Source organism: Cupriavidus neocaledonicus (assembly GCF_000372525.1).
GTDB classification, from domain to species: Bacteria; Pseudomonadota; Gammaproteobacteria; order Burkholderiales; family Burkholderiaceae; genus Cupriavidus; species Cupriavidus neocaledonicus.
On the sequence record NZ_AQUR01000080.1, the window covers coordinates 1 to 55,065 of the forward strand.

The window sequence follows — 55,065 nt, forward strand, 5'->3', positions numbered from 1 at the left end:
CGGCAAGCTGACCGCGCCGATGCCGGGCAAGGTCATCGCCGTGATGGTCGAGGCCGGCAGCACGGTCGCGCGCGGCACGCCGCTGCTGGTGATGGAGGCGATGAAGATGGAGCACACCATCAGCGCGCCCGCCGACGGCGTGGTCAGCGAAATCCTCTACGGCGTGGGCGAACAGGTGGCGGAAGGGGCCCAGTTGCTGGCGTTCGAGCGGAAATAGGCAGGCAGCCAGGGCATCCGGCGGCGCGCGCCGCGGCACGGCGCAGCACCAGTCATGACTTTGCCCGGTGCGCATGCAAGGCATCTCGGGACGCGGCTCCGCTCGCGCCACGCCGTGCTCCGCCATGCGCCCCCGCGGCGCATTCCTCTGCCAAAATAGCCCTTTGACCCACCAGAGTCGCTGGAGACATCATGAAGTTGCAGTTGTACGTTCCGGATGGCCGTTACGAACCCTGGATCGAAGGCTTTGCCGAGGCCCTGCCCGAAGCCACGTGCGTGACCTGGGACGACAGCCGCGGCGAAGCTGCCGATTACGCCGTGGTGTGGCGCCCGCCGGTCGAGATGCTGCGCGGTCGCACCGACCTGAAGGCGGTGTTCAACCTCGGCGCCGGCGTCGACGGCATCCTCAGCCTGCGCGACGAGGACCCGCAGGCGCTGCCGGCCGGCGTGCCGATCGTGCGCCTGGATGACGCCGGCATGGCCGCCCAGATGGCCGAATACGTCACCTCTGCCGTGCTGCGCTATTTCCGCCGGCTGGACGATTACGCCGCCCAGGCGCAGGCCGGCAAGTGGAAATTCCTCAAGCCGCATCGCCGCGCGGACTTCACCGTCGGCGTGATGGGCATCGGCACGCTCGGTACGCATATCGCCCGCACGCTGGCGGGCTTCGGCTTCCCGGTGCGGGGCTGGAGCCGCACCGCGCGGGCCGTCGAGGGCGTGGTGGGATTCCACGGCGATGCCGGCCGCGCGCCGTTCCTGGACGGCCTGCGCGTGCTGGTCAATGTGCTGCCGCTGACGCCGCAGACCGAGAACATCCTCAACGGCGAACTGTTCGGCAAGCTGGCGCAGGGCGCCTACGTGATCAACGTCGCGCGCGGCCAGCACCTGGTCGAAGCCGATCTGCTCGCGGCGGTGCAGGCCGGCCAGGTCGCGGGTGCGACGCTGGACGTGTTCCGCACCGAGCCGCTGCCCGCCGGGCACCCGTTCTGGCAGGAGCCGCGCATCACCATTACCCCGCATATCTCGGCGTTGACGCTGCGCGAGGACAGCATCGCGCAGATCGCCGGCAAGATCCGCGCGCTGCGGGCCGGCCAGCCGATCGAGGGCGTGGTCGACCTGCAGCGCGGCTACTGAGCCGCGATAGCCGCCATACCCGCCATACCCGCCCCATACCCCACCGGATAAACGACAGGAGACAGCCATGACCATGCCTAACTACGTGAAGATCGTTGAAGTGGGCCCGCGCGACGGCCTGCAGAACGAGAAGGCGATGGTGCCGACGGACGTGAAGGTCGCGCTGATCAACCAGCTTACCGACGCCGGCTTCGTCAATATCGAGGCCGCCTCGTTCGTGTCGCCCAAATGGGTGCCGCAGATGGCCGACGGTGCCGACGTGATGGCGCGCATCCAGCGCCGCGCGGGCACGCTGTATTCGGCGCTGACGCCCAACATGAAGGGCTTCGAGGGCGCGATCGCGGCCGGCGCCGACGAGGTGGTGATCTTCGGCGCGGCCAGCGAGGCGTTCTCGCAGAAGAACATCAATTGCTCGATCGCCGAGTCGATCGCGCGCTTCGCGCCGGTGGCGGCGGCGGCCAAGGAGCAGGGCGTGCGCCTGCGCGGCAGCATCTCGTGCGCGCTCGGCTGCCCCTACCAGGGCGAGGTGCCGGTCAGCTCGGTGGTCGACGTGGTGCGGCGCATGCGCGAGCTGGGCTGCGACGAGATCGACATCGCCGACACCATCGGCGTGGGCACCCCGGGGCGCGTGCAGGAAGTGATGCGCGCCGCGGCGGCCGAGTTCGCGCTGGACCGGATCTCCGGCCATTTCCACGACACCTACGGCCAGGCCCTGTCCAACATCCTGGCCAGCCTGGAAGTGGGCGTCGCGATCTTCCATGCCTCGGTCGCGGGCCTGGGCGGCTGCCCGTATGCCAAGGGCGCCACCGGCAACGTCGCCACCGAAGACGTGCTCTACATGCTGCACGGCATGGGCATCCACACCGGCATCGACCTCGAAGCGGTGGTGCGCGCCGGCGACTACATCTCGCAGGCGATCGGCCGCGCCAACAGTTCGCGCGTGGGCCGCGCCCTGCTGACCAAATGGGCCGCCGCCAGCGACGCGGCGCCGGCCTGCGTGTAAGGCGCGCGGCCGCAAACAGGAGAACGCATGACGATGCCTGACGAAGCGCTGCCCGAGTCCGCGCAGCGCGTGGCCGACCTGCTGGCTGGCCTTGGCCACGACCGGCCCGTGGTGATGCTGCCCGCGACCGGCAAGACCTCGGCCGAGGCTGCGGCGGGGCTGGGCTGCAGCGTGGCCGAAATCGCCAAGTCCATCATCTTCCGCCGCGTCGCCGACGACGCGCCGGTGCTGGTGATCGCCAGCGGCAGCAACCGCGTCGACGAGGCCAAGGTGGCCGCGCGCGTGGGCGCGCTGGGCAAGGCCGATGCGCGCTTCGTGCGCGAGAAGACCGGCTATGCCATCGGCGGCGTCTGCCCGATCGGCCATGCGGTGGCGCCGGTGATGCTGCTGGACCAGGACCTGTTCCGCTATGACAGCCTGTGGGCCGCGGCCGGCCATCCGCACGCGGTGTTCAACCTGACGCCGCACCAACTGCAGCAGATGACCGGCGCCGAAGTGGCCGACGTCGCGATCGCAGCCGTTCCCGGAGCCGCGGCATGAGCCCGGACCTGCGTCCCGGGCTGGCGTTCACATGGCAGTACACGGTGCCGCCCAAGGCCACGGTGCCGCGCCTGTATGACGATATCCCGGGCTGCGCCGAGATGCCCGACGTGCTGGCCACCGGCTACCTGGTCGGCATCATGGAGTGCGCCTGCCTGCAGATGCTGCGCGAACACCTGGACTGGCCGCGCGAGCAGTCGCTCGGCACGCTGGTCAGCTTCTCGCACGTGGCGCCGACCCCGCCGGGCATGACCGTGACCGTCAGGGGCGAGCTGGTCGAGGTCGACGGGCGCCGCCTGCGCTTCCAGCTGAGCGCATGGGACGGCGAGGACAAGATCTCCGAGGGGGTGCACGAGCGCCACCTGATCGACGCCGGCCGCTTCAGCCAGAAGGTCGCGGCCAAGGCCGCGCGCGCGGCGGGCTGAGTGGCGAGCGCGCGCAACGCCATGGCTACGATGCCCCCTTCGCCCGCCTCCCCCGCATCGCTCGCCGCGGAACTGGCCAGGCAGGCCGACGCCGCGATACGGGCCACGCCGGTGCCGTCGCCGTGCCGCAACGTCTGCCGCATGGACCCGTCGAGCGGCTATTGCGAGGGCTGCCTGCGCACCATCGAAGAGATTGCCGGCTGGTCGTCGGCCGGCGACGAAGACAAGCGCCGCATCTGGGCGCAACTGCCGCGGCGCGCCGCAGGGCTGGCCGGCGAGGAGACATCGTGAGCGAAAGCACCGTGCCGCGCTTGCCGGCCTCCATGCGCGTGTTCGAGCGCGGCTGGCTGTCGGCCAACAACATCCTGTTTGCCGACGGCGACGATACCGCGCTGGTCGACACCGGCTACGTCACCCACGCGCCGCAGACGGTGGCGCTGGTGGCCTCCGCGCTGCGGGGCCGGCCGCTGGCGCGCGTGATCAACACCCACCTGCACTCCGACCACTGCGGCGGCAACGCCGCGCTGCAGGCGCGCTGGCAGCCGCGCACCGCGATCCCCGCGGCCGAGGCCGGCGCCGTGGCGGCGTGGGATACCGATGCGCTCAGCTACAAGGCCACCGGCCAGCAGTGCGACCGCTTTACCTTCGACAGCGTACTGAACGACGGCGACATGCTGCGCCTGGGCGGCATCGACTGGCAGGTGGTGGCGGCCCCCGGCCATGATCCGCACGCGGTGATGCTGTTCGCGCCGGCCGAGCGCATCCTGATTTCCGGCGACGCGCTGTGGCAGAACGGCTTCGGCGTGATCTTTCCCGAGCTGGAGGGCGAGAGCGGCTTTACCGAACAGGCGGCCGTGCTGGCGCGCATCGCGCAGCTCGACGTGCGTGTGGTGATCCCTGGCCACGGCAGCGTGTTCACCGACGTCGCCGCGGCGGTCGAACGTGCGCAGGGGCGCCTCGCGTACCTGAGCGCCGACCCGGCGCGCAATGCCGCCCATGCGGTCAAGGTGCTGGTGAAATTCAAGCTGCTGGAAGCGCAGCGGATGACGCTGGCGGCCTTGGCCGCGTGGATGGAGGCGGCGCCGCTGATGGCCCGCATGCGCGAGCGCTTTATGCCGGGGCAGCAAATGGCGGAAATCTGCGCGCAGACGGTGGGGGCGCTGGCGCGGGCGGGGGCGGCGCAGGTCGAGGGCGAGTGGGTGGTGAACCGGGATTAGCTTTGTTTAATGTGTATTGGGGATGGAGGCGCCTGCACTCTCTTCCCCGCCCCTCGCCCCTCGCCCCTCACCCCCGCCCCTCTCCCGCAAGCGGGAGAAGGGAGAACACCGCTGGCCCTTGGACCATGGCCACGGGCATCAAACTTTCGCTGGTTTGCTCCCCGCTCCCGCGCGCGGGAACGGGGCTGGGGGAAAGGGCCGGTGCCTCCACGAAGCACCGCCCCAACCCGCATCGCAGCCTTGTTCTTCAGAACGACGTCCTGAACCCCACCTTCACGCTCCTGCCCGCCATCGGCGCGATATCCCGCAGGATCGATGCCGCGTTGCGCGCGTCCTGGTTGGTCAGGTTGTCGCCGCGCAGGTACACCAGGGTCTGCGTGCCCGCCACCTTGAACTTGTAGGTCAGCGCCAGGCTCAGCAACGTGTAGGCATCGGTCGGCGTGTCGTTGGACGGCACGCGCGTCTGCTTGGCCGCGTAGGTGACATCGACGCGCGCGCCCCAGGGCCCGGCGCCATACACCAGCGCGCCGCCCAGGCGCAGCGGCGCGAGGCGCGGCAGCGGCTCGCCGGTGTCGCGGTTTTCACCGCGCACGTAGTCGGCGCGCGCCTCGAAGTCGAGCGTGTCGCTGCTGGTCAGCATCTTCTGCAGCAGACGCGTCTTGCCTTCGGCCTCGAAGCCGTACAGCGTCGCCGGCACGCCCAGGTACTGGAATTCGGGCAGCGCATCCGGGCTGCCGACCGCGACCACGTCGCCGGCCTCGTCGCGCGCGCGGCCGGTGGCGCTGAGCGCCAGGTAGTTGGCGAAGCGGCTGTAGTAGCCCGACACGCCGGCGCTGTGCGCGCCTGACTTGAAGCGCACGCCCAGGTCGATCGAGGTGGCGCGCTCCTTGTTGGCGTTCGGATCGCCGACTTCCCAGGCACCGGTGGCGACGTGGGGGCCGTTGGCGTACAGCTCGTAGAAGGTCGGCGCGCGTTCGGTGTAGGACAGGTTGCTGGTCAGCGACCACGCCGGGTTCATCTTGTACAGCAGGCCGGCCGAGGCGCTGGTGGCGTTGAAGCTGCGGCTGGCGTCGGCGAAGCGGTCGTTGCCGTTGGCGCTGGCCTTGACGCTGCTGTGGTCGAGCCGGCCGCCGAAGTTCAGCTTCAGGTCGCCACCGGCGGTCAGCGGCAGTTCCTCGAACAGGAACAGCGCCGCGTTGTCGGTGTTGGTGCTGGGCACGAAGGCCTCTTCGCCCAGCGCCGAGAAGTTGGTGTGGCCGAACTGCGTGCCGATCACGCCGGTCAGGTTGCCGATCCTGGCGTGGCGGGCCTCGAAGCGCGCGTCCCAGCCGCGGTTCTTGAAGATGGTGCCGGTCTCGCCGTCCTCGATTTCGCGGTGCTCGTAGTCGGTGAAGCTGACCTTGCCCTTGACCGACTCGAGCCAGCCGCCGGTGTTGCCGGCGAGGTTGCGCGCCTCGCCTTCCAGCGCGAAGCGGTCCTGCTTCATCTTCAGCCGCACCGCGTCCTCGGCGGGTGTGCCGTAGTCGTTGCGGTAGGCGCTGTAGTTGGCACCGACGAAGCCATCGGCCCAGGTATAGGAGCCGCCCAGCGAGCCGCCCTGCTGGTCGGCGCTGGTATTGGGCAGGCGCCCGTAGGGCTCGGTCTCGCCGTCGGGCAGCGGCTCGGCGTTGCGCAGGCGATCGCTGCGCGCGTAGCCGGGGATGCGCAGGTCGCTGGTCTTGCGCGCGAAGGCATCGGCGTGGACGGCAAACTTGCCGTTGCCGGCCTCGATCAGCGCGCTGGCGTTACGCGCCTGGTCGCCGCCGTCGGTGGCGCTGGCATCGACCGCGCCACCGACGCCTTCGATCGGCTCCTTGGGAATGCGGTTGTCGATCACGTTGACCACGCCGCCGATGGCATTGCCGCCGTACATCAGCGCCGCCGGCCCACGCACGACTTCGATGCGCTCGGCCACCAGCGGATCGACCGGCACGGCGTGGTCATAGGACAGCGTGGAGGCGTCGACCGTGGTGCCGCCGTTCTGCAGCACCTTGATGCGGTCGCCGTCCAGGCCGCGGATCACCGGCCGGCTGGCGTTGGGGCCGAAGTAGGTCGACGACACCCCGGGCAGCTTGTCCAGGGTCTCGCCCAGCGTGCTGGCCTGGCGCACCGCCAGCGCGTCGCCGCCCAGCGTCGAGACCGGCGCCACCATGTCGTTCAGGTCGCTGCCGAGCGGGTTGGCGGTGACCACGACTTCGCGCAGCGTGGCGCCGGCCGGCGTGGCGGGAGCGGCGGCGGGAGCGGCATCGGCAGCCGGCGCCACGGCGGTTTGCGCCAGCGCGGCCGGCGCTGTGAAAGCGGCGGCCAGCGTGGCGGTGAGGGAGGCGGCCAGCGCCGCCAGCGGCGTCAGGCGCGGGGCGGCAGGCTGGGTGTAACGGCGGGCGGTGTAACGGTTCTTCGACATGGCGCGCGGAGCAATGCAGTGGCAATCGGCCCGGCTGGCACGGCGGCCTCGGCCAGGCGCGGCACACCCGCGATGGGGCATGGCGGCGCGGCCGACAGGGCGCGTGTTCAGCTCGGAATGCGTAAGACGGCGGGTGCGCGGCGCTGGCCGCGTCCCGGATCAGGCGAGGGCGATGGCCGGCACCGGCGGGGCGCGTGACTGGAAGGGATGGGCAGCGGGCAGGTCGGGCCAGCGCCAGGCCAGGCTGGCGGGCTTGACCGGCTTGCCGAAGGCAAGCTGCAGTGGCGGCAGCTTGCCGCAATGCGTGTCGGCGATGGTGGCGCCATCGAACAGCACGCACGAGTGCCCGCTGAAGGCCTGCGACAGCGGGTGCGGGTCATTGTCGGACGCGGCGGCGTTGGCCGCGGCCGGGGCGCCGGCCGGTGCGAGCAGGCCGCCGTGGACGATGCGGTGGGTCAGCCCGGCATGCTGCGCCAGCAGCAGGCACAGCGCCAGGCACAGCGCGGACCACAGGCCCGGGCCGTGCGCGCGCAGGCGGGCGAACCAGTCAGTGCGCATGGGGAGGACCGCCGTGGCCGCCATGACCGTGATCGTGGCCGGGATCGCCGCAGCCGCAGTCATCGCCATGGCTGTGATCGTGGCCATGGTCATGGTCATCGTCGAAATCCTCGACCCAGGTCGGGAACGGGTCCGGATAGGCGGCCCAGGCATCCACCCCGGCGGCCATCTCGGCATCGTTCAGCAGGCAGGCGTCGAGACGGGCCTGCAGCGCGGCGTGGTCCAGGTCCAGGCCGATCAGCACCAGTTCCTGGCGGCGGTCGCCGAATGGCGCCGGAGCGCCGGCGTCATGCATGTCGGCTTCGACTTCCGCGCGCTCGGCGGCGTCGGCCGGCCATTCGGCCGGGTCCAGCGCAGCCCACCAGGCACCGGCGCCGCCATGGCGGCAGACGCCGCCTGACTGGTTCCAGTCGCCCGCGGTCTCCATGCGGCTCGCCAGCCAGAACAGTCCTTTGGAGCGCAGCACGCTGCCATGCTCGCGCAGCCATTCGGTATGGATCAGGTCGGCGAAGCGTTGCGGGTGGAACGGGCGGCGGCGGCGGTAGACCAGCGTGGACACGCCGCTGGCAGCGTCCGCCGCGGGCGCCTCGCCACGCAGCGCGGCGAGCCAGCCGGGGCCATCGGCGGCGGCTTCGAAATCAAAGCGGCCGGTGCCCTGCACGCGCCGGGGCGGCACCTTGCCGAAGCTGGCCTCGACGATGTCGGCGCGCGGGTTCAGCGCCTGCAGCGCCGCGCGCAGCCGCGCCAGCTCCGCGGCGCCGACGAGCTCGGCCTTGTTCAGCACGATCACGTCGCCGCCTTCGACCTGCGCCACCAGCACTTCGGCCACGGTGCGGTCGTCGTCCTGGCCCTGCGCCAGGCCGCGGTCGGCGAGGAATTCGGCTTCGTTGAGGTCGCGCAGCACGATGGCGGCATCGACCACGGTCACCAGCGTATCGGGCTGCACGGCCGCGTCGGGCCCCGCGCCGTGCTCGGCCTCGAACAGGAAGCCTTCGGCGATTGCCAGCGGGTCTTCCAGGCCGTCGGCCTCGACCAGCAGCGCGTCGAAACGGCCCGTGGCGGCCAGCCTTGCGGCTTCGGCGAGCAGCGGCTCGCCGGAGGGCAGCAGCGTGGCCTCGCAACCGGCCGGCAAGGGCGCCAGCGCTTGCCCATGCTGCGCGCCGCAGACCAGCACGCCGACACGGCCGCCCGCGCCATGCGCGAGCAGGTGGTTCAGCAGCGTGGTCTTGCCGGCGCCGGGAAAACCGGACAGCACGGTGACGGGCAGGCGATCAGCCATGGCAGCAGCAGGAAATGTGGAGAGGGCAACGCAGCGCGCCGATCACGGGCGCGCTGTTGCAACAAGGTTGCGAATTTACCAGAAAGGCCGCGGCGGCAACAGCCGGATGATTCTCAATGGCAGGCCGTGGCCCTGGCGCGACAAGGGCAGTCGCGCTGGTCGCGGCCAGCGCGGGCCGCCACAAAAGCAAACGGCCCGGTTAGCCGGGCCGTCTCGTCACGCAGGCCGCGCCGACTGGCGGCGCGCCCGGCATCAGTCGCCGAACAGCTTCTGGCGCAGTTCGCGGCGTTGCTGCGCTTCCAGCGACAGCGTCGCGGTGGGGCGCGCCAGCAGCCGCGGCACGCCGATCGGCTCGCCGGTTTCCTCGCACCAGCCGTAGTCGCCGGACTCGATGCGCTGCAGCGACTGTTCGACCTTCTTCAGCAGCTTGCGCTCGCGGTCGCGCGTGCGCAGCTCCAGCGCGTGTTCTTCCTCGATGGTGGCGCGGTCGGCCGGGTCCGGCACGATCACGGTTTCGCGCAGGTGTTCCGTGGTCTGGTCAGCGTTCTTCAGGATTTCGTCGCGCAGCTGTTCAAGGCGGTGCTTGAAGAAGGCGAGCTGCGCTTCGTTCATGTAATCCTTGTCGCTCATCTTCAGGATTTCAGCTTCAGTCAGAAGTTTGTTGCTGCTCATGGTTGCTGCTGATTCTCTTGTTGATGCGGCCGGCGGCGTCTCAGTCCGCTCGGGTGCGCTGTCCGCGCGCTTGCGCGCCACGGTTGTTTCACTCTGGCTGGCTGCAGTCTTGCTGCTTCGCGGGCCTCCCTTCCTTGCGCCCGCTTCGGCGTTCGCCGTACTGCCGCGGGGAGCGGGCGCGGCCTTCACAGGCTGCGCCTTGAGCGTCTCTGCCGCTGCACTACCAGTCTTGCTGCGGCTTTCTTTGGTCTTCGTTGCGGCTGTCATGGGGACACCTCTCTCTCGCGTCAGTCAGTGACGGCGCGCGTCGGGGCACCCCAAGCGGAACAGGCGGTCTCCGCACGAAGCACTGCGACCGCACCTGCCGGCGGCCTGCCTCATGCTGACGACAACCGCCGCCCTGCAAGTCCACCGGCAAGCGGTGGACCGGACACCGGCGGCGGGAAAAAGGTGCGCCACCGGTATCAAATCCGGCCTATTGTACTTGAACAAATTTTTCGGAGATACGGGGAAAACCGGCTGGCGCTTCGGTATTTCCCCGGTACCCCGAACGGGGGGCAGCCGCGCGGCGGTGTCGGAAGGGATGCCGCCCATGGGACGGCAGGCGCACTCAGGCCAGGCAGTTCTCCAGACCCTTGAGGATGGCGTCGCGGGGCAGGTCCACGCCGATGAACACCATGCGCGTGCCCGGGGTCTCGTCTTCCCACTTGGCACCGATGTCGCTGCCCATCAGCTGGTGAACGCCCTGGAACACCACTTTGCGGTCCACCCCCTCCATATATAGTACGCCCTTGTAGCGCAACAGTTTTTCCCCGTAGACCGCCAGGATTCCGGACAGGAATTCTTCCAGCTTGCCGTAGTGGAATGGCTTGTCGCTGCGGAAGACGAACGACGCGATGCGGTCGGTGTGGTGGTGGTGGTGATGGTGGTCGTGCGCATGGCCATGGCCATGGCCATGATCGTGGTCGTGGTCGTGGCCGCAGTCGGCGCCGCAATGGTCGCCATGCTCATGGTCGTGGTCGTGCGCGTGGTCGTGGTCGTGTTCCTCGGCGCGCAGGAATTCCGGGTCGATCTCGAGCTTGGCGTTCAGGTTGAAGCCGCGCAGGTCGAAGATGGTGTCGATCGGGGCCTCGCCGAAATTGACCAGGCGGATCGGCGCGCGCGGGTTCATATGCAGCAGGCGGTGGCGCAGCTCGGCCACGTCGGCTTCGCTGACCAGGTCGGACTTGGTGATGAAGATGGCGTCGGCAAAGCCGACCTGGCGCTGCGCCTCTTCCTGCTTGTCCAGCTGCAGGTGGGCGTGCTTGGCATCGACCAGCGTGATCACCGCGTCGAGCAGGTAGCGCGAGGCGATTTCCTCGTCCATGAAGAAGGTCTGCGCCACCGGGCCCGGATTGGCCACGCCGGTGGTCTCGATCACCACGCGGTCGAAGTCGATCTCGCCGGCGTCGCGGCGCGTCAGCAGCGTCGACAGCGCCTGCACCAGGTCGCCGCGGATGGTGCAGCAGATGCAGCCGTTGCTCATCTGCACGATCTGCTCGCGGCCATCCTGCACCAGGATCTCGTTGTCGATGTTCTCTTCGCCGAACTCGTTCTCGATCACGGCGATCTTCATGCCGTGCTGCTCGTTCAGGATGCGCTTGAGCAGGGTGGTCTTGCCGCTGCCGAGGAAGCCGGTCAGGATCGTGACCGGAATCAGTTTGGACATTGTTGGTTCTCCGGGAAATGGGTGCCGGTCAGTGGGCGGCGCGCGTACGCTTGCCGCACTCGGCGCAGACGCCGTTCACGGTCAGTTCGATATGTTCGATGGCAAAGCCGCTGGGCACGCGCGGCGCGGCCGGCTGCGCCGGGGCGGCGGCGTCGTCCAGGCAGAAGGTGCGGTCGCAGCGGGTGCAGTGGAAATGGCTGTGCTGGCGATGCTCCTGCGCGCGCGCGGCCTCGTGCTCGACCAGGCTGAAGCGGAACACGCGGTCGTTGCCGGCGCGCTTCTGCGCCACGCCCTGGTCCACCAGCCAGTCCAGCACGCGGTAGACGGTGACGCGGTCGATGGTCTCGCCGGCCTCGGGCAGGCGGTCGATCACGGCCTGGTGCGTCAGCGCCTCATCGCTGCCGATCAGGCAGGCCAGGATGCACAGCCGTGGCTGGGTCACGCGCGCGCCCAGCCGGCGCAGGCGTTCATGGGCGGCCTCCAGGGGCGACGGGGTCGGGCTTGCCGGTTCCGGCGCCAGGGCCGGCCGGTCCGGACTGGGACGGGTCATGGGCGGATTTAACCATAGCCCTACGGTTGTTGCAATTCAGTTGCGTCAGCCGCGGCCGCGGATTGCGCCTATGATCGGCACAGGACCACCTGAGCGGAGACCCACATGCTGAATGACGCGAGCGCGCTGCTGTTCCCGAATTTCGAACCGTTCCGGCAACAGGTCGGCGAGGTCGAGATCGCCGGGGTGCGGGGCGGCTCGGGGCCACCGCTGCTGCTGTTGCACGGCCACCCGCAAAGCCACCTGATCTGGCACCGGGTTGCGCCCGCGCTGGCCGACCACTTCACCGTGATCGCCACCGACCTGCGCGGCTATGGCAGCAGCGCGGCGCCGCCCGGCAATGCCGGCCACGAGCACTACAGCAAGCGCACCATGGCGCAGGACCAGGTGGCGCTGATGGCGGCCCTCGGCTACCCGCGCTTCGCACTGTGCGGCCACGACCGCGGCGCGCGCGTCTCGCACCGGCTCTGCCTGGACCATCCCGACGCGGTCAGCCGCGCCATGCTGCTCGACATCGCGCCCACGCTGGCCATGTACGAGCGCACCAGCATGGCGTTCGCCGCGGCCTACTGGCACTGGTTCTTCCTGATCCAGCCGGCGCCGTTCCCCGAGACCCTGATCAACGCCGAGCCGGACTTCTATATCCAGAAGCTGATGGGCCTGCGCCACGCCGGCCTGGCCGCGTTCGCGCCCGATGCGATGGCCGCCTACACCGCGGCGATGCGCGACCCGGCGCGCGTGCACGCCATGTGCGAGGACTACCGCGCCGCCGCCACCATCGACCTCGAGCACGACCGCGCCGACCGCGAGGCCGGGCGCCGCCTGGCGCTGCCGCTGCGCGTGCTGTGGGGCGAGCACGGCGTGGTGGCGCGCTGCTTCGAGCCACTCGCGCTGTGGCAGGAAGTGGCCACCGACGTAAGCGGGCGCGCGCTGCCCTGCGGCCATTACATCCCCGAGGAAGCCCCCGAGCCGCTGCTGGAGGAAATGCTCGGTTTCTTCCGCTAGCCGGCGCTGTTGCGAAACGCGGTGTTTACGGGCGATTGCTGCCATATCTCCCTGGTTTCGCGCCATATGCCGCGGATTGCAGGCGGGTTAGCCCCTATACCTGGGCATTGTCTGGTGTTGTTAACATCATCCCCCGCCCTTGCGGTTTACGGCAGGGGCAGCGGCGCCAGCCGGCCATGGTCCAAACGCGGCTAGTGAGACCGCGCCAGAGCGCCCCGCGCGAGCAGGGGCCGGCCGGCGGCAAGGCTTGCTTGACGGGTATCGAAGGAATCAGGAGAAGAGAGCATGAAACGAGTGGCAATGACGATCGCGGCCGCGCTGGCAGTCGGCGCGATGGGCGTGGCGACGGGCGCGTACGCCCAGGAATTCCCGGGCGGCAAGCCGATTTCGGCGGTGGTGCCGTTCTCGGCCGGCGGCCCGACCGACAAGGTCGCGCGCGAGCTGACCGCGATCATGTCCAAGCACCTGGGCGCGACCGTGGTGATCGAAAACCTCGGCGGCGCCGGCGGCACCATCGGCGCCAAGAAAGTCGCGCAGTCGAAGAACGACGGCCACACCGTGCTGATCCACCATATCGGCATGGCCACGGCGCCGGCGTTGTACCGCAACCTGGGCTTCGATCCGCTCAAGGACTTCGAGATGGTCGGTGAAATCGCCGACGTGCCCATGATCCTGGTCGGCAACAAGCAGCTGCCGCCGAACAGCTTCAAGGAATTGCTGCCCTACATCAAGGCCAACGCCGCCAAGCTGTCGCTGGCCAATGCCGGCATCGGCTCGGCGTCGCACCTGTGCGGCCTGCTGTTCCAGAGCGCGATCCAGACCGAACTGACCACCGTGCCGTACAAGGGCGCGGCGCCGGCACTGACCGATATCCTGGGCGGCCAGGTCAACCTGCTGTGCGACCAGACCACCAATCTTGCCGGCCATCTGAAAGCCCATTCGGTCAAGCCGTACGCGGCCATGCAGGCCCGCCGCGTGGAAGCGTTCAAGGATGTCCCGACTGCAGCCGAACAGGGCATGCCCAACGTGGAAGTGAAGGTCTGGCACGCGATGTACGCGCCCAAGGGCACGCCCAAGCCGGTGATCGACAAGCTCTCGGCCGCGCTGCAGAAGTCCGTCGCCGACCCGGCTTTCCGCGCCAAGATGGCCGAGCTGGGCGCCGAGGCGGTGCCGGCCCAGCGCGCCACGCCGGAATCCCTGCGTACCTACCTGGGTGCCGAGATCAACAAATGGACTCCGGTGATCAAGAAGGCCGGCGTCTACGCGGACTGACCTGCTGGAGTGATGCATTGGACGCGCTGGCCGCCGGCCGGCGCGTTCCGATCGAAGGCCATGCGCTTGCGCATGGCCTTTCTTCTTTTCGGGCCGTGGCGGCAGCGCGGCGGCCGGCATCCTATATTGGTCAGACTGCCGCCGCGGCTGGCTGCGCGACAGGCCTTGAAACCGCGCGGGGGCGTCGCCAACTACGGTCCTGACATATTCACGGAAGCCACCATGGAACAGTATCACGGCACTACCATCGTCAGCGTCCGCCGCGGCAATCAGGTCGCGCTGGGCGGTGATGGTCAGGTCACGCTCGGCAATATCGTGATGAAGGGCACCGCGCGCAAGGTGCGCCGCATCTACAACGGCAAGGTGCTGGTCGGCTTTGCCGGCAGCACCGCCGACGCCTTCTCGCTGCTGGACCGCTTCGAGGCCAAGCTCGAGAAATACCAGGGCAACCTGACGCGCGCCGCGGTCGACCTCGCCAAGGACTGGCGCTCGGACCGCGCGCTGCGCCGGCTCGAGGCCATGCTGATCACCGCCGACCGCGACACCACGCTGGTCATCACCGGCAACGGCGACGTGCTGGATCCCGAAGGCGGCATCGCCGCGATCGGCTCGGGCGGCGCGTATGCGCAGTCGGCGGCCAAGGCGCTGATGGAGAACACCGAGATGGCGCCCAAGGACGTGGTCGAAAAGGCGCTGACCATCGCCGGCGAGCTCTGCATCTATACCAACACCAATTTCGTCATCGAGACGCTGGAATAAGCCGCTGGCACCAGCGGGGCCCGGCGTACGCCCCCCGCGCACCGCGCCCCAACTGAACGGATACCATGTCGCACACCATGACCCCGTCGGAAATCGTTTCCGAACTCGACAAGCACATCATCGGCCAGAACAAGGCCAAGAAGGCCGTGGCGGTGGCGCTGCGCAACCGCTGGCGCCGCCAGCAGGTGGCCGAGCCGCTGCGCCAGGAAATCACCCCCAAGAACATCCTGATGATCGGGCCGACCGGCGTCGGCAAGACCGAGATCGCGCGGCGCCTGGCCAAGCTGGCCGACGCGCCCTTCATCAAGATCGAGGCCACCAAGTTCACCGAGGTGGGCTATGTCGGCCGCGACGTCGACACCATCGTGCGCGACCTCGCCGAGATGGCGATCAAGCAGACCCGCGAATCCGAGATGAAGAAGGTGCGCACCAAGGCCGAGGACGCCGCCGAGGACCGGCTGCTCGACGTGCTGCTGCCGCCGCCGCGCGACATCGGCTTCTCGCAGCCGGAAGAGAAGGATTCCAACACGCGCCAGGTGTTCCGCAAGAAGCTGCGCGAGGGCCAGCTCGACGACAAGGACATCGAGCTCGAGGTCTCCGCCGGCATGCCGAGCATGGACATCATGGGCCCGCCGGGCATGGAAGACATGACCGAGCAGATCCGCTCGATGTTTGCCGGCCTGGGCCAGGGCAAGAAGGCGCGCCGCAAGATGAAGGTCAAGGAAGCGTTCAAGCTGCTGATCGACGAAGAGGCCGCCAAGCTGGTCAATGACGAGGAACTGAAGCACAAGGCCATCGCCAACGTCGAGCAGAACGGCATCGTGTTCCTGGACGAGATCGACAAGATCGCCAGCCGCAGCGATATCGGCGGCGGCGAGGTGTCGCGCCAGGGCGTGCAGCGCGACCTGCTGCCGCTGGTCGAGGGCACCACGGTGAACACCAAGTACGGCATGATCAAGACCGACCATATCCTGTTCATCGCCTCGGGCGCGTTCCACCTGTCCAAGCCGAGCGACCTGATCCCCGAGCTGCAGGGCCGCTTCCCGATCCGCGTCGAGCTCGAGTCCCTGTCGGTGCAGGACTTCGAGGCCATCCTGACGCAGACCGATGCCAGCCTGACCAAGCAGTACCAGGCGCTGCTGAACACCGAAGAGGTCAACCTGGTGTTCGCGCCGGACGGCATCCGCCGGCTGGCCGAGATCGCGTTCTCGGTCAACGAGAAGGTCGAGAACATCGGCGCGCGCCGGCTCTACACGGTGATGGAGCGGCTGCTGGAGGACCTGTCGTTCCACGCCAGCAAGTCTTCCGGCGAGACCGTGACCATCGACGCGGCGTACGTGGACGAGCGCCTGGGCGACCTGGCCGGCAACGAGGACCTGTCGCGCTACGTGCTGTAAAGCCCGCCGCCGCATGGCAAATGAAAGGCGCACCGCGGTGCGCCTTTTTTCATGTCCGTGCGTTTCTACCTGCCACATCCCGGTAAGGCTCGTAAGCATTGGTAAGCCCGCTGGCGGGCGTTGCCGGGCGATGCGACCCTTGCGCACCTTGACGGTCGATTGACCGGTGCGGGAGCCACCGCATCCCCCTCAACCCACTGGCAGGAGAAATCACATGATCCATTACAAGACCCGCCGGGTGGTGCTCGCCACCGGCGGCCTGCTGGCCGCGCTGGCCGCTGCCACGGCCTTCCTTTGCATTCGTCCGGCGATGCCGGCCGCCGCCGCCGCGCAAGCGGGCACCCTGGGCGCGGCCGCCGCCGCGGCGGCGACGCTGGCACTGGATTCGGGCGCGCTGTTCACGCTGGCGGACCGCCACGCCGGCGATGCCATGCGCATTGCCGACAGCGGCGCGCCGCCCGATGGTGCCGACGGCCTCGACTGGGACTACGTCCAGCTGCGCCTGTAAGGCGGCGCGATGCCATGCCCCGCAGCACCACGTGGAAAGGCCGCGCACTGCGCGGCCTTTTGCATGATCGGGGGTAGCGCCGTCAGCGTGATACCGGCCGCTTGCCCAGCTTGCGCTGCAAGGTGCGCCGGTGCATGTTCAGCGCGCGCGCGGTGGCGGAGATATTGCCGCCGTGCTCGGCCAGCACGCGCTGGATATGCTCCCACTCCAGCCGCGCCACCGACAGCGGCACCGGCTCTTCCAGCGCGGCCTGCGCCGCGTCTTCCGACACGCCCGCCATCAGCGCGGTCAGGATCGAATCGACATTGGCCGGCTTGGCCAGGTATTCGTCGGCGCCCTGCTTGACCGCCGCCACCGCGGTGGCGATGCTGGCGTAGCCGGTCAGGATCAGGATGCGCGCGTCGGGCAGGGCCTGGCGCAGCGGCGCCACCAGCTGCAGCCCGGACTCGGCGGGGGCGGTGCTGCCGGCTTCGGGTGGCGGCTCCAGGTGCAGGTCCAGCGTGACATAGGCAAAGTCGGTGCGCGCCGCCAGCGCCAGCGCGGTGCGGCCGTCATGCGCCACCGCCACGGCGTAGCCGCGGCGCGTCAGCGCGCGCGCCAGCGTGCCGGCAAAGACTTCATCGTCGTCGATCACCAGGAAGGGCGTGCCGGCCGGTGCGGTGGCTTCGGGTACCGGGGTGAGGGGTTCGTTCATAAGGCAGAGGGCACGGTCGCGGCCGGGGCCGCCGATGCGGAAAGCGTGGAGAGCGCGGGCAGGCGCAGTTCGGCGACGGTGCCGCCGCCCGGGCGGTCATGCCAGGCGAGTTCGCCGCCCATCTGCCGGGCGGCGCTTTGCGCCAGGTACAGGCCGATGCCCTGGCCGCCGTGCTGGCTGGCCACCGGGGTCTCGCCGAGCTGGCCGCGCAGCGCTTCAGGGATGCCGTCGCCGTGGTCGGCGACGCGGAACGACAGCCATGGCGCGGTGTTGCCCGGAGCCATGGCGATCTGCAGCTGCAGCGGCTGCGCGCCGCGGCCGGCGGCCTGCTGGCTGCGCGCGGCGTTGTCCAGCAGGATGGTCAGGATCTGGCCGACGCGCGCGGTTTCCACCGCCTGCGCGCCGGCGCCCGGCGTGGCCACGGCCTGCAGGCTGGCATTGGGATGGCGCAGCTGCCAGCGCTCGGCAAACGCCGGCAGCCAGCCGTCGATGCGCTGCGGCGCCAGCGTGGCCGGGTCTTCGCGCAGCCGCGCCAGGGTCGAGCGGCACAGCGCCAGCTGCTGTTCCATGGTCTGCAGGTCGGGCAGGTAGCCGCTGATGGCGGCGGCGCCGCGGCCCGCGTCGGAGGCATCGGCGCGTAGCTCGCCGGCAATGACTGCCAGTGTGGCCAGCGGCGTGCCGATTTCATGCGCGACCGCCGCGGCCTGGCCGTTCAGGTCTTCGACGCGCGCTTCGCGCAGCAGCTGCTCGCGCGCCAGGTTCAGCTGCGCCTCGCGCTGGCGCAGCACACCCGAGAGGCGCGCCACGAACAGCGCGATCATCACCGCGCTGGCGACAAAGTTCAGCCACATGCCGGCCAGGTGGTAGGTCACCGCGTTGTCCGGGTTGTGCAGGTCCAGCGGCACGTATTCGATCAGCAGCACCGTGTAGCAGGCCAGCGCGTACAGCGCCAGCGCGATCACCTGGCGCCACGGCAGGATGGCCGCGGCAATGGCAAGCCCCGGCAGGTAGAACGAGACGAACGGGTTGGTGGCGCCACCGGTATAGAACAGGATCGCCGACAGCGCGGTCAGGTCGACCAGCAGCTGGCCCATCAGCTCGGCCTCGCCGGGTGCGCTGTTGCGCCGCGTGTGCTGGCGCAGCCGCAGCCCGGTGAGCAGGTTGAACAGCGCCTGCAGCCCCAGCACCACCAGCAGCGGCGTGTAGGGCAGGCGGATGCCGGCAATCGGCTCGCACACCAGCACGGTCAGCGCCTGTCCGCCCAGCAGCGCCCAGCGCAGCCAGAACAGCCGGCGCAGCGTGACCTGGCCATGGCGCGCCGAACTGCCGGCCGGCAGGGGCGACAGGAAGGGAAAGTCGGGCAGGCGGGTCATGGCTGGGGCGGGGCGCATGGCGCGAGTGTATCAATGCCGCCGCGGGGCGCCGGCGCGTGCGACACCTTGCCGCATTGGCGGGCCGCCGCGGCGGCTGCCAGACTGGCTGGTTGCGTTGTCGATCGCGCGTGCCGGGCGGCCCCGGCGGGCCCGGGCGTGGGCGGTCCCCGCATGGTCTAATGTCTGCTTTCAGGAGAGCCTTTGATGCAAGCCAAATTCCGTCCGGCCACGCTGGCCGCTTCCTTTGCCCTCGCCGCCTCGCTGGCATCGGGCGCCGCGCTGGCCCAGGTCGATGTCAGCAACGCCTGGGTGCGTGGCACGGTGCCGACCCAGACCGCTTCCGGCGCCTTCATGGTGCTGCATGCGCACCAGGACGCGAAGCTGGTCGGCGTCTCGTCGCCGCTGGCGGCGGCCGAGCTGCACGAGATGAAGATGGAAGGCAACGTGATGCGCATGCGCCAGCTCAAGTCGCTGGACCTGCCCAGGATGCAGAACGTCGAACTGAAGCCGGGCGGCTACCACGTGATGCTGATGGACCTGAAGGCCCAGCTCAAGCCCGGCGATACCGTGCCCATCACGCTGAAGATCGAGCAGGGCGGCAAGGTGGTCGAGCAGAAGGTCACGGCCGAGGTGCGCAGCATGGTGCCAGCCGCGGCCAGCGGCGGCCACGGCGACCACAAGCACTGAGTGGCTACCAGCGAGCAACCAGCCGGGCCGGCCTGTCGGCGCCGAGCCGTCAGCCGCGCAGGCTGATCGGCTCGTCCGCTTCCGGGCTCGACGCCGCCGCCAGCACGCGCTCGCGCAGCCAGGCATGGGCGGGATCGGCCTCGGTGCGCTGGTGCCAGATCATGCTGAAGGTGAAGTCGTCCAGCGCGAACGGCGGCGCGAATACGGCGTAGCGCGGGTCGTCCTCGAGCGCGGCCAGGCTGCGCCGCGCGGTGGTCAGCACCAGGTTGGTCCCGGCGATCAGCGCCGGCGCCACGCTCCAGTGCGGCACCACGCAGGCGATCTTGCGCCGGCCCCCCAGTTTGGCCACGGCCGTGTCGATCGCATCCATGCGTTCGCTGTGCGTGGCGACCAGCACGTGCGAGCGCGCCAGGTAGGCCACCTGGTCGAGCCGGCCGGTATCGCGCACGGTGGCGGCATCCACCGCGCAGGCATAGCGCTCGCGGAACAGCTCGGCCGACTGCACGCCTTCGGGCTGGTGGCTGAACACCCCCAGCGCCATGTCGATCTCGCCGTCGGCCACCTGCGCGGTCATGCCCTCGCGGCTGGCCTGCGACACCACCAGGTCGATATTGGGCGCGGCCTTGCGCACCGCGCGCAGCAGCCGCGGCAGCACCACCAGCGCGCCGTAGTCGGACATCGCCAGGCGGAAGGTACGCCGCGCGGTGGCCGGCTGGAAGCCACTCGGCCCCAGCAGGATGCGCACCTGCGCCAGCGCCTCGGCGAGCGGCCCCGACAGCTCGTGCGCGCGCGCGCTCAGCACCAGCCCGCCCTTGCCGCGCACCAGGATCGGGTCATCGAGCAGCTGCCGCAGCCGCCCGAGCGCATGGCTGACCGCCGGCTGGCTCAGGTGCAGCCGCAGCGCGGCGCGGGAGATATGGCGCTCCGCCAGCAGCGCTTCCAGCACCACCAGCAGGTTGAGGTCGATTCCGCGTAGGCTATTCATTCGGCGAATATTAAACGTACGAAAGCAGAATTGGAAATTCGCAAAGCGATATTTCAAACTGCTGGCATCGCATCTTGCCCTATGGAGCGCGCCATGTCAGGCACCCAGCTGTCGTTTTCGATCCCGGCATCGCTGTGGCTGCCGCTGGGCACCGCCGTGCTGGCCGGTGCCGCGATCCCGTTCCAGGCCGGCGCCAACGCCACGCTCGGGCGCATGCTCGGTCACCCGCTGTCGGCTACGCTGGTGTCGCTGCTGGTCAGCCTGGTGGCGCTGCTGCCGGTGCTGTGGCTGATGCGGGTGCCGTTGCCGTCGCCGGCGGCACTGGCGCAGGCGCCGGCCTGGCTGTGGAGCGGCGGGGTGCTGGGGGTGTTCTATATCTCGGCCGCGCTGATCATGGCGCCCAGGCTGGGCGCGGCCGGCTTCATTGCCGCGGTGGTGGCCGGGCAGGTGCTGGCCGCGCTGCTGGTGGACCAGTTCGGCCTGGCCGGGTTTGCGGTGCGTGCGCTGACACCGGCGCGACTGGCGGGCGCCGCGCTGATCGTCGCGGGGATGCTGGCGATGCAGTGGGACAGCGGTGCGACGGCCGCGCCGGCGCGTCAGCCGGCCGCTGGATCGGGTACGGGATCGGGGCAGGAGTCCGGCGCCTGACCCGCCGGCTGACGCGCCGCCAGGCACGCCGGACACAGGCAGTGCTGGCCGGGCACGATCCGCCGCGCCGGCAGCAGCGGCTGGCTGGCGCACCAGCAGCTGGGCAGCCCGGCGACGTAGCCGCAGACAAAGCCGGCGCCGCAGCGGCTGCAATGTTCGACCGGGCGCAACTGCCCGGCCAGCACCGCGGTGGCGTCGCTCATGGCCGCCTCCGTGGGGCTGGCGGCAGGGACAGGGTCCGGTCGGGCAAGCGGCAGATGGCTGCGGACATGATGGCAAGTGCAAGGATTCGGGAACACTGCGCCGCGACGCAGGCCAAACGGCTGAGACGGCGGGCCGGGAAGCCGCGCGCTTGTTGCATCGACGGAACGCGCCGGTGCCCCGCAGGCCGCTTGCGGCCGCTTCGCCGTGCCCGGTTGGGCCGGCACGCTTTCGCCCCGCGCGGTTTCTTGTAAAATCGGCGCCTGCCGTGGCCGGATGGCGCACTTTCGGGCGATCCCCGGGGGCGGTGCGTCCGGCTTCCCCCCGGGGACGCGGCGGCTTAGCCATCATACCTGTTGATTCTCACGGATGTCCCCCATGAACGCCGACAACCCTGGGCCTGCCGCGACCGCGGTGGCCGCCATCGCTCCCGCACTGAAGGCCGAGATCCTCGCCGAGGCGCTGCCGTATATCCGCAAGTTCCACGGCAAGACCATCGTGGTCAAGTACGGCGGCAATGCCATGACCGAAGAGAAGCTCAAGCACGGCTTCGCGCGCGACGTGATCCTGCTCAAGCTGGTTGGCATGAATCCGGTGGTGGTGCACGGCGGCGGCCCGCAGATCGACGAGGCGCTGAAGAAGGTCGGCAAGGTCGGCACCTTCGTGCAGGGCATGCGCGTCACCGACGAAGAGACCATGGAAGTGGTCGAATGGGTGCTGGGCGGTGAAGTCCAGCAGGACATCGTGATGCTGATCAACCAGTACGGCGGCCAGGCCGTCGGCCTGACCGGCAAGGACGGCGGCCTGATCCGCGCCAAGCGCCTGCAGATGCCCGACCGCGAGAACCCGGGCGCGTTCATCGACATCGGCTATGTCGGCGACATCGAGGCGATCAACCCGGCGGTAGTCAAGGCGCTGCAGGACGACGCCTTCATCCCGGTGATCTCGCCGATCGGCTTCTCCGACGACGGCCAGGCCTACAACATCAACGCCGACGTGGTCGCCGGCAAGATGGCCGAGATTCTCAAGGCCGAGAAGCTGGTGATGATGACCAATATCCCGGGCGTGATGGACAAGAAGGGCAACCTGCTGACCGACCTGTCCGCGCGCGAGATCGAGGAGCTGTTCGCCGACGGCACCATCTCGGGCGGCATGCTGCCGAAGATTTCGTCGGCGCTGGACGCGGCCAAGAGCGGCGTGCATTCGGTACACATCATCGACGGCCGCATCGAGCATTCGCTGCTGCTGGAAATCCTGACCGAGCAGGCCTTCGGCACCATGATCCGCTCGCACTGAGCGGAGCCCCGGAGCGGCGCCGGCCCCGGCCGGCCGCTCCGGCATATCCCACCACCCTCCGAGTTGCCCGGCGTGCCTTCCAGTCTTCCCCCACCGCGCCGTGTCCGCGCTCGCCTCCGCCGCCGCCCCGCGGGCGATACCTCGGGCGGCACGGTCTGGCTGTTCGACCTCGACAACACGCTGCACGACGCCTCGCACGCGATCTTTCCGGCGATCAACCGGCAGATGACCGCGTACGTGGCGCGCGTGCTCGGCTGCGACGAGGCCACCGCCAGCCGCGTGCGCGTGGACTACTGGCAGCGCTACGGCGCCACGCTGCTCGGCATGATCCGCCACCACGGCGTCGACCCGGCGGATTTCCTGCGCGCCGCGCATGAGTTCCCGGCGCTGGCCGAGATGGTGCGGGTCCGGCGCGGCCTGGCCGCGCAGCTGCGGCGCCTGCCCGGGCGCAAGATCCTGGTCACCAACGCGCCGCAGGACTATGCGCGCGCGGTGCTGGAGATCGCCGGCATCCGCCATTGCTTCGAGCGCGTGGTGGCGATCGAGCAGATGTGGGTGCACGGCCACCTGCGGCCCAAGCCGGACCGCCGCATGCTGCGCCGGCTGCTGGCGCAGGCGGGCATCGCGCCGCATCGCGCGGTGCTGGTGGAGGACACCGTGTCGCATCTGAAGCGCTACGCCGGCACCGGCATTCGCACCGCGTGGGTGACGGGCTACCTGCGCACGGTCGCGCCCTCGCGCCCGCACCTGGTGCCCACCGCGCCCGCTGCCGGACATGACGACGGCAGCCGGCGCGACGCCGCGGTACGCTCGACGCTTGAGGCCGAGGACCGCCGCCGTGCCGGCCATGCCGTGCAGGAGCGCTCGGTGACGCTGGTGGCCGCCGAGACCCAGGCGCCGCAGGCGCAGCCCGACAACGTGCCGCGCGTGCGCGCCCGCGTGCCGAACCGGCCGGCCTATGTGGACATAAAAGTACAATCGATGCATCAACTCCAACGACGAATGCGGAGAACCGGGTCATGACGCAAAGCAACGGGCGCGAACCAGAGGCGGTCATCGCGGGCAGCGAGCCGGACGCCGACCAGCAGCCGGCGGCGCCGGCGCGCAAGCGTCCGCGCCCCGGCGAGCGCCGCGTGCAGATCCTGCAGACGCTGGCGACCATGCTGGAGCACCCGCGCGGGGAGAAGATCACCACCGCGGCGCTGGCCGCGCGCCTGAGCGTGTCCGAGGCCGCGCTGTACCGGCATTTCGCCAGCAAGGCGCAGATGTACGAGGGGCTGATCGGCTTTATCGAGCAGACCGTGTTCGGCCTGATCAACCAGATCACCGACAAGGAAGAGCACGGCCTGCGCCAGGCGCACGCGATCGTGCGCATGCTGCTGTCGTTCGCGGAAAAGAATCCGGGCATGACGCGCGTGCTGACCGGCGAGGCGCTGGTGGGCGAGCACGAACGCCTGCAGGAGCGCATCAACCAGGTGGTGGACCGCATCGAGGCTTCGCTGCGCCAGTGCCTGAAGGTGGCGGTGACCCAGGCCGCGTTCCCGGCGGAGGCCGATGTTCCCGCGCGCGCCGCGCTGATCATGGCGGCGGTGCAAGGACAGTGGCATCGGTATGCCAAGAGCGGTTTCCGCAAGTCGCCGTCGGACCATGCCGAGGCGCATCTGCGCGTGCTGCTGGCCTGAATGCAACCTGCCGGGCCGATTGCTCTATAATTGCCCGGTCGCGCCGATTTGATGACTGGCTTGCGGGCGCGCGGCGGCCACGGACCTAGCTCCGGGGCCCGCCACTATAAATGCGGCTAAAGAGGTTGGGTCGGCGCCCCATGCCACCACGGCAGTGGATGGCGCCGGCACGCGGAATCCCGCAGGGAATCCAGCGAATCCCGACTTGGCTGCGACGCTTGATACGCAAATGCCGGTCGGGTTTTTTTATGCCCGTTCACCACGGGCCGGATTCCATGACTGATGTCGCCCTGCCGACCGCCGCGCCTGCCGCGTTCGACCTGCCGCCCGATTCGGTCGGCGTGGTCGCGCCGCAGCGCATGCACTTTGCCGAGCCGCTGAAGCTGCGCAACGGCTCGTCCATCGCCGGCTACGACCTGATGGTCGAGACCTACGGCACGCTCAACGCGGACCGCTCCAATGCGGTGCTGGTCTGCCACGCGCTGAACGCCTCGCATCATGTCGCCGGCGTCTATGCCGACGCCCCGCGCGACGTGGGCTGGTGGGACAACATGGTCGGTCCGGGCAAGCCGCTCGACACCAACCGCTTCTTCGTCATCGGCATCAACAACCTGGGCTCGTGCTTCGGCTCGACCGGGCCGATGAGCCTGAACCCGGCCACCGGCGCCCCCTATGGCGCGGCCTTTCCGGTGGTCACGGTGGAAGACTGGGTCAATGCGCAGGCGCGCGTGGCCGACGCCTTCGGCATCACGCAATTTGCCGCGGTGATGGGTGGCAGCCTGGGCGGCATGCAGGCGGTGGCCTGGAGCCTGATGTACCCGGAGCGCCTGCGCCACTGCATCGTGATCGCGTCCACGCCCAAGCTGTCGGCGCAGAACATCGCCTTCAACGAAGTGGCGCGTAGCGCGATCCTGTCGGACCCCGACTTCCACGGCGGCAACTACTACGCGCACGGCGTCAAGCCCAAGCGCGGGCTGCGCGTGGCGCGCATGATCGGCCATATCACCTACCTGTCGGACGAGGACATGGCCGAGAAATTCGGCCGCGAGCTCAAGAGCGAGGACATCCGCTTCTCGTTCGACGTCGAGTTCCAGGTGGAAAGCTACCTGCGCTACCAGGGCGACAAGTTCGCCGAGTACTTCGACGCCAACACCTACCTGCTGATCACGCGCGCGCTCGACTACTTCGACCCCGCGCTCGCCCACGGCGGCGACCTGACGCGTGCCATGGCGCAGACCAAGGCCAGCTTCCTGGTGGCCAGCTTTGGCACCGACTGGCGTTTCGCGCCGAGCCGCAGCCGTGAACTGGTCAAGGCGCTGCTGGACAACAAGCGCCCGGTCTCGTACGCCGAGATCGACGCGCCGCACGGCCACGATGCCTTCCTGCTCGACGACCCGCGCTATCACAACCTGATGCGCGCCTACTACGACCGCATCGCGGAGGAGATCGGCGCATGAACGCCCTGGCCAATCCCAATATCCTGGCGCTGCGCCCCGACTTCCGCGCGATCGCGCGCTGGATCGAACCCAACTCCACCGTGCTCGACCTGGGCTGCGGCGATGGCAGCCTGCTGCGCGTGCTGCAGGACGAGCTCGCGGTGCAGGCCTACGGCATCGAGATTCGCGACGAAGGCGTGCTGGCCTGCGCGCAGAAGGGCGTTCATGTCATCCAGCAAAACCTGGAGGGCGGGCTGGCGCTGTTCGAGGACAAGAGCTTCGACACGGTAATCCTGTCGCAGACGCTGCAGACCATCCACAACACCGCGCAGGTGCTGCGCGACACGCTGCGGGTAGGGCGCGAGTGCATCGTCTCGTTCCCCAACTTCGGCTACTGGCCGCACCGGCTGTCGGTGTTCCGCGGCCGCATGCCGGTATCGGAATCGCTGCCTTACCAGTGGTACAACACCCCCAACGTGCGCGTGCTGACCATCAGCGACTTCGAGGCGCTGGCGCCCAAGGTCGGCCTGCGCGTGATCGACCGCGTGGTGATGCACGAGGGCGTGACCGTCAGCTGGGGCGTCAACTGGCGCGGCAGCCTGGCGGTGTACCGGGTCTGCGCCGCCTGAGCCGGTGCGCCGCCTAGGCCGGCAGCGCGCCGGCCTGGTACTGCGCCGCGAACTCCGCCGATGGCGGAATCGGCTTGATGATGTCGATCAGCACGCCGTTGGGGTCGGCGGTGATGAAGTGCCTCTGGCCGAAGGCTTCGTCGCGCAGCGGCTGCAGGATCGGCAGCCCGGCCGCGCGCAGCCGCTCATGGACCGCATCCGGGTCTTCCACCTCGAAATTCAGCAGCAAGCCCTGAGCGCGCTGGCCGCGGGCCGGGGCGGGGATGGTCTCGTGGCTGCCGTCGAGCACGGCGAGGTTGACCGTTGGCTGGTCTGTCAGTTGCAGGTGCACGTACCAGTCGCTGGCGAACAGGGCCGTGAAGCCGAAATGCTGCTGGTAGAACGCAGCCGTCCCGGCCACGTCGGCGGTCATCACGACCGGGTAATAGCTGGTGACTCTCATGCCGGGCTCCTTAAGATACATACAGCCTGTATGTAAATCGATATTAAGATACAGGCTGCATGTTTGCAAGGAACCCGAACGTGGCCCGCACCCATCGTGAACGTACCGAAGCCACCCGCCAGGCCCTGGCGGAGGCGGCGCGCACCCTGTTCGTCAGCCGCGGCTACGCCGAGACCTCGACCCCCGACGTCTGCGCAGCCGCCGGCATCACGCGCGGCGCGCTGTACCACCACTTCGCCGACAAGCGCGACCTGTTCCGCCATGTGCTGGCGCGAGAAGCCGCGGCCGTCGCCGCCGACATCGAAGCCGCCACGCCGCCAGGGCAGGACCCTGCCGAGGCGCTGCTGAGCGGGGCGCAAGCCTATCTGCAGGCGATGACGGTGCCCGGCCGCACCCGCCTGCTGCTGGTGGATGGGCCGGCGGTGCTGGGATTGCGCGAGATGCTGGCCCTCGACGAGGCCCACGCCGCCCGCACCCTGCGCGAGGGGCTGGAGGCAGCGGGCGTGGCCGCAAACGGCGTGGCGCCGATGCTGTCGGCGGCGTTCGACCGCGCCGCGCTGGAGATCGAGGCCGGTGCCGACGCCGGCAGCGTGCGCGAGGCGATGCTGTGGCTGCTGCGGCGGGTGCTGGGGCAGGCCGGGGGCTAAGCCCTGCCACCCGGCGAATTCTCAACGCGGCGCATCGCCGGCGCTCGCAGCCAGGTGGTCGACAAAGGCCCGCACCTTGGGCGGGACATGGCGCGTCGGCGTGTACACCGCGTACGCCGTGCCGATGTAGGGCTCGAGGATGTCCCAGTCCCCCAGCACGGTAACGACGCGCCCCCGTTCCAGCGCATCACCCAGCGAGAAATCCGGCACCAGCCCGATGCCGGCATCGCGCTCGACCATGCTCATGATCGCCAGGCTGTTGTTCAGCGTCAGCCGCGGCGGGATGCGGACCTCCACCTTGTCGCCGCCCGCCTGGCGGCGCAGGGTCCAGCGCTCGCCGAAATTGCCATAGCCGAGATACAGGCAGCGCGCGGCCGGCAGGTCGGCCGGCGTAGCCGGCGCGCCATGGCGGTCCAGGTAACCGGGCGAGGCCACCAGCCGGTAGCGGACCTCGCGCAGCGGCCGCGCCGCCAGGCCGGGGGCCAGTTCGCGGGCGATGCGCACGGCCACGTCCAGCCCTTCTTCGACCAGGTCGACCATGCGGTCGGCCAGCGTCAGCTGCAGGTCCAGTCCCGGATGCTTCGCCAGCAACGACGGCAGCCGCGGCGCCAGCCAGGCTTGCCCGAACGACACCGGCGCGCTCACGCGCAGCACGCCGTGCGGCGCGCCGCCGTGTTCGCCGGCAAGCGCGGTGACCTCGCGCGCGGCGGCGGTCATGCGCGCGCAGGCGGCGTAGACCGACTGGCCCAGCTCGGTCAGCGCGAACGCGCGCGTGGTCCGCTGCAGCAGGCTCGCGCCGAGCCGGGCCTCGAGCCGGGAGACATGGCGGCTGACCGCCGACGGCGTCATGCCCAGGTCTTGCGCGGCGGCCGAGAAGCTGCCGCACTCGACCACGCGCGCGAACACCGCCATCGCATTGAGTGGCGCATCCAGCATGCCGATTCTCCTCGTTTTGACTTGTAGTCAAATACTAATTGAGTCCTGGCTGCATTGTTGACTTGCGCGACGAATGAAACAATGCGGCCATTCGCTTGACCGGAGTTCCTCATGCCTTCGCAACAACCCCAGCCGGGCGGTGCCTGGCGCATGGCCGCCGCCATGGTGCTGTCCGGCACCATCGGCTGGTTCGTGGTGACCAGCGGCCAGCCGCCGCTCGATGTGGTGTTTTTCCGCTGCCTGTTCGGCGGCGCCGCGCTGCTGGGCGTGCTGACCTTGCAGCGTGGCTGGGTGCGCATGTCCCGCGCCCAGGCCGGCTGGCTGGTACTGGGCGGCGTCACACTGGTGCTCAACTGGCTGGCGCTGTTCTCGGCGTACGCGTACAGCGGCATTGCCATCGCCACGGTGGTCTACCACACCCAGCCGTTCTTCCTGCTGCTGCTGACCTCGGTGCTGCAGCGCGAGCCGTTTCCGTTCGCGCGGCTGCCGTGGCTGGTGCTGGCCTTCGCCGGCGTCATGCTGATCACCGGGCTGGAGCACGGCGCCGGCGGCGCGTCGATGCTGGCCGGGATCGGCCTGGGCCTGCTCGCGGCGCTGCTGTACGCCGTGACCACGCTGGCCACGCGGCGGCTGCAGGCCATCCCGCCGGGCCAGATCGCCGGGCTGCAGATGGTGCTGGGCGTGCTGATGCTGGCGCCGCTGGCGCATCCGGCGGCGGGCAGCTATGGCGGTGGCACCTGGGCCGCGCTGCTGGCGCTCGGGCTGGTGCATACCGGCGTGATGTACACGCTGCTGTATGGCGCGTTCCAGCGGCTGTCGGTGGTGTCGATCGCCACGCTGTCATTCATCTACCCGCTGGTGGCGATCGTCCTCGACGTGATGGTGTTCGGCGTGGTACTGGGGCCGCTGCAGGTGGCCGGCATGGCGCTGGTGCTGCTCGGCGTGGTCGCCAACCAGCTGGGCTGGACGCTGCGGTTGCCGCGGCGGGCGCAGGGATGAAGCGGGCGGGCGCGGGCCGGCGGACAGCCGCGCTTGACCGGAATGCTGACTACGGTTAGTGTAGGCAGCTAAGCGAACGATCGTTCTATTCCAACGAGACCAGCCTGCTTCCGTTATGTCCACTGCGCCACAGATCCACGCCGCCGCTGCCGACAGCCAGCGCCATCCCTTCGACGACGCGCTGGCGCTGGTGCCGGCCGGCGAACACCGCTTCCAGGGCCGCACCACGCCGGCGTACTGGAACATGATCGGGCCGTTCGGGGGCATCACGGCCGCCACGCTGCTGCAGGCGGCGCTGGACCATCCGCAGCGCCTGGGCGAGCCGGTCTCGCTGACCGTCAACTTTGCCGGCCCGATCGCCGAGGGCCCGTTCGAGATCGAGGCGCGGCCGGTCCGCACCAACCGCTCGACCCAGCACTGGACCCTGGAACTGCGCCAGGGCGATGCCGTGGCCACCACCGCCACCGCGATGTTCGCGTTGCGGCGCGATACCTGGGCCTGCGGCGAAGCGGTGATGCCGCAGGTGCCGGCCGCCGACACGCTGCCGCGCATGGGCGGCTTCGCGCCGGTGCGCTGGCTCAAGGCTTACGACATGCGGCCCGTGCGCGGCGCCAAGCCAAGCGCGGAGGCCGGCACCGAGCACCCCGACAGCCTGACCCAGTTCTGGCTGCGCGACGCGCCGGCGCGCACGCCGGACTTTGCCGCGGTGGCGGCGTGGGCCGACAGCTTCTACCCGCGCATCTTCCTCAAGCGCGCGGGCTTCGTGCCGGCCGGGACGGTGTCGATGACCACGTATTTCCACGCCGACGCGGCCACGCTGGCGGCGCTCGGCGACAGCCATGTGCTGGCCAGCGCGCAGGCGCAGGTGTTCCGGAAAGGCTTCTTCGACCAGCGCGCGCAGCTGTGGAGCGCCGCGGGCGAGCTGATCGCCAGCTCGCACCAGATCGTCTACTACAAGGAATAGGCTGGCCGGCGGCTCAGGCCACCGCTTCGCGCGCCTGGGCCTCGTAGCGGTGCACGGTGTGGCGCATCGCCCAGAGCAGCATCACGCCGGGCAGCGCCACCACCACGGTGCCGAGATAGAACGGCGCCCAGCCCCAGGCCTCGACCATATAGCCGGAGGTGGGGCCCACATAGACCCGGCCCACCGACGCCAGCGCCGACAGCAGCGCGTACTGCGTGGCCGAGAACGAGCGGTTGCACAGCGTCATCAGCAGCGCGACGAAGGCCGCCGTGCCCATGCCGCCGCACAGGTTCTCGACCGCGATGGTCGCGCCCATGGTCCACAGGTGCGGCGGGGTCACCGCCAGGATCCAGTAGCCCAGGTTCGACACCGCCTGCAGCACGCCGAACAGCATCAGCGAGCGGTACAGGCCCAGCCGCACCATCAGCGTGCCGCCGAACAGCGCGCCGACGATGGTCGCGGCCAGCCCCAGGGTCTTGTTGACGATGCCGACCTCGCCCGCCGAGAAGCCGGCGCCGCGGATCAGGAAGGTGGTCGACAGGCTGCCGGCAAAGGCGTCGCCGAGCTTGTACAGCACGATCAGCAACAGCAGCCACCAGGCCCCGGGGCGCGCGAAGAAGTCGCGCAGCGGGCCCACCACCGCCTCTTCCAGCGAGCGCGGCGCGCGCGCGGGCACATCGGGCTCCGGCGCCCACAGCAGCGTCAGGATGCCCACGCCCATCAGCGCCGCCATCAGCAGGTAGGTCTGTTGCCAGCCCAGCACGCGGTCCGCCAGCCACAGCGCCAGGCCGCCCGAGACCAGCATCGCCAGCCGGTAGCCCAGCACCTTGACCGCCGCGCCGGCGCCGCGCTCGGCCGGGCGCAGCACATCGGTGCTGTAGGCATCGAAGACAATGTCCTGCGACGCCGACAGGAAGGCCACCAGCGTGGCCAGCGCCGCCAGCATCCACAGCGCCTGCTGCGGCGGGCAGAACGCCATGCCGGCGATGCCCAGCACCAGCCCGACCTGGGTCAGCAGCAGCCAGCCGCGCCGGCGCCCCATCAGCGGCGGGGTGTAGCGGTCCATCAGCGGCGCCCACAGGAACTTGAAGATATAGGCCTGGCCCACCAGCGAGAAAAAGCCGATGGTCTTGATGTCCAGCCCTTCGACCGTCATCCACGCCTGCAGGGTGCCGGAGGTCAGCGCCAGCGGCAGGCCCGAGGCAAAGCCCAGCATCAGCATGGCGCCGATGCGGCGGTTGCGGAAGATATCGAGATAGGTCTGGAAATTCATTGGATGGGGCCGCCGTGTGCCGCCCGCGCGGCTGCGCGGGCGCCGTGTATTATTGCACCACCTGTTTGCCCGCTCTCCGATCGCGCCCAAGGAATCGCCCATGCTTCACCGCCTGCAAGGTGTTCAGCGTCCCTCCCGACTGCGGCTGGCCCGCGCGCTGGCGCTGGCCGCGGCCGTGCTGCCGCTCGGCTGGAGCGTGCCGGCGCCGGCGCAGCCGCAGGACGGCGCTGCCGGCGGCATCCGGCTGAACCCGGGCGGCTCGGCGGTGCGCAACATCGTGCCGGCCGAGGTGATCGAGCAGCAGGCGGTGCAGGAGTACGAGCAGCTCAAGCAGGAGGCCATCGCCAAGCGCGCGCTGGCGCCCGACAACCACCCGCAGCTGGTGCGCCTGCGCGCCATCGGCAAGCGGCTGCTGCCGCAGACCGCGCGCTGGAACGAGCGCGCGCGGCAGTGGCAGTGGGAAATCAACCTGATCGGCTCGAAGCAGGTCAATGCCTTCTGCATGCCGGGCGGCAAGATCGCGGTCTATACCGGGCTGCTCGACCAGCTCAAACTGACCGACGACGAAGTCGCCATGGTGATGGGGCACGAGATCGCGCACGCGCTGCAGGAGCATGCGCGCGAGCGCGCCGCCAAGTCCGAGATCACCAACCTGGGCGCCAACGTGATCTCGCAGCTGTTCGGCTTCGGCAACCTCGGCAATATGGCGCTGGGCACCGGCGCGCACCTGCTGACGCTGCGCTTTTCGCGCTCGGACGAGTCCGAGGCCGACCTGATCGGCATGGATGTGGCCGCGCGCGCCGGCTACGACCCGCGCGCGGCGGTGTCGCTGTGGCAGAAGATGGGCAAGGTCTCGCAGTCCGGCGCCGAGTTCCTGTCGACCCATCCCTCCGGGCGCAGCCGCATCGCCGACCTGGAAAAGCACTTGCCCGAGGTGCTGCCGCTGTATGCGCGCGCGATCCACACCACGGTCGACAAGCTGCCGCCGTACCGCCCCAATGTAACGGGTCTGGGCGATGCGCCGGTGGATGCCGGCGACGAGGACCGGCAAAAGCCGCTGAAGCGCTGACCGGCGCCGCGGCGATCCGCGCCGCCCGTCATGGTACGCCGGGCAGTGCCCGCGAGCCTCGGAGGACAATGCGACAACCGCAGGGGGACCCGCATGAGCCTGAACCGCATGAGCCCGTCGGAACAGCGGGCCGCGTATCTGCTGATCTTCGCCGGCTGCGAGGCCGAGCCCGACCGCTTCACCAGCGACCTGCCGGTCAGCTCCGAAGTCTGGCTGCTGTATGCGTCCGGCGAATCGTTCGAGGTGCCGCGCGGCCTGCTGCTGACGCCGCACCACGGCGCCGGCATTGCCGCGCTGCGCGCCGCGGTGCTGCGGCGCCTGCCCGGGCTGGCCGGGCCGGCAAGCGAGCAGGCCGGCCAGCGCTTTCTCGCCGCCAATGAGTCGCACCTGCTGGCGCAGATCGATTTCTTCGACATGCTGCGCCTGCTGCCGCTCACCCCCTGGTGGCAGCGCGAGGTGCGCGCGCCGATGGCCGGCATCAAGTGGACGCCCGCCGCGCGCAGGGCGCTGGCGCTGAGCCTCACCGGCGATGCGCTGGTGCGCTGGCTGGGCGAGTCGGTGCTGGCCCATGTCGGCAGCGAGGCGGCGCTGGCGCGCTTCAAGGACATCGGCTACACCGCGGCGCGTACCCGCTTCGGCGGCCTCGCCGCGCCGGCCGGGCAGGCGCTGGGGCGACTGGTCAATGTCGCCGCGCAGTATGTCGCGCTGACGTTGCTGGGGCTGCGCGACGACAGCTTCCCGCCCGGCGGCCTGACGCGGCGCGTCACGCAGTCCAGCCGCCAGGTGCTGGAGACGCTGTGGGACTGCCTGCGCGAGGATCATGCGGAGTCAGCCACGCCGACAGCCGGCATGGCTGCCGGCGAGGTCGCCGCCGCCACCGCCATCGCGCCGCTATGGCGCATCTCCGTCAACCGGCCGGCCGAGCACGCCGTGTTCGCCTCACGCAAGACCGTCAAGGCCGATGCGGCTATCCGCGTGTTCGATACCGGCGGGCAAGGCGTGCGCTGGGCGGTGATCGATTCCGGCATCGATGCGCGCCATCCGGCCTTCTTCGATCCGCTCAAGCTGGACGGGCCGCTGCCGGTGCGCGACGGGCTGATCGCGCCGCTCCTGTCGCGCGTGGTCAGGACGCTGGATTTCACCCGGCTGTCGGCGATCACCAGCGGCCGCCTGCCGCCCATGCCCAAGGGCAAGCGCGGCCCCGGCGAGGCGGAACTGCGCCAGCGCATCGCCGCGATCGCCGAGGACCTGGCGCATGGCCGTATCATCGACTGGTCGGTGATCGAGCCGCTGCTCGAAATCAGCCATGATGACCCCGCGCAGTACGTGGTGCCCGGCGGCAGCCACGGCACCCACGTGGCGGGCATCATCGGCGCCGGCTGGCCGGCGTCGGCCTACCTGGCGCGGCCGGACCCGCTGCCGTTGCCCCCCGAGCTGGCAGAAGCCGGCGAGGTCAGCGGCATCTGTCCGCGCATCGAACTGCTCGACCTGCGCATTTTCGACGCGCAGGGCAGGGGCGACGAGTTCGGCATCCTGGGCGCGCTGCAGTACGTGCGCTGGCTCAACCAGAGCCGCGACCGGCAGTCGGTGCACGGCATCAACCTGAGCGTGGCGCTGCGCCACGACGTGCGCAGCTACGCCTGCGGCAGCACGCCGGTGTGCGTCGAATGCGACCGGCTGGTGGCCAGCGGCGTGATCGTGGTGGCTGCGGCCGGCAACTACGGCTACGACGAGGCGTTCGCCGCCGAACACATGGGCGCCGGCTTCCGTGGCCAGACCATCACCGATCCCGGCAATGCGCGCGCCGTGATCACGGTGGGCGCGACCCACCGGACCGATCCCTACCGCTTCGGCATCTCCTATTTTTCCAGCCATGGCCCCACCGGCGATGGCCGCATCAAGCCCGACCTGGTCGCGCCGGGGGAGAAGATCACCTCGACCGTGCCCGGCGGCACGCTGGCGTCGATGGATGGCACCAGCATGGCGGCACCCCATGTGTCCGGGGTCGCGGCGCTGCTGCTGTCGCGCAACAATGAACTGATGGGCCAGCCCGAGACCGTCAAGACCATCCTGTGCGGCGCCGCCACCGACCTGGGACGCGAGCGCGCCTTCCAGGGGGCGGGGCTGGTCGACGCGCTGCGCGCGCTGCAGCGCGTCTAGGGCGCGGCGGCAACGTGCAATAAAAAAGCCGGCAGTGCCGGCTTTTTTATGTGCGGGAACGGCAGGCCTCAGGCGCGCAGTCCGCTGGCCTCGTCGGCACCCACATGCACGTTCATGCATTGGACCGCGGCGCCGGCCGCGCCCTTGCCCAGGTTGTCCAGGCGCGCCACCAGGTTCAGGCGCTCGGCGTTGCCGAACACGAACAGGTCGACGCGGTTGGTGTCGTTGTTGGCCTGCACGTCGAAGAAACCGCCGTCGAGGTTGTCGGCGCTGTTGTACGGCATCACGCGCACGAACTGCTCGCCTTCATAGTGCCGGCGATAGATCTCGACGATCTGCTCGGGGCTGACCTTGCGCGCCAGGCGCTCGGCGAACACCGGCACCGTCACCGCCAGGCCCTTCAGGAAATTGCCGACGATGGGGTTGAAGATCGGCGCCTGCGCCAGTCCGGCCTGCACGCGCATTTCCGGCAGGTGCTTGTGCTCCAGGCCCAGTGCGTAAGGGCGCGGGCTGTTCAGCTTCGGGTTACCGCCGGCTTCGAACTCGGCAATCATCGACTTGCCGCCGCCGCTATAGCCGGTCAGCGAGAACGCAGACAGCGGGTAGTCGGCCGGCAGCACGCCGGCATCCACCAGCGGGCGCACCGCCAGCACGAAGGCGCTGGCGTGGCAGCCCGGCACCGCGATGCGCTTGCTGGCGCGGATCTTGTCGCGCTGGCCGCGCGCCAGTTCGGGCAGGCCGTAGGCCCAGTTGTCGGCGGTGCGGAACGCCGTGCTGGCGTCGATCACGCAGGTGTCCGGGTTGGTCACCAGCGACACCGCCTCGCGCGAGGCCACGTCGGGCAGGCACAGGAAGGCGACGTCGGCGGCGTTCAGGAAGCGTGCTCGTTCGGCCGGGTCCTTGCGCTTGTCTTCGGCAATGCGCAGCAGTTCCACGTCGGCACGACCGGAAAGATAGTCAAGCAGCCGGAGACCGGTGGTGCCTTCCTGACCATCGACGAACACTTTGAAAACCATGGCTGACTCGCTCTTTGAAATGCGGGAATGCGAAACCTCTCCTGCCGGGCGCAGGGGCGAACCCGCATTGTAGCGGGGATGGGGGCCTGTCGCAGGGGTTTGTACCCATTGGAGTCCTGCGAATTGGCACGGTTCGCAGCTTGCGGGATTTAACCTAGTAGGTTAGTTTAGATGGAGAAGGGGACGGCGCATTACAAACTGCGGCATGTGAAGGCCCTGTTGCTCGCGGGCAAGATGGAGATGACGTTTGCGGCGTATTCGCATCCAAGGTAACAACACCCAGGCGAACAGCCGGAGGAGGCAAGATGAAGTGTCCCGAGTGCGGTGGCGCGGAACTGGTGGCGGGAATGCGCGACATGCCCTACACGTACCGCGGTGAAACCACGGTGATCCCGAATGTATCCGGGCAATGGTGCCCCAAGTGTGGCGAGGGCGTGCTGCCCCGTGACAGCGACTGGGTGAGCGAGGCAATGCTCGCCTTCAACCGGCAAGTCAATGCCGCCCTCGTCGATCCGGCCTATATCATCCAAGTCCGCAAGAAGCTCCGCCTGGACCAGCGCGAAGCCGCCGAGATCTTTGGCGGAGGCGTGAATGCGTTCTCGCGGTACGAGACCGGGCGGACCAAGCCGCCACTTGCGCTGGTGAAGCTGCTGCGGCTGCTGGACCGCCACCCGGAACTGCTGGAGGAAATCCGGGCAGCCTGAATCGGCCTGATCATCCCGTTGTCAGAGCGGAAAGTTATAGTCGATCGACAGCGGCGCGTGGTCGCTGAATTTCTCGTCCTTGTAGATCGAGCACAGCTGCGCGGTGTCGGCGATCTTCGGCGTGGCGAGGTGGTAGTCGATGCGCCAGCCCACGTTTTTCGCATAGGCCTGGCCGCGGTTGCTCCACCACGTGTACTGCTCCGGCCGCGGGTCCAGCTTGCGGAACACGTCGACATAGCCGTGCACGTCGAACAGCTCGCCGATCCAGGCGCGCTCTTCCGGCAGGAAGCCCGAGTTCTTCAGGTTGCCCTTCCAGTTCTTGATGTCGATCTCCTTGTGCGCGATGTTGACGTCACCGCACAGCACGATCTCGCGCCCGCTGGCCTTGAGCTGCAGCAGGTGCGGCAGGAAGGCTTCCATGAAGCGGAACTTGGCCAGCTGGCGCTCCTCGCCGCTCGAGCCGGACGGCACGTACACCGAAATCACCGCCAGGTGCGGGTACTGCACTTCAACATAGCGGCCTTCGCTGTCGAACTCGGCATTGCCGAAGCCGGTGATGACCCGCTCGGGCTTGTGGCGCGTGTAGAGCCCGACGCCGCTGTAGCCCTTCTTTTCGGCGTAATGGAAATAACCGTGGTACCCGTGTGGCGCCAAAAACGCTTCCGTCATGTCGGCGGCCTGTGCCTTCAGTTCCTGCACACAGACCATGTCTGCGTCCTGCTTGCCCATCCAGTCGAAAAAGCCCTTCTTCGAGGCGGAGCGGATGCCGTTGAGGTTGGCGCTGATAATCCGTAACATTCGGGGAAATTTTGAATTCAGAGAGAAATGATGACGCAGCAGAATCCGGCCGCCGCGGGTGCAGATCACGCGGGCAATGACCTCAGCCAGACCTTTATCCGCTTCGCGCTCGACGCAGGCGTGCTGTCGTTCGGCGAATTCGTCACCAAGGCCGGCCGCAAGTCGCCTTACTTCTTCAATGCCGGCCTGTTCAACCAGGGCGGGATGCTGGGCCAGGTGGCGCAATTCTATGCGAAAACCCTGCTGGCCTCGGGCGTGCAGTTCGACGTGCTGTTCGGGCCGGCGTACAAGGGCATCACCCTGGCGTCGGCGACGGCGGTGGCGCTGGCCGGCATGGGACGTGATGTCGGCTTCGCGTACAACCGCAAGGAAGCCAAGGATCACGGCGAAGGCGGCACGCTGGTCGGGGCGAAGCTGCAGGGCAAGGTGGTCATCATCGACGACGTGATCTCCGCCGGCACCTCGGTGCGGGAGTCGGTGAACCTGATCCGCGCGGCCGGCGCCGAGCCCGCCGCGGTGCTGATCGCGCTGGACCGCATGGAAAAGAGCGGCACCGCCGAGCAGGTCGGCACCCATTCTGCGGTGCAGGACGTGCAGCGCGAATTCGGCATCCCGGTGATCGCCATCGCCAGCCTGAAGGACCTGCTGGCCTATCTCGATGCCTCGCAGGACCCCGCGCTGGGCGCGTCGCGCGCGGCCGTGGCGGCCTATCGTCAGCGCTACGGCGTCTGAAACCGTTGAAGAGACCGGGCGCTGGCAGCCAGCGCCCGGAGCGTGGCCGGTAGGCACACGGCTGACTTTCAGACCGGGAGGGAGCGCGGCGTGGCGGCAAAGGAGCGGCAGGAAGGGGCAGTGCGGCAGGCGGCAACGCCGTCCCCAACGGCGGAGTCCGCCGGCAACGGCGAGTCGCTGGCCGAACGCGGCGCCCAGGTGCGGCCGCGCAAGCCGGTGCGCCAGGCCGCCAAGGCCCCCGACCGGCCCGCGCACGAGGCCTACGCCGTGCGCGCATTGGTGCTGCAGGGCGGCGGCGCGCTCGGCGCCTACCAGGCCGGCGTGTACCAGGGCCTGGCCGATGGCGGCATCTTCCCCAACTGGGTCGCCGGCATTTCGATCGGCGCCTTGAACGCGGCCATCATCGCCGGCAATCCGCCGCAGCGCCGGGTCGAGCAGTTGCGGGCGTTCTGGGAGCACATCTGCGCGCAGCCATGGCTGCCCAGCCTGTCCTACACCTGGTTTGCCGATGAAGCGGCAAGCTGGCCCGAGCCGATGCGGATCTGGTTCGACGGCCTGCACGCGGCGCGCGCCATGCTGGAGGGCCAGCGCGGCTTCTTCCAGCCGCGCAGCTTGCCGGCGCTGATGTCGCGCTATTCGGATCCGACCCATGCCAGCTTCTACGACACCAAGCCGCTCAAGGCCACGCTGGAGCGCTTTGCCGACTTCGACCTGATCAACCATCGCCCCGACCTGATGCGGGTCTCGGTGGGCGCGGTCAATGTCCGCACCGGCAACTTCGCCTACTTCGACAATACCCGCGACAAGCTCTGCGCCGAACATTTCATGGCCTCGGGCGCGCTGCCGCCCGGGTTTCCGGCGGTGGAGATCGATGGCGAATACTACTGGGACGGCGGGCTGGTCTCGAACACGCCGCTGGCCGAGGTGCTGACCGCGCAGCCGCGCCGGGACGCGCTGATCTTCCAGGTCGACCTGTGGAGCGCGCGCGGCAAGCTGCCGCACGACCTGATCGACGTGGCCGAGCGCCAGAAGGACATCCAGTATTCCAGCCGCACGCGGGCCATCACCGACTATATGCGCGAGCAGCAGAACCTGCGCCGCATGCTCAACGAAGTGATGGCGCTGGTGCCGCAGTCAAAGCGCGACAATGACTGGTACCGCCGCGCGGCCGAGCAGTCGTGCGATGCGCGCCGCAACGTGATCCAGTTGATCTACCGCGACAAGTCGTTCGAGAACCTGGCCAAGGACTACCAGTTCGGCCCGCTGACCATGCACGAGCACTGGACCAGCGGGCTGGAGGATATCCGCCAGACGCTGCGCCATCCGCAATGGCTGGCCATGCCCAGCCGCGAGCAGCCGTTCGTCACGCACGACGTGCATCGCGGCAACGGCGGCTGAACGCGCCTGGCGCGGGGCGCCGGACTCAGTCGATGCGGATGCCGGCCAGTTCCGGACGCCCCGGCGGATAAGCCGGCTTCAGGTCCGCGAAGACCTTGGTCATGATCTCGGCCACCATCAGGTTGCGATGGGTCTTGGAGTCGGCGGGCACCACGTACCAGGGGCACTCGGGCGTGCTGGTCGCCATGATGGCGGCCTCGTAGGCATCCATGTAGGCGCTCCAGTGCTTGCGCTCGGCCAGGTCCTGGGTATCGAACTTCCAGTGCTTCTCGGGGTCCGCCAGGCGCGCCTCGAGCCGCGACTTCTGCTCGTCGCGCGAAATATGCAGGAAGCACTTGATGATGGTGGTGCCGGTCTCGGTCAGCATCGACTCGAATTCGCGGATCTGGCGGTAGCGCCGTTCGCATTCGGCGGCGTCGATCCAGTCGTGCACGCGCGTGATCAGCACGTCTTCGTAGTGGCTGCGGTTGAACACCACGATCTCGCCCGACTTCGGCACCTGCAGGTGGATGCGCCACAGGAAATCGCGCGCCAGTTCCTCGGGTGACGGCGCCTTGAAGCCCACCACGCGGATGCCCAGCGGATCGAAGCTGCGGAACACGCCGCGCACGGTGCCGTCCTTGCCGCTGGTGTCCATGCCCTGCAGCACCACCAGCAGCTTGCGGCGGTGCTCGGCATAGAAGATGTCCTGCTGCGCGTCGAGCGCGTTGCTCAGCTCGATGATGCGGGCCAGGTCTTCCTCTTTCTTGCCGCACGACAGCGGCTTGCTGCCCGGCTCGAAGTCGGCAAGGCGGAATCGCTTGCCCGAGGTGATGCGGAAATCGTCCAGCGGCATGGGCGCTCCATTCGCGATGATCTGCGGGATCAGGGAATCGGGCGCCCCGGGACGGTGCTGCCGGGAGGGGAAAAAAAGGGGCGCGGCCCCTATGGTCAGGCCGGCAGGGCCGCCAGGTCAATGCTGCCTTCGAATACGGTGGTGGCCGGGCCGGTCATGCGCACCGGCGCGGCGCCGCCGTCCCAGGCAATGGTCAGCTCGCCGCCATGGGTGTGAACCCGCACCGGCGAATCCAGCAGGTCACGCCGGATGCCGGCCACCACCGCCGCGCAGGCGCCGGTGCCGCAGGCCAGGGTCTCGCCGGCGCCGCGCTCGTAGACGCGCAGGCGGATGGCGTGGCGGTCCTCGACCTGCATGAAGCCGGCATTGACGCGGTTGGGGAAGGCCGGGTGGTGCTCGATCACCGGGCCGTCCTGCAGCACCGGGAAGTTCTCCACGTCTTCCACCACCTGCACCGCGTGCGGATTGCCCATCGACACCGCCGAGATCCATTCGGTGCGGCCGTTGACCTCGAGCCCGTACAGCGTGTCGGCGCCTTCGGCATGCGTGGGCAGGCCTTGCGCGCGGAACGGCACGCGCGCCGGTTCCAGTTCGGGCGCGCCCATGTCGACCGTGACCTGGCCATCGTCCTGCAGCGTCAGCGTGATCACGCCGTTCATCACCTCGACGCGCACCGAACGCTTGTCGGTCATGCCCTGCTCGGTGACGAAGCGCACGAAGCAGCGCGCGCCATTGCCGCAATGCTCGACCTCGCTGCCGTCGGCATTGACGATGCGGTAGCGGAAATCGACGTCGGGGCGCGTCGGCTTCTCGACGATCAGGATCTGGTCCGCGCCCACGCCGAAATGCCGGCTGGCGAGCGCGCGCCACTGGGCCGGGGTCAGGTCGATCTGCTGGTGGATGCCGTCGAGCACGACAAAGTCGTTGCCCGCGCCATGCATCTTGGTGAACTTGAGTTTCATGGTGGGGATTGTAGCGGCGCGGCGCCGGACGTGCCGGCGCGCTTGGTAGCGCTCAGTAAATCTCGGGCTCGCCCGGCAGGCGGTGCTTGAAGCGCTTGTGCACCCAATAATACTCAGGCACGCGCGGACGGATGCAGTCCTCGAAAAAGGCGTTCATGCGGCGCGTGTCGTCGGTCACGCTCGCGCCCGGGTAGTGCTCCCACGCCGGCAGCACGCGCAGCACGTAGCCCTGGTAGTCGGGCAGCATCTCGGTGTAGATCGGCACCACCCTGGCGCCGGTCAGGCGCGCCAGCCGCGAGACCGAGGTCAGCGTCAGCGCCTGCACGCCGAAGAACGGCACGAATTCCGAATCGCGCTCGCCGAAGTCCATGTCGGCGATCAGCTGCAGCGCCTCGCCCTTCTTCAGGCAGCGCAGGATGTCGCGCGCGCTGTCGTTGCGCGAGATCATGTTGGCACCAAAGCGCCCGCGCGCCTGCTTGAGGAAGCCGTCGAACAGCGCGTTCTTCTGCCTGGTATAGAGCGAGGCGCCGGACCGGCCGACATGCTCGCGCAGGTGGATGGTGAGCCGGATCGCGCCGGCTTCGACGCCCGAGAGGTGCAGCGTCACCAGGATATGCGGCGTGCCGTCGAGTTCGACCAGCCCGGCCTGGTCGTCGATCTGCACCCAGCGCCGCATCTGCGCCTCGCTGCCGGTCCAGAAGATGCCGCGCTCGGCAAAGCTGCGGAACAGCAGGCGGAAGCTCTGGCGCGACAGCGCGTCGATCTCGGCCTCGGTGCGGTCGGGGAAGCACAGGCGCAGGTTGGCCTGCACCACCTTGCGCCGCTCGCTGGGGATCCGGTACAGCAGGCTGCCCAGCGCCTCGCCGAAGCGCGCGACGAAGGGGTAGGGCAGTTTGCCCAGCACGGTCAGCAGGCCGATGCCGAGCCACGTGAACACACGGCTCATGAAATCGATCGATCAGTCGCCGGCTCGGAATCCGTGCCCTCGGGATCCGGCGTGTCCGGGGTGCCGGGAGTGCCCGCGCCGGCGGGTTGCTTGTAGCGGTTGTAGCCCCACAGGTATTGCGTCGGGCACAGGCGCACCAGTTCTTCGATGGTGCGGTTGATGACCGCGGCGGCGGCGGCCGGATCGTCCGGCAACATGCCGCCGTCCTCGACCACGCGCAGATGGCCGCGGTAGCCGGCGCCGCGCGGCAGCCGCTCGGCAAAGATGGCCACCACCGGCGCGCCGGTCAGTTGCTGCAGCCGGTGCACCAGCGCCATGGTGTAGGCGGGCTTGCCAAAGAACGGCGCCCAGTTGCCCTCGCCGCCGCTGGGCACCTGGTCGGGCAGTATGCCCACCGCCTGGCCGCGCTTGAGCGCTTTCACCAGCATGCGCACGCCGCGCGGCGTGGCCGGCGCCATATGCATGTTGGGCCGGGTGCGCATCTTCTCGATCCAGTCACGCAGCCACGGCTGGTGCGGCGGCTTGAACAGCGCCGTTACCGGGCGATGCAGGGCGTGCGATTGCGGCAGCACCTCGAAGCAGCCCAGGTGCGGCGTCAGGATGATGATGCCCTTGCCGCGCGCCTGCAGGGTAGCCAGCTCAGGCCACAGATGGTCGTCGAAGCCGTACAGCTTCGCGCCGATCCTGCGGCGGCTCCAGAAGTAGGGCATCTCGATGATCATGCGCCCGGCCGAGCGGGCGGCCTCGTCGATCATCGCCTCGGTGGCGTCGGGGAAGGCGAGCCGGAAGTTTTCCCGCAGGCGCTGGCCATAGCGGCCCGGCAGCCGTGCGATCAGCAGGCCCAGCGCGCCGCCCGCGGCCTGCAGCAGCCGCAGCGGAAAACGGGAGATCAGCCAGAATAAAAAAGTCATCAGGCGTGGAAAACGGGTCCAGGCAGGTCCGCCGCCGGGTCTGTGCCGGGATCAGACGGGCAGGCAGGCGTTGGTCCGGCATGCCGGCAAGGTGTTGTACCGCACCCCTGTGGCGCTGCAACGACGCCTGCAGGCGCGTATAATAGCGTGTATCGCCGAGTTAACTGACAACTTGCGGGGCGATGCGGCTCTAACCGGGCTGCCTGAAATACCGCTAAAGCGTCGCCGCCATGAACCGAACAGGCTGGCACGCAATAGCCAACCTGGAGAATAAGTTCGTGGCAAACGACTTCCTTTTTACTTCGGAATCCGTCTCCGAAGGCCATCCCGACAAGGTCGCCGACCAGATTTCCGACGCCGTCCTGGACGCTATCCTGGCGCAGGACAAGTATGCGCGTGTGGCAGCTGAGACGCTTTGCAACACCGGTCTGGTGGTGCTGGCCGGGGAAATCACCACGACCGCCAACGTCGATTACATCCAGATCGCGCGCGACACCATCAAGCGCATCGGGTACGACAACACCGACTACGGCATCGACTACAAGGGCTGCGCGGTGCTGGTCGCCTATGACAAGCAGTCGCCCGACATCGCCCAGGGCGTCGACCGCGCCTCGGACGATTACCTGAACCAGGGCGCCGGCGACCAGGGCCTGATGTTCGGCTACGCCTGCGACGAGACCCCGGAACTGATGCCGTTCCCGATCTACTACGCGCACCGCCTGGTCGAGCGCCAGTCGCTGCTGCGCCGGGACGGCCGCCTGCCCTGGCTGCGCCCGGACGCCAAGTCGCAGGTCACGGTGCGCTATGTCGACGGCAAGCCGCACAGCGTGGATACCGTGGTGCTGTCGACCCAGCATTCGCCCGACATCACCCAGGCGCAGATCCGCGAGGCCGTGATCGAGGAGATCATCAAGCCGGTGCTGCCGGCCGAGATGCTGAAGGAAACCAAGTACCTGGTGAATCCGACCGGGCGCTTCGTGATCGGTGGGCCGCAGGGCGACTGCGGCCTGACCGGGCGCAAGATCATCGTCGACACCTATGGCGGCGCCTCGCCGCACGGCGGCGGCGCGTTCTCGGGCAAGGACCCGTCCAAGGTCGACCGCTCGGCCGCCTACGCCGCGCGCTACGTGGCCAAGAACGTGGTGGCCGCGGGCCTGGCGCGGCAGTGCCAGGTGCAAGTCAGCTACGCCATCGGCGTGGCGCGGCCGATCAATGTGACGGTGTACACCGAAGGCACCGGCAAGATTCCGGACGCCAAGATCGCTGAGCTGGTGCAGGAGCATTTCGACCTGCGGCCGAAGGGCATCGTGCAGATGCTGGACCTGCTGCGGCCGATTTATGAGAAGACCGCTGCCTATGGGCACTTCGGGCGTGAAGAGCCGGAGTTCTCGTGGGAGGCTACGGATAAGGCGGCTGTGTTGCGGGCTGCAGCTGGGTTGTAAAGAGGTAGGGCCGGAGTCGCGGACTTTGGCGTGCCCCGCTGGCCTGGGAGGGTTGGTGGGGCTTTTTGTTTTTGGGGGTGGTTTATTGGTTGGTTGGGTGCTGTTGGTGACATGCTGTCGGCTGTTGGACTGCCTGGTTCCGCCCTGCTGGGCGGGTCACTTTTTGGCCGAGCGCCAAAAAGTAACCAAAAAGCGCGTTGACTGCCCTGCGGGCGGCATGTCTTATCGTAGTGTGCGCTGGGTTTTCGTGCGGGGCTTTGCTTCCTCACATAGCTGGACTGCCTGCCGCAGGGGGGCACCACCGTGGGTGGGGCGTTGGCATGGTGGTTGAACGAGCCCAGAGCGCGGAGTGGCCCCTGCTGCTGGCCGTGTCGTAGGAACGCCTTCGGCTGCTGCGCCGGCCCTATCGCGGGGCTTGGGCCTTGGCACGGTACGCGTCGCTGCGCTCGCTTGGCGCTGACGGGTCCCCGGCCTCCGTGACTGTCTGTGGAAGGCACGAATTCGTTGAGCCTCCTGTCCTCACCGCCGCGCCTCTCCCGCCAAGCGGGAAAACCAGCGGAAGTGGGCACGCTTGGATAGGTCTGTTTTCGAGGAGCGCAAAGCAAGCGCAGCGACGCGTACCGTGCCAGAGCCACGCCCCGCGATACTGACCGCGCAGCAGCCGAAGGCGTTCCTACGACAACGCCCGCAGCAGGGGCCACTCCGCGCTCTGGGCTCGTTCAACCATCATGCCAACGCCCCTGCCACCGTGGTGCACCCCTGCGGCAGGCAGTCCAGCTATGTGAGGAAGCCCAGCCCCGTACGAAAGCTCCCGGGCACACTACGATAAGACATGCCGCCCGCAGGGCAATCAACGCGCTTTTTGGTTACTTTTTGGCGCTCGGCCAAAAAGTGACCCGCCCAGCAGGGCGGAACCATGCGGTCCAACAGCCGACAGCATGTCACCAACACCACCCACCCCACGCACCCAGCAAGCCCCCAATAGCCCCAACCCCACAGTAGTAAAATCCCCCGACCACCCAAAAACCTCCTTCCCCGGGGCCCCCGCCCCAGAGGACTCCCATGCCCGCTGCAGCCGTTGCCACTGCCACCACGCCGACCCGCTCCGCATCCGGAGGCAACCTCGACCTGATCCGCCCGCAGCCCTACGCCGACTGGGCCCCGCAGGTCACTCCCGAGGAACGCGCCACGCTGCGCCGCGAACTGGAGCAAGGCGCGGTCCTCTACTTCCCCAACCTGAAGTTCCAGTTCCAGCCCGGCGAAGAGCGCTTCCTCGACAGCCGCTACTCCGACGGCAAGTCCAAGAACATCAACCTGCGCGCCAACGACACCGCGGTGCGCGGCGCCCAGGGCACCGAGCAGGACCTGGCCGACCTTTACACGCTGATCCGCCGCTACGCCGACAGCAGCGAGTCGCTGATCCGCACGCTGTTTCCGGAATACATCCCGCACATGACGCGCGCCGGCACCTCGCTGCGGCCCAGCGAGATCGCCGGGCGCCCGGTCAGCTGGCGCAAGGACGACACCCGCCTGCACGTCGATTCCTTCCCGTCCAACCCGATGCTGGGCAAGCGCCTGTTGCGCGTGTTCCACAATATCGACCCGGCGGCGCCGCGCGTGTGGCGGGTGGGCGAGCCGTTCGGCGATTTTGCGCAGAAGTTCGTGCCCAAGACCCACGGCATGTGGCCGGGGCAGGCGGCGCTGATGAAGTTGCTGCATATCACCAAGCGCCGCCGCTCGGAATACGACCACCGCATGCTGCAGCTGCATGACCTGGCCAAGGCCGACCTGGACTACCAGGCCAACGTGCCGCAGCAGGAATTCCACTTCCCGCCGGGTGCGACCTGGATCGTCTTCAGCGACCAGCTGCTGCACGCGGCCATGCGCGGGCGCGCGATGATGGAGCAGACCATCTACCTGGCGCCGCAGGCGATTTCGGACCACACCCATTCGCCCGAGGCGGTGCTGTCGCGCATGCTCGGGCGGCCGATGCTGGTGTCGTAAGCGCGGCCTGCGCCGGCCAAGGCTCAACGCAGCAGCAGGCGCAGCATGGTGTCGAAGGTCTTGCCGTAAGGCGGCTTGAGCAGGCCGGCGCCGTTCAGGCTGGCCTGGTGGAATACCGGCTTCACCTTCGAAAAGGTATCGAAGCCCGCCTGCCCGTGGTACGCGCCCATGCCGCTGGCGCCGACGCCGCCGAACGGCAGGCCGTCCTGGGCGATATGGAACAGGGTGTCGTTGACGGTGACACCGCCGGCGACGGTCTGCCGCATCACATGGGCGATGGCGCCGCGGTCGCGTTCGAACACGTACAGCGCCAGCGGGCGCGGGCGCGCGTTGATGTAGTCCACCGCCTCATCGAGGGTGCGGTAGGTCACCACCGGCAGCACCGGCCCGAAGATTTCCTCGCGCATCGCGGTCACGCCTGCGGGCACGTCCAGCAGCAGCACCGGCGGCAGGCGCCGCGCCTGCGCATCCGGCTGCGCCTCCGACAGCGGCACCACGGTCGCACCGTGCGCGGCAGCCTCGTCGACCAGCCCTGCCAGCCTTGCGAAGTGCCGCGGGCTGATGATGCTGGTGTAGTCCGGGTTGTTCGCCAGGTCGGGATAGAGCCGGCCCACGCAGCGGCGTGCCGCCTCCACCAGTCGACCGCGCAGGTCCTCCGGCACCAGCACGTAATCCGGCGCGATGCAGGTCTGGCCCGCATTCATCAGCTTGCCCACCAGGATGCGCTCCACCGCGCGCTCGAGGTCGGCCCCGGCGCCGACGATGGCCGGTGACTTGCCGCCCAGCTCCAGCGTCACCGGGGTCAGGTTGGCGGCCGCCGCGCGCATCACATGGTGGCCCACCGCGGTCGAGCCGGTGAACAGGAGGTGGTCGAACGGCAGCGCGGTGAAGGCGCTGGCCACTTCGGCATCGCCATTGATCACCACGATTTCGTCCGGCGCGAAGTGCCGCGGCACCAGCTGCGCGAACAGCGCCGCGAAGCGCGGCGTGTATTCCGACAGCTTGACCATGGCGCGATTGCCTGCCCCCAGCGCGCCCGCGAGCGGCCCGATGGCCAGGTACAGCGGGTAGTTCCAGGGCACCACGATGCCCACCACGCCGAGCGGCTGCGGCACCAGGCGCGAGCGTGCGGGACGAAACCAGAACCCGGTGGGCGCGCGCCGCACGCGCATCCAGCGCTTGCCGTGGCGCAGCGCATCGTCGATGCCGGCCAGGCTGGGGAACACCTCCAGCAGCGCGGTTTCCTGGCGTGGACGGTTGGTGAAATCCGCGTGGATGGCGGCGGCAATTTCGGCCTGGTTTTCGGTCACCAGGCGTCGCAGGCGCTGCAGGCGGTCGGCGCGCACGGTCCAGGCGGGCAGCTGGTCGCGCCGCGAGGCGGCATGCATCGCACCGAAGACGGACGACAGGTCGGGAACTTCTCGCATGGCTGCGCTCCAGGATTTCCGCGCACATTCGCGCACCATCGCGCAAGATAAGGCAGCGCGCCGGCCAAGACAATGGAAGCTTGCTACCAGCAACCCGATTCAAACGCCCGTCCGGCGCGCTCGCGCGCCTCTCCGTCAAGCCCGTGCCTTTGCTTGCCGCCGCCCGCTCCGGCCTTGAGCCAGCGCAGCCAGCGCCTACACTGAATCTCACGGCTTGCCATCCGCTGGACGGACAGGGCGCGCGCCGGCGCGGCCCGGCTCACGCACGCGCGCCGCCTGCGGACTCGCGGGGAGACAGATGGAAACCACCTATGACTACGTCATCGTCGGCGCGGGGTCGGCGGGCTGTGCGCTGGCGGGGCGCCTGGCCGACAGCGGCGACGACACCATTGCGCTGGTCGAGTCCGGGCACCACGACCACCATGTGCTGGTGCGCACACCTGCCGGGCTGGCCGCGATGTTGCCGCGCGCGGGGGCGCGCAACTATGGCTTCCACACCGTGCCGCAGCCGGGCCTGAACGGCCGCCGCGGCTACCAGCCGCGCGGGCGCGGGCTGGGCGGCTGCTCGTCGATCAACGCCATGATCTACACACGCGGCCGGCCCGCCGACTACGATGCCTGGGCCGACGCCGGCTGCGATGGCTGGTCCTGGGACGACGTGCTGCCGTACTTCCGCCGCGCCGAATGCAACGAGCGCCTGGCGGGCAGCGACGACGATCCGCTGCACGGCGGCAACGGCCCGCTGCACGTCAGCGACCTGCGCACGCCCAATCCGTTCGCCGAGCGCTTTATCGAGGCCGCGCAGCAGGCCGGCTATCCGCGCAACGACGATTTCAACGGCGAAGAGCAGGAGGGCATCGGCTGGTACCAGGTCACGCAGCATGCCGGCGAGCGCTGGAATGCCGCGCGCGCCTACCTGCACGGCGGCAACGCGCGCGACCGCGCCTGCAACGGCGGCCGGGCGCGGCTGCGCGTGCTGACCGACACGCAGGCCCTGCGCATCGTCTTCGAAGGCCGCCACGCCGCCGGAGTGCTGGTGCAGCGTGACGGCCGCCAGCAGCTGCTGCGCGCGCGTCGCGACGTGATCGTGTGCGCGGGCACGTTCGGCTCGCCGCAGCTGCTGATGGTCTCCGGGGTCGGGCCCGCCGCGCACCTGCGCGAGCACGGCATCGACGTGGTCCATGACTTGCCCGGCGTGGGCGCCAACCTGCAGGATCACCTCGACGTGGTGTTGCACAAGCGCACCGCCGTGCCCGAGCTGTTCGGCGTGTCGTTCGGCGGGCTGGCGCGGCTGCTGTCCGAAATGCTGCGCTACCGGCGCGAGCGCGCCGGCATGATGTCGAGCAACTTCGCCGAGGCCGGCGGCTTCGTGCGCAGCCACCCGGCGCTGCCCGAGCCCGACCTGCAGCTGCATTTCGTGGTCGGCCTGGCCGACGACCATATGCGCAAGCTGAATCGCGGCCATGGCTATTCCTGCCATGTCTGCCTGCTGCGCCCGCGCAGCCGCGGCGAGGTCCGGCTGGCCGCACCCGATATCCGGCGCGCGCCGCTGATCGATCCGAAGTACCTCAGCGACCCGCGCGACCTCGACGGCATGGTGGCCGGCGTGCGCATCGTGCGCAGCATCCTGTCGCAGCCGCAGCTGGCCTGCTTCGGCGGACGCGAGCTCTACACGGCCGGCCTGCGCGCCGATGGCAGCGACGATGCCGCCGTGCGCGAGCTGATCCGCGAGCGCGCCGACACCATCTACCACCCGGTCGGCACCTGCCGCATGGGCATGGATGCGATGGCGGTGGTCGACCCGCAGCTGCGCGTGCGCGGCGTGGAAGGCCTGCGCGTGGTCGATGCGTCGGTGATGCCCACGCTGATCGGCGGCAACACCAATGCGCCCGCGATCATGATCGGCGAGCGCGCGCACGACCTGATCCGCTATGCGCCGCGGGTGATGCTGCGGGTGCTGGAGTCGATGGAGGCCTAGCCCTCGAAGCCGCGCGACGCCACCCGCCCGAGCGCGCCGGCATCCGCGTCGAGCGTGCCGAACACGCGCCCATGCTGGCGCCCGAGCCGGCTGGCGACGAACAGCTCCGCGTGCGCGGGGTCGGCATGCGCCAGCATCAGCGCCGCCTGCGCGGTCAGGACCAGGCCCTGGGCGAAGCGGCGCGCACTGGCTTCGAGCTGGTCGGGGTTCTCGCGCAGCATGGCCTGCAGCGAGGCCAGTTCGGCGCGCACCGCGGGGTGGCCGCCGGCGCGGCGCGACAGGTCCTGCAACAGCCGCGCGCCGTCGTCCGGATTGCGCTGGAGCGCACGCAGCACGTCCAGGCACATGATATTGCCCGAGCCTTCCCAGATCGAATTGACCGGCGCCTCGCGGTACAGCCGCGCCATCGGCCCTTCTTCGACATAACCGTTGCCGCCCCAGACCTCCATCGCTTCACCGGTGGCCTCGAGCGTGCGCTTGCACACCCAGAACTTGGCCGCGGGCGTGACCACGCGTTTCCAGGCGGCGGCGAGCGGGTCGGGGTTGTCGCCCTCGGCCTGCGCGAAGGCGTGGCCCAGTTCCATCATCAGCAGTGTGGCGGCTTCGGATTCCAGTGCCAGGTCTGCCAGCACGTTGCGCATCAGCGGCTGGTCGCACAGCAGGCGGCCGAAGGCGCTGCGGTGGCGCGTGTGGTGCAGCGCCTGCACGTAGGCCGCCCGCAGGATCGCGGCGCTGCCGATGACGCAGTCCAGCCGCGTGCTGGTGGCCATCTCGATGATGGTCGGGATGCCGCGGCCTTCCTCGCCGATCAGGATGCCGATGGCGTCGCGGAACTCGACTTCGCTGCTGGCGTTGGAGCGGTTGCCGAGCTTGTCCTTGAGCCGCTGGATCTGCACCGCGTTGCGGCTGCCGTCGTCGCGAAAGCGCGGCACGAAGAAGCACGACAGCGGACCGTCTTCGGCGCCCATGCGCGCCAACACCAGGTGCGCATCGCACATCGGCGCGGAAAAGAACCACTTGTGCCCGGTCAGCGCGTATTCCGCGCCGCGGCCTTCGCCGCCTGCGCCGTTTAAGGGGCGCGCCACGGTGGTGTTGGCGCGCACGTCGGAACCGCCTTGCTTCTCGGTCATGCCCATGCCGATCATGATCGCGGTCTTGTCGCGCCATGGCAGGTCGCGCGCATCGTGTTCGGTCGCATAGAGCCGCGGTTCCAGCTCGGCAAACAGCGCGGCTTCCTTGCGCAGCACGGGGATGCTGGCAAAGGTCATGGTGGGCGGGCACAGCGAGCCCGATTCCACCTGCGCCTGCAGGAAGTAACCCGCGGTGCGCGCCGCCCAGGCGCCCGCGCGCGGCTGCGCGAAGGGCAGGGCCTGCAGCTGCTGGCTTCGCAGCAGCCCCAGCAAGGCGTGCCAGGCCGGATGGAACTCGACCGTGTCGATGCGCTCGCCGGTGCGGCTGTGGGTGTGCAGCTCGGGCGCATGGCGGTTGGCGTCGGCGGCCCATTGCTGCACTTCCGGTTCGCCCAGGCGCGCACCGAACTGCCGCAGCGCGTCGGCGTGCCAGCCGCCGCCCAGGCGTTCCAGCGCGGCCCGCACCGTGGGATCGGCGTCGAACAGGTTGTAGTGCGCGAGATCCGGCACCTGGTTGAAGACGCGATGGGTGGCGGCGTCGGTCATGATGTCTCCTCGAGCGGGGCTTGGCGTTTGCTTGCATGGTAGAGCACGCTGCGCGCGTATGAGTGCATGGTGGTTCGCTTATGGCCGGTTTTTGCGATGCAGCATGCGCGATTCGATACCTTTTTGCACGGCTGTGGCACCAGCCCCGGTGGCCAACTGGCACTGGCGCCCACCGGTGCTCTGTGCTTAAATTCACCCCGTTGGATGAAACAGGGGTGCCGTGCGGATGGGCCGTGCGGCTGAGAGAGTCCCTTCGAACCCGATCCGGTTAGTACCGGCGTGGGAAGTTTCAGCAAGACCAAGCCTCTTGTCCCTCCGGGACACGCCACCTCAGCCACAAGCCAGGCGGCGCTCACAGGGCTCCTGGTTTCGTCCACCCCGCAAGAGAGAGGACGACACCCATGGCCCGTACTGCCCCCGCTGCATCCTTCGAATCGCTCGAAAGCGATCTCGACCAGAAATTCGCCTATCCGGCTTCCAGCAAGACCTACCTGACCGGCAGCCGCCCGGACATCCGCGTGCCGCTGCGCACCATCCTGCAGACGTCCACGCGCACGGAGAAGGGCGAGATGCCCAACCCGCCGATCCCGGTGTACGACACCTCGGGCCCGTACAGCGACCCGGACGTGCATATCGACCTGAAGGCGGGCCTGCCGCCGGTGCGCGCCAAGTGGATCGAAGAGCGCGGCGACACCGAGGTGCTGCCCGGCCTGTCGTCGGAATACGGCCGCGACCGCGCCAACGATCCGGCCACCGCGCACCTGCGCTTCGCCCAGCTGACCAACCCGCGCCGCGCCAAGGCCGGCGCCAACGTGTCGCAGATGCACTATGCGCGCAAGGGCATCATCACGCCGGAAATGGAGTACGTGGCGCTGCGCGAATCGCTGAACCTGCAGGCGCTGTACGACAAGCCCGAATACAAGGCGCTGCTGCGCCAGCACCCGGGCAACGCGCTGGGCGCCGGCCTGCCGCTGCGTCCGGAAGACATCACGCCGGAATTCGTGCGCCAGGAGATCGCCTCGGGCCGCGCCATCATTCCCGCCAACATCAACCACACCGAACTGGAGCCGATGGCGATCGGGCGCAATTTCCGCGTCAAGATCAACGGCAACCTCGGCAACTCCGCCGTGACCTCGTCGCTGGCCGAGGAAGTGGAAAAGATGGTGTGGTCGATCCGCTGGGGCGCCGACACCATCATGGACCTGTCGACCGGCAAGCACATCCACGAAACCCGTGAATGGATCCTGCGCAATTCGCCGGTGCCGATCGGCACGGTGCCGATCTACCAGGCGCTGGACAAGACCGGCGGCATCGCCGAGGACCTGACCTGGGAGATGTTCCGTGACACGCTGATCGAGCAGGCCGAGCAGGGCGTGGACTACTTCACCATCCACGCCGGCGTGCTGCTGCGCTACGTGCCGCTGACCGCCGACCGCGTCACCGGCATCGTCTCGCGCGGCGGTTCGATCATGGCCAAGTGGTGCCTGGCGCACCACAAGGAAAACTTCCTGTACACGCACTTCGACGAGATCTGCGAGATCATGAAGGCCTACGACGTGTCGTTCAGCCTCGGCGACGGCCTGCGTCCGGGCTGCATCGCCGACTCCAACGACGAGGCCCAGTTCGGCGAGCTGCGCACGCTGGGCGAGCTGACCGCCAAGGCGTGGAAGCACGACGTGCAGGTGATGATCGAAGGCCCGGGCCACGTGCCGCTGCAGCGCATCCAGGCCAACATGGACGAAGAACTCAAGCATTGCTACGAGGCGCCGTTCTACACCTTGGGACCGCTGGTGACCGACATCGCCCCGGGCTACGACCACATCACCAGCGGCATCGGCGCGGCCAATATCGGCTGGATGGGCACCGCCATGCTGTGCTACGTCACGCCCAAGGAGCACCTGGGCCTGCCGGACAAGGAAGACGTGCGCGAGGGCATCATCACCTACAAGATCGCTGCCCACGCCGCCGACCTGGCCAAGGGCTGGCCGGGCGCGCAGCTGCGCGACAACGCGCTGTCCAAGGCGCGCTTCGAGTTCCGCTGGGAAGACCAGTTCAACCTGGGCCTGGACCCGGAGCGCGCGCGTTCGTACCACGACGCCACGCTGCCGGCCGAAGGCGCCAAGATCGCCCACTTCTGCTCGATGTGCGGGCCGAAGTTCTGCTCGATGAAGATCACGCAGGAAGTGCGCGACTACGCCGCCTCGCTGCCCAAGGAAGCGCAGCAGGGCATGGAAGAGAAGTCGATCGAGTTCCTGAAGAAGGGCAGCAAGATCTACTCGTAAGTCAGTGGCAGCAAATCTGCCGAAGTCAAGGCAGGACGGGCATGGCCTCGCAAGCCATGCCCGCGCAAGATCCGCCGCCGCGCAGCGCCCCGCGCGGCGGCACCGATAACAAGGAGGCCGGACGCGGCCGCATGGCGCGCCCGGCACAACACCCTCATGACAGCAGTGCAGTCGTTTGACGTCGCCATCCTCGGGGCCGGCCTGGCCGGCCGCCTGGCCGCCTGGTTGCTGGTCCGCGGCGGCGCCCGCGTGGCGCTGGTGGAGCGGGCCGGGCCGGACGGCGCGGGTTCGGCCGCCTACGTAGCCGCGGCCATGCTGGCGCCGCTGGCCGAGTCGGCCATCGCCGAACGCCGCATCGTCGATCTCGGCATCGCCAGTGTCGACCTGTGGCGCGCCTGGCTGGCCGAGCTGGCCGAGCTGGCGGAGCCGGTGTTTTTCCAGGAGGACGGCACGCTGGTGGTCTGGCATGCGCGCGACCGCGCCGAGATGTCGCTGTTCACCAGCCGCGTGCGCGCGGTGGCGCCGCCGGAACTGGTGGCGCAGCGGCTGCGCGCGCTCGACGGCAAGGGCGTGGGCGAGGTCGAGCCGGCGCTGGCGGGCCGCTTTCCGCAAGGACTGCTGCTCGCCGGCGAAGGCCAGCTGGATAACCGCGGGGTGCTGCGCGCGCTGCTCTCGTGCGCGGTCAGCGAAGGCGTGCATTGCGTGTGGGAGGCGGGCGAGGTCGATGCCGGCTCGCTGCCGCAGCTTGGCATCCACGCCGACGTGGTGCTGGACTGCCGCGGCCTGGGCGCGCGCAGCGCCTGGCCGGCGCAGGCCGGCGGCAGCCAACCGGGGCTGCGCGGGCTGCGCGGCGAAGTGGTGCGCGTGCATGCGCCCGACGTCAGGCTGCACCGGCCGGTGCGCCTGCTGCACCCGCGCTATCCGATCTATATCGCGCCCAAGCCTAACGACCTGTATGTGATCGGCGCCACCGAGCTGGAAAGCGAGGACGATTCGCCGATGAGCGTGCGCTCCGCGCTGGAGCTGCTGTCGGCGGCGCATTCGCTGCATCCCGCCTTCGGCGAGGCACGCGTGCTGGAACTGAACGTGCAGCGCCGGCCCACGCGGCCGGACCACCTGCCGGCGATCCGCGTCGACCAGCGCGCGC

The 55,065-nt window shown here is 69.2% G+C and carries 53 protein-coding genes and 1 riboswitch (1 of these 54 only partly in view); of the genes, 32 read left to right on the top strand and 21 right to left on the bottom strand.

The features are described from left to right. The 7 genes from A3AG_RS31455 to A3AG_RS0106450 all read left to right on the top strand — a co-directional run. On the top strand, window positions 1-217 hold a 217-nt coding region (locus A3AG_RS31455; RefSeq protein WP_035848048.1), incomplete at its 5' end, for a biotin/lipoyl-containing protein. 191 nt (window positions 218-408) lie between these two features. Continuing rightward, the gene (locus A3AG_RS0106425) at window positions 409-1,350 is read left to right on the top strand and encodes a 2-hydroxyacid dehydrogenase (protein ID WP_018004627.1); all 942 of its coding nucleotides are present in this window, start codon (window positions 409-411) and stop codon (window positions 1,348-1,350) included. Window positions 1,351-1,417: 67 nt separating this feature from the next. After that, window positions 1,418-2,353, top strand: a complete 936-nt coding sequence (locus A3AG_RS0106430; RefSeq protein ID WP_018004628.1) for a hydroxymethylglutaryl-CoA lyase — start codon at window positions 1,418-1,420, stop codon at window positions 2,351-2,353. 27 nt (window positions 2,354-2,380) lie between these two features. Continuing rightward, complete coding sequence (locus A3AG_RS0106435; protein WP_018004629.1) at window positions 2,381-2,893, top strand: YbaK/EbsC family protein; 513 nt, start codon at window positions 2,381-2,383, stop codon at window positions 2,891-2,893. Beyond that, the gene (locus A3AG_RS0106440) at window positions 2,890-3,318 is read left to right on the top strand and encodes a thioesterase family protein (RefSeq protein WP_018004630.1); all 429 of its coding nucleotides are present in this window, start codon (window positions 2,890-2,892) and stop codon (window positions 3,316-3,318) included. Before A3AG_RS0106435 ends, A3AG_RS0106440 begins: the two co-directional genes overlap by 4 nt. A gap of 21 nt (window positions 3,319-3,339) precedes the next feature. Beyond that, window positions 3,340-3,609, top strand: coding sequence for a DUF1289 domain-containing protein (locus A3AG_RS0106445; protein WP_115678463.1), 270 nt, complete (start codon window positions 3,340-3,342; stop codon window positions 3,607-3,609). Between the two features lie 32 nt (window positions 3,610-3,641). Beyond that, window positions 3,642-4,535 carry an MBL fold metallo-hydrolase gene (locus tag A3AG_RS0106450; protein WP_035848063.1) on the top strand — a complete coding sequence of 298 codons (894 nt, stop codon included), beginning with the start codon at window positions 3,642-3,644 and terminating at the stop codon, window positions 4,533-4,535. A gap of 247 nt (window positions 4,536-4,782) precedes the next feature. On the opposite strand, the gene A3AG_RS0106455 is transcribed toward A3AG_RS0106450, so the two are convergent. The 6 genes from A3AG_RS0106455 to A3AG_RS0106480 all read right to left on the bottom strand — a co-directional run bounded on the left by A3AG_RS0106455 (window position 4,783) and on the right by A3AG_RS0106480 (window position 11,745). Then, entirely contained in the window at window positions 4,783-6,978 is a 2,196-nt protein-coding gene (locus A3AG_RS0106455; RefSeq protein WP_018004632.1) for a TonB-dependent receptor, read from the bottom strand. Between the two features lie 159 nt (window positions 6,979-7,137). Beyond that, a complete protein-coding gene (locus A3AG_RS0106460; protein ID WP_026163998.1) occupies window positions 7,138-7,536 on the bottom strand; it encodes a hypothetical protein in 399 nt (132 codons plus the stop codon). Beyond that, complete coding sequence (locus tag A3AG_RS0106465; protein WP_018004634.1) at window positions 7,526-8,815, bottom strand: GTP-binding protein; 1,290 nt, start codon at window positions 8,813-8,815, stop codon at window positions 7,526-7,528. The genes A3AG_RS0106460 and A3AG_RS0106465 overlap by 11 nt, the downstream gene beginning before the upstream one ends. Before the next feature lie 252 nt (window positions 8,816-9,067). Continuing rightward, complete coding sequence (gene dksA, locus A3AG_RS0106470; RefSeq protein ID WP_010813282.1) at window positions 9,068-9,487, bottom strand: RNA polymerase-binding protein DksA; 420 nt, start codon at window positions 9,485-9,487, stop codon at window positions 9,068-9,070. A gap of 610 nt (window positions 9,488-10,097) precedes the next feature. Next, window positions 10,098-11,195 carry a CobW family GTP-binding protein gene (locus A3AG_RS0106475; protein WP_018004635.1) on the bottom strand — a complete coding sequence of 366 codons (1,098 nt, stop codon included), beginning with the start codon at window positions 11,193-11,195 and terminating at the stop codon, window positions 10,098-10,100. 28 nt (window positions 11,196-11,223) lie between these two features. Further along, a complete protein-coding gene (locus A3AG_RS0106480) occupies window positions 11,224-11,745 on the bottom strand; it encodes a Fur family transcriptional regulator (RefSeq protein WP_018004636.1) in 522 nt (173 codons plus the stop codon). A gap of 105 nt (window positions 11,746-11,850) precedes the next feature. On the opposite strand from A3AG_RS0106480, the gene A3AG_RS0106485 reads away from it, so the two are divergent. The 5 genes from A3AG_RS0106485 to A3AG_RS0106505 all read left to right on the top strand — a co-directional run bounded on the left by A3AG_RS0106485 (window position 11,851) and on the right by A3AG_RS0106505 (window position 16,686). Then, window positions 11,851-12,750, top strand: a complete 900-nt coding sequence (locus A3AG_RS0106485; RefSeq protein ID WP_018004637.1) for an alpha/beta fold hydrolase — start codon at window positions 11,851-11,853, stop codon at window positions 12,748-12,750. Window positions 12,751-13,035: 285 nt separating this feature from the next. Continuing rightward, on the top strand, window positions 13,036-14,022 hold the full coding sequence (locus A3AG_RS0106490) for a tripartite tricarboxylate transporter substrate-binding protein (protein WP_018004638.1): 987 nt from the start codon (window positions 13,036-13,038) through the stop codon (window positions 14,020-14,022). 222 nt (window positions 14,023-14,244) lie between these two features. After that, the gene (gene hslV / locus A3AG_RS0106495; protein ID WP_012351483.1) at window positions 14,245-14,781 is read left to right on the top strand and encodes an ATP-dependent protease subunit HslV; all 537 of its coding nucleotides are present in this window, start codon (window positions 14,245-14,247) and stop codon (window positions 14,779-14,781) included. 65 nt (window positions 14,782-14,846) lie between these two features. Continuing rightward, window positions 14,847-16,178, top strand: a complete 1,332-nt coding sequence (hslU, locus tag A3AG_RS0106500) for an ATP-dependent protease ATPase subunit HslU (RefSeq protein ID WP_018004639.1) — start codon at window positions 14,847-14,849, stop codon at window positions 16,176-16,178. Window positions 16,179-16,392: 214 nt separating this feature from the next. Beyond that, a complete protein-coding gene (locus A3AG_RS0106505) occupies window positions 16,393-16,686 on the top strand; it encodes a hypothetical protein (protein ID WP_018004640.1) in 294 nt (97 codons plus the stop codon). An 82-nt stretch (window positions 16,687-16,768) separates the two neighbouring features. Here the strand turns inward: A3AG_RS0106505 and A3AG_RS0106510 are convergent, their stop codons facing one another. Together A3AG_RS0106510 and A3AG_RS0106515 are read right to left on the bottom strand one after the other, a co-directional pair. Continuing rightward, window positions 16,769-17,380, bottom strand: coding sequence for a response regulator transcription factor (locus A3AG_RS0106510; protein WP_018004641.1), 612 nt, complete (start codon window positions 17,378-17,380; stop codon window positions 16,769-16,771). Continuing rightward, a complete protein-coding gene (locus A3AG_RS0106515) occupies window positions 17,377-18,771 on the bottom strand; it encodes an ATP-binding protein (RefSeq protein WP_018004642.1) in 1,395 nt (464 codons plus the stop codon). The genes A3AG_RS0106510 and A3AG_RS0106515 overlap by 4 nt, the downstream gene beginning before the upstream one ends. A 186-nt stretch (window positions 18,772-18,957) precedes the next feature. On the opposite strand from A3AG_RS0106515, the gene A3AG_RS0106520 reads away from it, so the two are divergent. Beyond that, on the top strand, window positions 18,958-19,440 hold the full coding sequence (locus A3AG_RS0106520; RefSeq protein WP_018004643.1) for a copper chaperone PCu(A)C: 483 nt from the start codon (window positions 18,958-18,960) through the stop codon (window positions 19,438-19,440). A gap of 49 nt (window positions 19,441-19,489) precedes the next feature. On the opposite strand, the gene A3AG_RS0106525 is transcribed toward A3AG_RS0106520, so the two are convergent. Further along, the gene (locus A3AG_RS0106525; protein WP_018004644.1) at window positions 19,490-20,425 is read right to left on the bottom strand and encodes a LysR family transcriptional regulator; all 936 of its coding nucleotides are present in this window, start codon (window positions 20,423-20,425) and stop codon (window positions 19,490-19,492) included. 93 nt (window positions 20,426-20,518) lie between these two features. Here A3AG_RS0106525 and A3AG_RS0106530 point away from each other — a divergent pair, with 93 nt between their 5' ends. Continuing rightward, window positions 20,519-21,073 carry a DMT family transporter gene (locus tag A3AG_RS0106530; protein WP_026163999.1) on the top strand — a complete coding sequence of 185 codons (555 nt, stop codon included), beginning with the start codon at window positions 20,519-20,521 and terminating at the stop codon, window positions 21,071-21,073. Here the strand turns inward: A3AG_RS0106530 and A3AG_RS33230 are convergent. Then, on the bottom strand, window positions 21,022-21,276 hold the full coding sequence (locus A3AG_RS33230) for a cysteine-rich CWC family protein (protein WP_018004646.1): 255 nt from the start codon (window positions 21,274-21,276) through the stop codon (window positions 21,022-21,024). The two genes, A3AG_RS0106530 and A3AG_RS33230, sit on opposite strands and share 52 nt — an antisense overlap. 376 nt (window positions 21,277-21,652) lie before the next feature. Here A3AG_RS33230 and argB point away from each other — a divergent pair, with 376 nt between their 5' ends. The 5 genes from argB (at window position 21,653) to metW (ending at window position 26,317) form a co-directional block, all read left to right on the top strand. Beyond that, window positions 21,653-22,570, top strand: a complete 918-nt coding sequence (gene argB, locus A3AG_RS0106540) for an acetylglutamate kinase (RefSeq protein WP_039008462.1) — start codon at window positions 21,653-21,655, stop codon at window positions 22,568-22,570. Window positions 22,571-22,642: 72 nt separating this feature from the next. Further along, the gene (locus A3AG_RS0106545; RefSeq protein ID WP_026164000.1) at window positions 22,643-23,593 is read left to right on the top strand and encodes a pyrimidine 5'-nucleotidase; all 951 of its coding nucleotides are present in this window, start codon (window positions 22,643-22,645) and stop codon (window positions 23,591-23,593) included. Next, a complete protein-coding gene (slmA, locus tag A3AG_RS0106550; protein WP_018004648.1) occupies window positions 23,590-24,252 on the top strand; it encodes a nucleoid occlusion factor SlmA in 663 nt (220 codons plus the stop codon). Before A3AG_RS0106545 ends, slmA begins: the two co-directional genes overlap by 4 nt. Before the next feature lie 275 nt (window positions 24,253-24,527). After that, window positions 24,528-25,709, top strand: coding sequence for a homoserine O-succinyltransferase MetX (gene metX, locus A3AG_RS0106555; protein ID WP_018004649.1), 1,182 nt, complete (start codon window positions 24,528-24,530; stop codon window positions 25,707-25,709). Then, a complete protein-coding gene (gene metW / locus A3AG_RS0106560; protein ID WP_018004650.1) occupies window positions 25,706-26,317 on the top strand; it encodes a methionine biosynthesis protein MetW in 612 nt (203 codons plus the stop codon). The genes metX and metW overlap by 4 nt, the downstream gene beginning before the upstream one ends. Window positions 26,318-26,330: 13 nt before the next feature. On the opposite strand, the gene A3AG_RS0106565 is transcribed toward metW, so the two are convergent. Then, entirely contained in the window at window positions 26,331-26,759 is a 429-nt protein-coding gene (locus tag A3AG_RS0106565) for a VOC family protein (protein ID WP_018004651.1), read from the bottom strand. Between the two features lie 59 nt (window positions 26,760-26,818). Between A3AG_RS0106565 and A3AG_RS0106570 the strand changes: the two genes are divergently transcribed. Beyond that, window positions 26,819-27,406 (top strand): TetR/AcrR family transcriptional regulator, encoded by a 588-nt coding sequence (locus A3AG_RS0106570; protein WP_026164001.1) that lies wholly within the window; start codon window positions 26,819-26,821, stop codon window positions 27,404-27,406. Between the two features lie 21 nt (window positions 27,407-27,427). Here the strand turns inward: A3AG_RS0106570 and A3AG_RS0106575 are convergent, their stop codons facing one another. Further along, entirely contained in the window at window positions 27,428-28,342 is a 915-nt protein-coding gene (locus A3AG_RS0106575) for a LysR family transcriptional regulator (protein ID WP_018004653.1), read from the bottom strand. A 111-nt stretch (window positions 28,343-28,453) separates the two neighbouring features. Between A3AG_RS0106575 and A3AG_RS0106580 the strand changes: the two genes are divergently transcribed. Both A3AG_RS0106580 and A3AG_RS0106585 read left to right on the top strand, forming a co-directional pair. After that, window positions 28,454-29,341 carry a DMT family transporter gene (locus A3AG_RS0106580; protein ID WP_018004654.1) on the top strand — a complete coding sequence of 296 codons (888 nt, stop codon included), beginning with the start codon at window positions 28,454-28,456 and terminating at the stop codon, window positions 29,339-29,341. A 115-nt stretch (window positions 29,342-29,456) separates the two neighbouring features. Next, window positions 29,457-30,305 (top strand): acyl-CoA thioesterase, encoded by an 849-nt coding sequence (locus A3AG_RS0106585; RefSeq protein WP_018004655.1) that lies wholly within the window; start codon window positions 29,457-29,459, stop codon window positions 30,303-30,305. Between the two features lie 13 nt (window positions 30,306-30,318). On the opposite strand, the gene A3AG_RS0106590 is transcribed toward A3AG_RS0106585, so the two are convergent. Further along, complete coding sequence (locus A3AG_RS0106590) at window positions 30,319-31,578, bottom strand: muropeptide transporter (RefSeq protein WP_018004656.1); 1,260 nt, start codon at window positions 31,576-31,578, stop codon at window positions 30,319-30,321. Window positions 31,579-31,678: 100 nt separating this feature from the next. Between A3AG_RS0106590 and A3AG_RS0106595 the strand changes: the two genes are divergently transcribed. Together A3AG_RS0106595 and A3AG_RS0106600 are read left to right on the top strand one after the other, a co-directional pair. Then, window positions 31,679-32,647, top strand: a complete 969-nt coding sequence (locus A3AG_RS0106595; RefSeq protein WP_018004657.1) for a M48 family metallopeptidase — start codon at window positions 31,679-31,681, stop codon at window positions 32,645-32,647. Window positions 32,648-32,740: 93 nt separating this feature from the next. After that, window positions 32,741-34,807 carry a S8 family peptidase gene (locus A3AG_RS0106600; RefSeq protein ID WP_018004658.1) on the top strand — a complete coding sequence of 689 codons (2,067 nt, stop codon included), beginning with the start codon at window positions 32,741-32,743 and terminating at the stop codon, window positions 34,805-34,807. A 68-nt stretch (window positions 34,808-34,875) separates the two neighbouring features. Here the strand turns inward: A3AG_RS0106600 and argC are convergent, their stop codons facing one another. Then, window positions 34,876-35,823, bottom strand: a complete 948-nt coding sequence (gene argC, locus A3AG_RS0106605) for an N-acetyl-gamma-glutamyl-phosphate reductase (protein ID WP_018004659.1) — start codon at window positions 35,821-35,823, stop codon at window positions 34,876-34,878. 305 nt (window positions 35,824-36,128) lie between these two features. Here argC and A3AG_RS0106615 point away from each other — a divergent pair, with 305 nt between their 5' ends. Further along, window positions 36,129-36,527, top strand: a complete 399-nt coding sequence (locus A3AG_RS0106615) for a type II toxin-antitoxin system MqsA family antitoxin (RefSeq protein ID WP_026164002.1) — start codon at window positions 36,129-36,131, stop codon at window positions 36,525-36,527. Window positions 36,528-36,548: 21 nt separating this feature from the next. Here A3AG_RS0106615 and A3AG_RS0106620 read toward each other — a convergent pair whose 3' ends face one another. Further along, complete coding sequence (locus A3AG_RS0106620; protein WP_018004662.1) at window positions 36,549-37,325, bottom strand: exodeoxyribonuclease III; 777 nt, start codon at window positions 37,323-37,325, stop codon at window positions 36,549-36,551. 27 nt (window positions 37,326-37,352) lie between these two features. On the opposite strand from A3AG_RS0106620, the gene pyrE reads away from it, so the two are divergent. Further along, the gene (pyrE, locus tag A3AG_RS0106625) at window positions 37,353-38,057 is read left to right on the top strand and encodes an orotate phosphoribosyltransferase (protein ID WP_018004663.1); all 705 of its coding nucleotides are present in this window, start codon (window positions 37,353-37,355) and stop codon (window positions 38,055-38,057) included. A gap of 90 nt (window positions 38,058-38,147) precedes the next feature. Then, the gene (locus A3AG_RS0106630) at window positions 38,148-39,455 is read left to right on the top strand and encodes a patatin-like phospholipase family protein (RefSeq protein ID WP_018004664.1); all 1,308 of its coding nucleotides are present in this window, start codon (window positions 38,148-38,150) and stop codon (window positions 39,453-39,455) included. Between the two features lie 25 nt (window positions 39,456-39,480). On the opposite strand, the gene A3AG_RS0106635 is transcribed toward A3AG_RS0106630, so the two are convergent. From A3AG_RS0106635 to A3AG_RS0106650, 4 genes are all read right to left on the bottom strand, one after another. Beyond that, a complete protein-coding gene (locus A3AG_RS0106635; protein ID WP_018004665.1) occupies window positions 39,481-40,290 on the bottom strand; it encodes a polyphosphate kinase 2 family protein in 810 nt (269 codons plus the stop codon). 95 nt (window positions 40,291-40,385) lie between these two features. Further along, window positions 40,386-41,252 carry a diaminopimelate epimerase gene (dapF, locus tag A3AG_RS0106640; RefSeq protein WP_018004666.1) on the bottom strand — a complete coding sequence of 289 codons (867 nt, stop codon included), beginning with the start codon at window positions 41,250-41,252 and terminating at the stop codon, window positions 40,386-40,388. A 52-nt stretch (window positions 41,253-41,304) separates the two neighbouring features. After that, the gene (locus A3AG_RS0106645) at window positions 41,305-42,198 is read right to left on the bottom strand and encodes a lipid A biosynthesis lauroyl acyltransferase (RefSeq protein WP_018004667.1); all 894 of its coding nucleotides are present in this window, start codon (window positions 42,196-42,198) and stop codon (window positions 41,305-41,307) included. Next, window positions 42,195-43,109, bottom strand: a complete 915-nt coding sequence (locus tag A3AG_RS0106650) for a lysophospholipid acyltransferase family protein (RefSeq protein WP_018004668.1) — start codon at window positions 43,107-43,109, stop codon at window positions 42,195-42,197. The genes A3AG_RS0106645 and A3AG_RS0106650 overlap by 4 nt, the downstream gene beginning before the upstream one ends. A gap of 278 nt (window positions 43,110-43,387) precedes the next feature. Between A3AG_RS0106650 and metK the strand changes: the two genes are divergently transcribed. Both metK and A3AG_RS0106660 read left to right on the top strand, forming a co-directional pair. Further along, window positions 43,388-44,551 carry a methionine adenosyltransferase gene (gene metK, locus A3AG_RS0106655; RefSeq protein ID WP_026164004.1) on the top strand — a complete coding sequence of 388 codons (1,164 nt, stop codon included), beginning with the start codon at window positions 43,388-43,390 and terminating at the stop codon, window positions 44,549-44,551. Between the two features lie 1,062 nt (window positions 44,552-45,613). Beyond that, window positions 45,614-46,555 carry a Kdo hydroxylase KdoO gene (locus A3AG_RS0106660; RefSeq protein ID WP_018004670.1) on the top strand — a complete coding sequence of 314 codons (942 nt, stop codon included), beginning with the start codon at window positions 45,614-45,616 and terminating at the stop codon, window positions 46,553-46,555. A gap of 23 nt (window positions 46,556-46,578) precedes the next feature. Here the strand turns inward: A3AG_RS0106660 and A3AG_RS0106665 are convergent, their stop codons facing one another. Continuing rightward, complete coding sequence (locus tag A3AG_RS0106665; protein WP_018004671.1) at window positions 46,579-47,982, bottom strand: coniferyl aldehyde dehydrogenase; 1,404 nt, start codon at window positions 47,980-47,982, stop codon at window positions 46,579-46,581. Window positions 47,983-48,280: 298 nt separating this feature from the next. Between A3AG_RS0106665 and A3AG_RS0106670 the strand changes: the two genes are divergently transcribed. Further along, window positions 48,281-49,960, top strand: coding sequence for a GMC family oxidoreductase (locus A3AG_RS0106670; protein ID WP_018004672.1), 1,680 nt, complete (start codon window positions 48,281-48,283; stop codon window positions 49,958-49,960). Here the strand turns inward: A3AG_RS0106670 and A3AG_RS0106675 are convergent. Then, window positions 49,957-51,636, bottom strand: a complete 1,680-nt coding sequence (locus tag A3AG_RS0106675; RefSeq protein ID WP_018004673.1) for an acyl-CoA dehydrogenase family protein — start codon at window positions 51,634-51,636, stop codon at window positions 49,957-49,959. The genes A3AG_RS0106670 and A3AG_RS0106675 overlap by 4 nt on opposite strands. A gap of 201 nt (window positions 51,637-51,837) precedes the next feature. Next, window positions 51,838-51,939: riboswitch (TPP riboswitch) on the top strand. A 98-nt stretch (window positions 51,940-52,037) separates the two neighbouring features. Between A3AG_RS0106675 and thiC the strand changes: the two genes are divergently transcribed. Together thiC and A3AG_RS0106685 are read left to right on the top strand one after the other, a co-directional pair. Further along, complete coding sequence (gene thiC, locus A3AG_RS0106680; protein WP_018004674.1) at window positions 52,038-53,918, top strand: phosphomethylpyrimidine synthase ThiC; 1,881 nt, start codon at window positions 52,038-52,040, stop codon at window positions 53,916-53,918. A 156-nt stretch (window positions 53,919-54,074) separates the two neighbouring features. Then, on the top strand, window positions 54,075-55,065 hold the 5' portion of the coding sequence (locus A3AG_RS0106685) for an FAD-dependent oxidoreductase (protein ID WP_018004675.1). Its footprint extends 209 nt past the window's final position; only the first 991 of its 1,200 coding nucleotides appear in the window; it begins with the start codon at window positions 54,075-54,077; its stop codon lies off the right edge, out of view.

Coding starts and splice junctions, on each gene's coding strand:
- A3AG_RS0106425 (WP_018004627.1), top strand. CDS start 409: ATGAAGTTGCAGTTGTACGTTCCGGATGGCCGTTACGAACCCTGGATC.
- A3AG_RS0106430 (WP_018004628.1), top strand. CDS start 1,418: ATGACCATGCCTAACTACGTGAAGATCGTTGAAGTGGGCCCGCGCGAC.
- A3AG_RS0106435 (WP_018004629.1), top strand. CDS start 2,381: ATGACGATGCCTGACGAAGCGCTGCCCGAGTCCGCGCAGCGCGTGGCC.
- A3AG_RS0106440 (WP_018004630.1), top strand. CDS start 2,890: ATGAGCCCGGACCTGCGTCCCGGGCTGGCGTTCACATGGCAGTACACG.
- A3AG_RS0106445 (WP_115678463.1), top strand. CDS start 3,340: ATGGCTACGATGCCCCCTTCGCCCGCCTCCCCCGCATCGCTCGCCGCG.
- A3AG_RS0106450 (WP_035848063.1), top strand. CDS start 3,642: ATGCGCGTGTTCGAGCGCGGCTGGCTGTCGGCCAACAACATCCTGTTT.
- A3AG_RS0106455 (WP_018004632.1), bottom strand. CDS start 6,978: ATGTCGAAGAACCGTTACACCGCCCGCCGTTACACCCAGCCTGCCGCC.
- A3AG_RS0106460 (WP_026163998.1), bottom strand. CDS start 7,536: ATGCGCACTGACTGGTTCGCCCGCCTGCGCGCGCACGGCCCGGGCCTG.
- A3AG_RS0106465 (WP_018004634.1), bottom strand. CDS start 8,815: ATGGCTGATCGCCTGCCCGTCACCGTGCTGTCCGGTTTTCCCGGCGCC.
- dksA (WP_010813282.1), bottom strand. CDS start 9,487: ATGAGCAGCAACAAACTTCTGACTGAAGCTGAAATCCTGAAGATGAGC.
- A3AG_RS0106475 (WP_018004635.1), bottom strand. CDS start 11,195: ATGTCCAAACTGATTCCGGTCACGATCCTGACCGGCTTCCTCGGCAGC.
- A3AG_RS0106480 (WP_018004636.1), bottom strand. CDS start 11,745: ATGACCCGTCCCAGTCCGGACCGGCCGGCCCTGGCGCCGGAACCGGCA.
- A3AG_RS0106485 (WP_018004637.1), top strand. CDS start 11,851: ATGCTGAATGACGCGAGCGCGCTGCTGTTCCCGAATTTCGAACCGTTC.
- A3AG_RS0106490 (WP_018004638.1), top strand. CDS start 13,036: ATGAAACGAGTGGCAATGACGATCGCGGCCGCGCTGGCAGTCGGCGCG.
- hslV (WP_012351483.1), top strand. CDS start 14,245: ATGGAACAGTATCACGGCACTACCATCGTCAGCGTCCGCCGCGGCAAT.
- hslU (WP_018004639.1), top strand. CDS start 14,847: ATGTCGCACACCATGACCCCGTCGGAAATCGTTTCCGAACTCGACAAG.
- A3AG_RS0106505 (WP_018004640.1), top strand. CDS start 16,393: ATGATCCATTACAAGACCCGCCGGGTGGTGCTCGCCACCGGCGGCCTG.
- A3AG_RS0106510 (WP_018004641.1), bottom strand. CDS start 17,380: ATGAACGAACCCCTCACCCCGGTACCCGAAGCCACCGCACCGGCCGGC.
- A3AG_RS0106515 (WP_018004642.1), bottom strand. CDS start 18,771: ATGCGCCCCGCCCCAGCCATGACCCGCCTGCCCGACTTTCCCTTCCTG.
- A3AG_RS0106520 (WP_018004643.1), top strand. CDS start 18,958: ATGCAAGCCAAATTCCGTCCGGCCACGCTGGCCGCTTCCTTTGCCCTC.
- A3AG_RS0106525 (WP_018004644.1), bottom strand. CDS start 20,425: ATGAATAGCCTACGCGGAATCGACCTCAACCTGCTGGTGGTGCTGGAA.
- A3AG_RS0106530 (WP_026163999.1), top strand. CDS start 20,519: ATGTCAGGCACCCAGCTGTCGTTTTCGATCCCGGCATCGCTGTGGCTG.
- A3AG_RS33230 (WP_018004646.1), bottom strand. CDS start 21,276: ATGAGCGACGCCACCGCGGTGCTGGCCGGGCAGTTGCGCCCGGTCGAA.
- argB (WP_039008462.1), top strand. CDS start 21,653: ATGAACGCCGACAACCCTGGGCCTGCCGCGACCGCGGTGGCCGCCATC.
- slmA (WP_018004648.1), top strand. CDS start 23,590: ATGACGCAAAGCAACGGGCGCGAACCAGAGGCGGTCATCGCGGGCAGC.
- metX (WP_018004649.1), top strand. CDS start 24,528: ATGACTGATGTCGCCCTGCCGACCGCCGCGCCTGCCGCGTTCGACCTG.
- metW (WP_018004650.1), top strand. CDS start 25,706: ATGAACGCCCTGGCCAATCCCAATATCCTGGCGCTGCGCCCCGACTTC.
- A3AG_RS0106565 (WP_018004651.1), bottom strand. CDS start 26,759: ATGAGAGTCACCAGCTATTACCCGGTCGTGATGACCGCCGACGTGGCC.
- A3AG_RS0106570 (WP_026164001.1), top strand. CDS start 26,819: ATGTTTGCAAGGAACCCGAACGTGGCCCGCACCCATCGTGAACGTACC.
- A3AG_RS0106575 (WP_018004653.1), bottom strand. CDS start 28,342: ATGCTGGATGCGCCACTCAATGCGATGGCGGTGTTCGCGCGCGTGGTC.
- A3AG_RS0106580 (WP_018004654.1), top strand. CDS start 28,454: ATGCCTTCGCAACAACCCCAGCCGGGCGGTGCCTGGCGCATGGCCGCC.
- A3AG_RS0106585 (WP_018004655.1), top strand. CDS start 29,457: ATGTCCACTGCGCCACAGATCCACGCCGCCGCTGCCGACAGCCAGCGC.
- A3AG_RS0106590 (WP_018004656.1), bottom strand. CDS start 31,578: ATGAATTTCCAGACCTATCTCGATATCTTCCGCAACCGCCGCATCGGC.
- A3AG_RS0106595 (WP_018004657.1), top strand. CDS start 31,679: ATGCTTCACCGCCTGCAAGGTGTTCAGCGTCCCTCCCGACTGCGGCTG.
- A3AG_RS0106600 (WP_018004658.1), top strand. CDS start 32,741: ATGAGCCTGAACCGCATGAGCCCGTCGGAACAGCGGGCCGCGTATCTG.
- argC (WP_018004659.1), bottom strand. CDS start 35,823: ATGGTTTTCAAAGTGTTCGTCGATGGTCAGGAAGGCACCACCGGTCTC.
- A3AG_RS0106615 (WP_026164002.1), top strand. CDS start 36,129: ATGAAGTGTCCCGAGTGCGGTGGCGCGGAACTGGTGGCGGGAATGCGC.
- A3AG_RS0106620 (WP_018004662.1), bottom strand. CDS start 37,325: ATGTTACGGATTATCAGCGCCAACCTCAACGGCATCCGCTCCGCCTCG.
- pyrE (WP_018004663.1), top strand. CDS start 37,353: ATGATGACGCAGCAGAATCCGGCCGCCGCGGGTGCAGATCACGCGGGC.
- A3AG_RS0106635 (WP_018004665.1), bottom strand. CDS start 40,290: ATGCCGCTGGACGATTTCCGCATCACCTCGGGCAAGCGATTCCGCCTT.
- dapF (WP_018004666.1), bottom strand. CDS start 41,252: ATGAAACTCAAGTTCACCAAGATGCATGGCGCGGGCAACGACTTTGTC.
- A3AG_RS0106645 (WP_018004667.1), bottom strand. CDS start 42,198: ATGAGCCGTGTGTTCACGTGGCTCGGCATCGGCCTGCTGACCGTGCTG.
- A3AG_RS0106650 (WP_018004668.1), bottom strand. CDS start 43,109: ATGACTTTTTTATTCTGGCTGATCTCCCGTTTTCCGCTGCGGCTGCTG.
- A3AG_RS0106660 (WP_018004670.1), top strand. CDS start 45,614: ATGCCCGCTGCAGCCGTTGCCACTGCCACCACGCCGACCCGCTCCGCA.
- A3AG_RS0106665 (WP_018004671.1), bottom strand. CDS start 47,982: ATGCGAGAAGTTCCCGACCTGTCGTCCGTCTTCGGTGCGATGCATGCC.
- A3AG_RS0106670 (WP_018004672.1), top strand. CDS start 48,281: ATGGAAACCACCTATGACTACGTCATCGTCGGCGCGGGGTCGGCGGGC.
- A3AG_RS0106675 (WP_018004673.1), bottom strand. CDS start 51,636: ATGACCGACGCCGCCACCCATCGCGTCTTCAACCAGGTGCCGGATCTC.
- thiC (WP_018004674.1), top strand. CDS start 52,038: ATGGCCCGTACTGCCCCCGCTGCATCCTTCGAATCGCTCGAAAGCGAT.